The 55,581-nt window shown below is 50.7% G+C and carries 62 protein-coding genes and 1 other RNA gene (2 of these 63 cut by a window edge); 26 read left to right on the top strand and 37 right to left on the bottom strand.

What is annotated here, in order from left to right; translation table 11 throughout:
• Both deaD and mtr read left to right on the top strand, forming a co-directional pair.
• On the top strand, positions 1 to 1,067 hold the 3' portion of the coding sequence (gene deaD / locus A7Z06_RS01425; RefSeq protein ID WP_001301504.1) for an ATP-dependent RNA helicase DeaD. The gene continues 823 nt to the left of window position 1, outside the view; 1,067 of the gene's 1,890 nt are visible here — the last part of the coding sequence; its start codon lies beyond the left edge, outside the window; its stop codon occupies positions 1,065 to 1,067.
• A 153-nt stretch (positions 1,068 to 1,220) separates the two neighbouring features.
• On the top strand, positions 1,221 to 2,465 hold the full coding sequence (mtr, locus tag A7Z06_RS01430) for a tryptophan permease (RefSeq protein ID WP_000224327.1): 1,245 nt from the start codon (positions 1,221 to 1,223) through the stop codon (positions 2,463 to 2,465).
• A gap of 72 nt (positions 2,466 to 2,537) precedes the next feature.
• On the opposite strand, the gene A7Z06_RS01435 is transcribed toward mtr, so the two are convergent.
• The 3 genes from A7Z06_RS01435 to ubiU all read right to left on the bottom strand — a co-directional run bounded on the left by A7Z06_RS01435 (position 2,538) and on the right by ubiU (position 5,508).
• The gene (locus tag A7Z06_RS01435; protein WP_000130415.1) at positions 2,538 to 3,545 is read right to left on the bottom strand and encodes a luciferase-like monooxygenase; all 1,008 of its coding nucleotides are present in this window, start codon (positions 3,543 to 3,545) and stop codon (positions 2,538 to 2,540) included.
• 80 nt (positions 3,546 to 3,625) lie between these two features.
• Positions 3,626 to 4,504, bottom strand: coding sequence for a U32 family peptidase (locus tag A7Z06_RS01440; RefSeq protein ID WP_016159712.1), 879 nt, complete (start codon positions 4,502 to 4,504; stop codon positions 3,626 to 3,628).
• 8 nt (positions 4,505 to 4,512) lie between these two features.
• Complete coding sequence (gene ubiU / locus A7Z06_RS01445) at positions 4,513 to 5,508, bottom strand: ubiquinone anaerobic biosynthesis protein UbiU (protein WP_000421305.1); 996 nt, start codon at positions 5,506 to 5,508, stop codon at positions 4,513 to 4,515.
• Between the two features lie 208 nt (positions 5,509 to 5,716).
• Between ubiU and ubiT the strand changes: the two genes are divergently transcribed.
• Entirely contained in the window at positions 5,717 to 6,241 is a 525-nt protein-coding gene (ubiT, locus tag A7Z06_RS01450) for a ubiquinone anaerobic biosynthesis accessory factor UbiT (RefSeq protein WP_001517154.1), read from the top strand.
• A complete protein-coding gene (locus A7Z06_RS01455; RefSeq protein WP_000908554.1) occupies positions 6,235 to 6,738 on the top strand; it encodes a GNAT family N-acetyltransferase in 504 nt (167 codons plus the stop codon). Before ubiT ends, A7Z06_RS01455 begins: the two co-directional genes overlap by 7 nt.
• Here A7Z06_RS01455 and yhbQ read toward each other — a convergent pair.
• Positions 6,725 to 7,027, bottom strand: coding sequence for a DNA damage response exodeoxyribonuclease YhbQ (gene yhbQ / locus A7Z06_RS01460; RefSeq protein WP_001345969.1), 303 nt, complete (start codon positions 7,025 to 7,027; stop codon positions 6,725 to 6,727). The genes A7Z06_RS01455 and yhbQ overlap by 14 nt on opposite strands.
• A 50-nt stretch (positions 7,028 to 7,077) precedes the next feature.
• On the opposite strand from yhbQ, the gene A7Z06_RS01465 reads away from it, so the two are divergent.
• On the top strand, positions 7,078 to 7,521 hold the full coding sequence (locus tag A7Z06_RS01465) for a YhbP family protein (RefSeq protein WP_000449460.1): 444 nt from the start codon (positions 7,078 to 7,080) through the stop codon (positions 7,519 to 7,521).
• On the opposite strand, the gene yhbO is transcribed toward A7Z06_RS01465, so the two are convergent.
• Positions 7,501 to 8,019: a protein/nucleic acid deglycase gene (gene yhbO / locus A7Z06_RS01470; RefSeq protein ID WP_000037602.1), complete on the bottom strand. Its 519-nt coding sequence runs from the start codon at positions 8,017 to 8,019 to the stop codon at positions 7,501 to 7,503. The two genes, A7Z06_RS01465 and yhbO, sit on opposite strands and share 21 nt — an antisense overlap.
• A gap of 127 nt (positions 8,020 to 8,146) precedes the next feature.
• Between yhbO and A7Z06_RS01475 the strand changes: the two genes are divergently transcribed.
• Both A7Z06_RS01475 and A7Z06_RS01480 read left to right on the top strand, forming a co-directional pair.
• Positions 8,147 to 8,782, top strand: coding sequence for an NAD(P)H-binding protein (locus A7Z06_RS01475; RefSeq protein WP_010346311.1), 636 nt, complete (start codon positions 8,147 to 8,149; stop codon positions 8,780 to 8,782).
• Positions 8,783 to 8,854: 72 nt separating this feature from the next.
• Positions 8,855 to 9,895, top strand: coding sequence for a permease (locus A7Z06_RS01480; RefSeq protein ID WP_000147639.1), 1,041 nt, complete (start codon positions 8,855 to 8,857; stop codon positions 9,893 to 9,895).
• Positions 9,896 to 10,086: 191 nt separating this feature from the next.
• Here the strand turns inward: A7Z06_RS01480 and dolP are convergent, their stop codons facing one another.
• Genes dolP through lpoA form a run of 4 tightly spaced genes read right to left on the bottom strand, consistent with a single transcriptional unit; the run spans position 10,087 to position 13,671 of the window.
• Positions 10,087 to 10,662, bottom strand: a complete 576-nt coding sequence (dolP, locus tag A7Z06_RS01485; RefSeq protein ID WP_000646037.1) for a division/outer membrane stress-associated lipid-binding lipoprotein — start codon at positions 10,660 to 10,662, stop codon at positions 10,087 to 10,089.
• A 9-nt stretch (positions 10,663 to 10,671) separates the two neighbouring features.
• Positions 10,672 to 11,262, bottom strand: a complete 591-nt coding sequence (gene diaA, locus A7Z06_RS01490; protein ID WP_001158034.1) for a DnaA initiator-associating protein DiaA — start codon at positions 11,260 to 11,262, stop codon at positions 10,672 to 10,674.
• A gap of 19 nt (positions 11,263 to 11,281) precedes the next feature.
• Entirely contained in the window at positions 11,282 to 11,677 is a 396-nt protein-coding gene (locus A7Z06_RS01495; protein WP_000246840.1) for a YraN family protein, read from the bottom strand.
• Entirely contained in the window at positions 11,635 to 13,671 is a 2,037-nt protein-coding gene (lpoA, locus tag A7Z06_RS01500) for a penicillin-binding protein activator LpoA (RefSeq protein ID WP_000249113.1), read from the bottom strand. The genes A7Z06_RS01495 and lpoA overlap by 43 nt, the downstream gene beginning before the upstream one ends.
• 64 nt (positions 13,672 to 13,735) lie before the next feature.
• Here lpoA and rsmI point away from each other — a divergent pair, with 64 nt between their 5' ends.
• Positions 13,736 to 14,599 carry a 16S rRNA (cytidine(1402)-2'-O)-methyltransferase gene (gene rsmI, locus A7Z06_RS01505; protein WP_000809261.1) on the top strand — a complete coding sequence of 288 codons (864 nt, stop codon included), beginning with the start codon at positions 13,736 to 13,738 and terminating at the stop codon, positions 14,597 to 14,599.
• 49 nt (positions 14,600 to 14,648) lie between these two features.
• Here the strand turns inward: rsmI and A7Z06_RS01510 are convergent, their stop codons facing one another.
• The 11 genes from A7Z06_RS01510 to kbaZ form a co-directional block, all read right to left on the bottom strand.
• On the bottom strand, positions 14,649 to 15,362 hold the full coding sequence (locus A7Z06_RS01510) for a galactosamine-6-phosphate isomerase (RefSeq protein WP_085461226.1): 714 nt from the start codon (positions 15,360 to 15,362) through the stop codon (positions 14,649 to 14,651).
• Between the two features lie 228 nt (positions 15,363 to 15,590).
• On the bottom strand, positions 15,591 to 16,382 hold the full coding sequence (gene agaD / locus A7Z06_RS01520; RefSeq protein ID WP_000534348.1) for a PTS galactosamine transporter subunit IID: 792 nt from the start codon (positions 16,380 to 16,382) through the stop codon (positions 15,591 to 15,593).
• On the bottom strand, positions 16,372 to 17,175 hold the full coding sequence (gene agaC / locus A7Z06_RS01525) for a PTS galactosamine transporter subunit IIC (RefSeq protein ID WP_000544483.1): 804 nt from the start codon (positions 17,173 to 17,175) through the stop codon (positions 16,372 to 16,374). Before agaC ends, agaD begins: the two co-directional genes overlap by 11 nt.
• A 38-nt stretch (positions 17,176 to 17,213) precedes the next feature.
• Positions 17,214 to 17,690 (bottom strand): PTS galactosamine transporter subunit IIB, encoded by a 477-nt coding sequence (gene agaB / locus A7Z06_RS01530; RefSeq protein ID WP_000098035.1) that lies wholly within the window; start codon positions 17,688 to 17,690, stop codon positions 17,214 to 17,216.
• Between the two features lie 166 nt (positions 17,691 to 17,856).
• Entirely contained in the window at positions 17,857 to 18,717 is an 861-nt protein-coding gene (gene kbaY, locus A7Z06_RS01535; RefSeq protein WP_000022777.1) for a tagatose-bisphosphate aldolase subunit KbaY, read from the bottom strand.
• Positions 18,718 to 18,729: 12 nt separating this feature from the next.
• Positions 18,730 to 19,878 (bottom strand): AgaS family sugar isomerase, encoded by a 1,149-nt coding sequence (locus A7Z06_RS01540; RefSeq protein ID WP_001114846.1) that lies wholly within the window; start codon positions 19,876 to 19,878, stop codon positions 18,730 to 18,732.
• 422 nt (positions 19,879 to 20,300) lie between these two features.
• Positions 20,301 to 20,735 (bottom strand): PTS galactosamine/N-acetylgalactosamine transporter subunit IIA, encoded by a 435-nt coding sequence (agaF, locus tag A7Z06_RS01545; protein ID WP_000948825.1) that lies wholly within the window; start codon positions 20,733 to 20,735, stop codon positions 20,301 to 20,303.
• 17 nt (positions 20,736 to 20,752) lie between these two features.
• Positions 20,753 to 21,631 carry a PTS N-acetylgalactosamine transporter subunit IID gene (agaE, locus tag A7Z06_RS01550; RefSeq protein WP_024212648.1) on the bottom strand — a complete coding sequence of 293 codons (879 nt, stop codon included), beginning with the start codon at positions 21,629 to 21,631 and terminating at the stop codon, positions 20,753 to 20,755.
• Positions 21,621 to 22,400, bottom strand: a complete 780-nt coding sequence (gene agaW, locus A7Z06_RS01555) for a PTS N-acetylgalactosamine transporter subunit IIC (RefSeq protein WP_000406229.1) — start codon at positions 22,398 to 22,400, stop codon at positions 21,621 to 21,623. Before agaW ends, agaE begins: the two co-directional genes overlap by 11 nt.
• Before the next feature lie 10 nt (positions 22,401 to 22,410).
• Positions 22,411 to 22,884, bottom strand: a complete 474-nt coding sequence (gene agaV / locus A7Z06_RS01560; protein WP_001132990.1) for a PTS N-acetylgalactosamine transporter subunit IIB — start codon at positions 22,882 to 22,884, stop codon at positions 22,411 to 22,413.
• Between the two features lie 21 nt (positions 22,885 to 22,905).
• Entirely contained in the window at positions 22,906 to 24,186 is a 1,281-nt protein-coding gene (gene kbaZ / locus A7Z06_RS01565; RefSeq protein WP_000876164.1) for a tagatose-bisphosphate aldolase subunit KbaZ, read from the bottom strand.
• 249 nt (positions 24,187 to 24,435) lie between these two features.
• Here kbaZ and agaR point away from each other — a divergent pair, with 249 nt between their 5' ends.
• Entirely contained in the window at positions 24,436 to 25,245 is an 810-nt protein-coding gene (gene agaR, locus A7Z06_RS01575; RefSeq protein WP_000072177.1) for an aga operon transcriptional regulator AgaR, read from the top strand.
• Positions 25,246 to 25,299: 54 nt separating this feature from the next.
• On the opposite strand, the gene yhaV is transcribed toward agaR, so the two are convergent.
• From yhaV to garD, 3 genes are all read right to left on the bottom strand, one after another.
• Positions 25,300 to 25,764 (bottom strand): type II toxin-antitoxin system ribonuclease toxin YhaV, encoded by a 465-nt coding sequence (gene yhaV / locus A7Z06_RS01580; RefSeq protein WP_000347260.1) that lies wholly within the window; start codon positions 25,762 to 25,764, stop codon positions 25,300 to 25,302.
• Entirely contained in the window at positions 25,764 to 26,099 is a 336-nt protein-coding gene (gene prlF / locus A7Z06_RS01585) for a type II toxin-antitoxin system antitoxin PrlF (RefSeq protein WP_016159726.1), read from the bottom strand. The genes yhaV and prlF overlap by 1 nt, the downstream gene beginning before the upstream one ends.
• Positions 26,100 to 26,247: 148 nt before the next feature.
• Entirely contained in the window at positions 26,248 to 27,819 is a 1,572-nt protein-coding gene (garD, locus tag A7Z06_RS01590) for a galactarate dehydratase (protein WP_105279315.1), read from the bottom strand.
• Positions 27,820 to 28,363: 544 nt separating this feature from the next.
• On the opposite strand from garD, the gene garL reads away from it, so the two are divergent.
• The 4 genes from garL to rnpB all read left to right on the top strand — a co-directional run bounded on the left by garL (position 28,364) and on the right by rnpB (position 31,705).
• Positions 28,364 to 29,134: a 2-dehydro-3-deoxyglucarate aldolase gene (gene garL, locus A7Z06_RS01595; RefSeq protein WP_001058057.1), complete on the top strand. Its 771-nt coding sequence runs from the start codon at positions 28,364 to 28,366 to the stop codon at positions 29,132 to 29,134.
• 29 nt (positions 29,135 to 29,163) lie between these two features.
• A complete protein-coding gene (garR, locus tag A7Z06_RS01600) occupies positions 29,164 to 30,054 on the top strand; it encodes a 2-hydroxy-3-oxopropionate reductase (RefSeq protein WP_024165151.1) in 891 nt (296 codons plus the stop codon).
• Positions 30,055 to 30,150: 96 nt separating this feature from the next.
• Entirely contained in the window at positions 30,151 to 31,296 is a 1,146-nt protein-coding gene (garK, locus tag A7Z06_RS01605; RefSeq protein WP_010346319.1) for a glycerate 2-kinase, read from the top strand.
• Between the two features lie 32 nt (positions 31,297 to 31,328).
• Positions 31,329 to 31,705: RNase P RNA component class A (gene rnpB / locus A7Z06_RS01610), an RNA gene on the top strand.
• 464 nt (positions 31,706 to 32,169) lie between these two features.
• Here rnpB and tdcR read toward each other — a convergent pair.
• Positions 32,170 to 32,388, bottom strand: a complete 219-nt coding sequence (tdcR, locus tag A7Z06_RS01620) for a transcriptional activator TdcR (protein WP_038808901.1) — start codon at positions 32,386 to 32,388, stop codon at positions 32,170 to 32,172.
• A gap of 313 nt (positions 32,389 to 32,701) precedes the next feature.
• Between tdcR and tdcA the strand changes: the two genes are divergently transcribed.
• From tdcA to cyuA, 9 genes are all read left to right on the top strand, one after another.
• Entirely contained in the window at positions 32,702 to 33,640 is a 939-nt protein-coding gene (gene tdcA / locus A7Z06_RS01625) for a transcriptional regulator TdcA (RefSeq protein ID WP_105279317.1), read from the top strand.
• A gap of 99 nt (positions 33,641 to 33,739) precedes the next feature.
• On the top strand, positions 33,740 to 34,729 hold the full coding sequence (tdcB, locus tag A7Z06_RS01630) for a bifunctional threonine ammonia-lyase/L-serine ammonia-lyase TdcB (protein WP_000548353.1): 990 nt from the start codon (positions 33,740 to 33,742) through the stop codon (positions 34,727 to 34,729).
• A 21-nt stretch (positions 34,730 to 34,750) separates the two neighbouring features.
• Positions 34,751 to 36,082: a threonine/serine transporter TdcC gene (gene tdcC, locus A7Z06_RS01635; RefSeq protein ID WP_000107715.1), complete on the top strand. Its 1,332-nt coding sequence runs from the start codon at positions 34,751 to 34,753 to the stop codon at positions 36,080 to 36,082.
• A gap of 25 nt (positions 36,083 to 36,107) precedes the next feature.
• Complete coding sequence (gene tdcD / locus A7Z06_RS01640; protein ID WP_010346322.1) at positions 36,108 to 37,316, top strand: propionate kinase; 1,209 nt, start codon at positions 36,108 to 36,110, stop codon at positions 37,314 to 37,316.
• A gap of 33 nt (positions 37,317 to 37,349) precedes the next feature.
• Positions 37,350 to 39,644, top strand: coding sequence for a 2-ketobutyrate formate-lyase/pyruvate formate-lyase (tdcE, locus tag A7Z06_RS01645; protein WP_000861701.1), 2,295 nt, complete (start codon positions 37,350 to 37,352; stop codon positions 39,642 to 39,644).
• Between the two features lie 13 nt (positions 39,645 to 39,657).
• Positions 39,658 to 40,047 carry an enamine/imine deaminase gene (locus tag A7Z06_RS01650; RefSeq protein WP_000719986.1) on the top strand — a complete coding sequence of 130 codons (390 nt, stop codon included), beginning with the start codon at positions 39,658 to 39,660 and terminating at the stop codon, positions 40,045 to 40,047.
• A gap of 68 nt (positions 40,048 to 40,115) precedes the next feature.
• Positions 40,116 to 41,480: an L-serine ammonia-lyase gene (gene tdcG, locus A7Z06_RS01655; protein ID WP_000622149.1), complete on the top strand. Its 1,365-nt coding sequence runs from the start codon at positions 40,116 to 40,118 to the stop codon at positions 41,478 to 41,480.
• A gap of 277 nt (positions 41,481 to 41,757) precedes the next feature.
• Positions 41,758 to 43,089, top strand: coding sequence for an amino acid permease (locus A7Z06_RS01660; RefSeq protein ID WP_000401618.1), 1,332 nt, complete (start codon positions 41,758 to 41,760; stop codon positions 43,087 to 43,089).
• Between the two features lie 27 nt (positions 43,090 to 43,116).
• On the top strand, positions 43,117 to 44,427 hold the full coding sequence (cyuA, locus tag A7Z06_RS01665) for a cysteine desulfidase (protein ID WP_000460496.1): 1,311 nt from the start codon (positions 43,117 to 43,119) through the stop codon (positions 44,425 to 44,427).
• A gap of 140 nt (positions 44,428 to 44,567) precedes the next feature.
• On the opposite strand, the gene yhaL is transcribed toward cyuA, so the two are convergent.
• A complete protein-coding gene (gene yhaL / locus A7Z06_RS01670; protein ID WP_010346326.1) occupies positions 44,568 to 44,732 on the bottom strand; it encodes a protein YhaL in 165 nt (54 codons plus the stop codon).
• 22 nt (positions 44,733 to 44,754) lie between these two features.
• On the bottom strand, positions 44,755 to 45,456 hold the full coding sequence (locus A7Z06_RS01675) for a pirin family protein (protein ID WP_000633570.1): 702 nt from the start codon (positions 45,454 to 45,456) through the stop codon (positions 44,755 to 44,757).
• Positions 45,457 to 45,560: 104 nt separating this feature from the next.
• Between A7Z06_RS01675 and yhaJ the strand changes: the two genes are divergently transcribed.
• Positions 45,561 to 46,457, top strand: coding sequence for a DNA-binding transcriptional regulator YhaJ (yhaJ, locus tag A7Z06_RS01680; RefSeq protein ID WP_001041002.1), 897 nt, complete (start codon positions 45,561 to 45,563; stop codon positions 46,455 to 46,457).
• Positions 46,458 to 46,490: 33 nt separating this feature from the next.
• Here the strand turns inward: yhaJ and A7Z06_RS01685 are convergent, their stop codons facing one another.
• From A7Z06_RS01685 to exuR, 11 genes are all read right to left on the bottom strand, one after another.
• Positions 46,491 to 46,859 carry a DUF805 domain-containing protein gene (locus A7Z06_RS01685; protein ID WP_000384146.1) on the bottom strand — a complete coding sequence of 123 codons (369 nt, stop codon included), beginning with the start codon at positions 46,857 to 46,859 and terminating at the stop codon, positions 46,491 to 46,493.
• A 292-nt stretch (positions 46,860 to 47,151) separates the two neighbouring features.
• Positions 47,152 to 48,138: a glutathionyl-hydroquinone reductase YqjG gene (yqjG, locus tag A7Z06_RS01690; RefSeq protein WP_000531183.1), complete on the bottom strand. Its 987-nt coding sequence runs from the start codon at positions 48,136 to 48,138 to the stop codon at positions 47,152 to 47,154.
• 138 nt (positions 48,139 to 48,276) lie between these two features.
• Positions 48,277 to 48,669: a DoxX family protein gene (locus A7Z06_RS01695; protein ID WP_000732221.1), complete on the bottom strand. Its 393-nt coding sequence runs from the start codon at positions 48,667 to 48,669 to the stop codon at positions 48,277 to 48,279.
• Between the two features lie 185 nt (positions 48,670 to 48,854).
• Positions 48,855 to 49,154, bottom strand: a complete 300-nt coding sequence (locus A7Z06_RS01700; protein ID WP_000015589.1) for a YqjK-like family protein — start codon at positions 49,152 to 49,154, stop codon at positions 48,855 to 48,857.
• On the bottom strand, positions 49,144 to 49,548 hold the full coding sequence (locus A7Z06_RS01705) for a phage holin family protein (RefSeq protein WP_000785727.1): 405 nt from the start codon (positions 49,546 to 49,548) through the stop codon (positions 49,144 to 49,146). The genes A7Z06_RS01700 and A7Z06_RS01705 overlap by 11 nt, the downstream gene beginning before the upstream one ends.
• A 2-nt stretch (positions 49,549 to 49,550) precedes the next feature.
• On the bottom strand, positions 49,551 to 49,856 hold the full coding sequence (locus tag A7Z06_RS01710) for a DUF883 family protein (protein WP_000031409.1): 306 nt from the start codon (positions 49,854 to 49,856) through the stop codon (positions 49,551 to 49,553).
• Positions 49,857 to 49,893: 37 nt separating this feature from the next.
• Positions 49,894 to 50,262: a DUF1090 family protein YqjC gene (yqjC, locus tag A7Z06_RS01715; RefSeq protein ID WP_010346332.1), complete on the bottom strand. Its 369-nt coding sequence runs from the start codon at positions 50,260 to 50,262 to the stop codon at positions 49,894 to 49,896.
• 146 nt (positions 50,263 to 50,408) lie between these two features.
• Positions 50,409 to 50,792, bottom strand: coding sequence for an EnvZ/OmpR regulon moderator MzrA (mzrA, locus tag A7Z06_RS01720; RefSeq protein WP_001166774.1), 384 nt, complete (start codon positions 50,790 to 50,792; stop codon positions 50,409 to 50,411).
• Positions 50,793 to 50,795: 3 nt separating this feature from the next.
• Positions 50,796 to 51,458 (bottom strand): DedA family general envelope maintenance protein YqjA, encoded by a 663-nt coding sequence (gene yqjA / locus A7Z06_RS01725; protein WP_000422149.1) that lies wholly within the window; start codon positions 51,456 to 51,458, stop codon positions 50,796 to 50,798.
• A gap of 21 nt (positions 51,459 to 51,479) precedes the next feature.
• Positions 51,480 to 51,614 (bottom strand): hypothetical protein, encoded by a 135-nt coding sequence (locus tag A7Z06_RS22355; RefSeq protein WP_432758335.1) that lies wholly within the window; start codon positions 51,612 to 51,614, stop codon positions 51,480 to 51,482.
• Between the two features lie 187 nt (positions 51,615 to 51,801).
• The gene (exuR, locus tag A7Z06_RS01730) at positions 51,802 to 52,578 is read right to left on the bottom strand and encodes a transcriptional regulator ExuR (RefSeq protein WP_000406033.1); all 777 of its coding nucleotides are present in this window, start codon (positions 52,576 to 52,578) and stop codon (positions 51,802 to 51,804) included.
• Between the two features lie 295 nt (positions 52,579 to 52,873).
• Between exuR and A7Z06_RS01735 the strand changes: the two genes are divergently transcribed.
• The 3 genes from A7Z06_RS01735 to A7Z06_RS01745 all read left to right on the top strand — a co-directional run.
• Positions 52,874 to 53,590, top strand: coding sequence for a fimbria/pilus periplasmic chaperone (locus A7Z06_RS01735; RefSeq protein ID WP_000225830.1), 717 nt, complete (start codon positions 52,874 to 52,876; stop codon positions 53,588 to 53,590).
• A 29-nt stretch (positions 53,591 to 53,619) separates the two neighbouring features.
• On the top strand, positions 53,620 to 54,120 hold the full coding sequence (locus A7Z06_RS01740) for a CS1 type fimbrial major subunit (protein ID WP_000708860.1): 501 nt from the start codon (positions 53,620 to 53,622) through the stop codon (positions 54,118 to 54,120).
• A 90-nt stretch (positions 54,121 to 54,210) separates the two neighbouring features.
• Positions 54,211 to 55,581: the 5' portion of a TcfC E-set like domain-containing protein gene (locus tag A7Z06_RS01745; protein ID WP_000358689.1), read on the top strand. 1,314 nt of this gene lie beyond the right edge of the window; the window shows 1,371 of its 2,685 coding nt (coding positions 1–1,371); its start codon is at positions 54,211 to 54,213; the stop codon falls past the right edge of the window.

Genomic DNA, 55,581 nt, shown 5'->3' on the forward strand with positions numbered 1-55,581 from the left:
TGAACGGTGACATGAACCAGGCGCTGCGTGAGCAGACTCTGGAACGCCTGAAAGATGGTCGTCTGGATATCCTGATTGCGACCGACGTTGCGGCTCGTGGCCTGGACGTTGAGCGTATCAGCCTGGTGGTTAACTACGATATCCCGATGGATTCTGAGTCTTACGTTCACCGTATCGGTCGTACCGGTCGTGCGGGTCGTGCTGGCCGCGCGCTGCTGTTCGTTGAGAACCGCGAGCGTCGTCTGCTGCGCAACATTGAACGTACTATGAAGCTGACCATTCCAGAAGTAGAACTGCCGAACGCAGAACTGCTGGGCAAACGCCGTCTGGAAAAATTTGCCGCTAAAGTACAACAGCAGCTGGAAAGCAGCGATCTGGATCAATACCGTGCACTGCTGAGCAAAATTCAGCCGACTGCAGAAGGTGAAGAACTGGATCTCGAAACTCTGGCAGCCGCACTGCTGAAAATGGCACAGGGTGAACGTACTCTGATTGTTCCGCCAGATGCGCCGATGCGTCCGAAACGTGAATTCCGTGACCGTGATGACCGTGGTCCGCGCGATCGTAACGACCGTGGCCCGCGTGGCGACCGTGAAGATCGTCCCCGTCGTGAACGTCGTGATGTTGGCGACATGCAGCTGTACCGCATTGAAGTGGGCCGCGATGATGGTGTTGAAGTTCGTCATATCGTTGGCGCGATTGCTAACGAAGGCGACATCAGCAGCCGTTACATCGGTAACATCAAGCTGTTTGCTTCTCACTCCACCATCGAACTGCCGAAAGGTATGCCGGGTGAAGTACTGCAACACTTTACGCGTACTCGCATTCTCAACAAACCGATGAACATGCAGTTGCTGGGCGATGCACAGCCGCATACTGGCGGAGAGCGTCGTGGCGGTGGTCGTGGTTTCAGTGGCGAACGTCGTGAAGGCGGTCGTAACTTCAGCGGTGAACGCCGTGAAGGTGGTCGTGGTGATGGTCGTCGTTTTAGCGGCGAACGTCGTGAAGGCCGCGCACCGCGTCGTGATGACTCTACCGGTCGTCGTCGTTTCGGTGGTGATGCGTAATCATCGCTGAACAGCAAAAACAATCTGTAAAATAATATATACAGCCCCGATTTTAACAATCGGGGCTTTTTTTCTGTCTTTTGTACTCGCGTACTGGTACAGTGCAACACATAACAACGCAGTCGCACTATTTTTCACTGGAGAGAAGCCCTTATGGCAACACTAACCACCACCCAAACGTCACCGTCGCTGCTTGGCGGCGTGGTGATTATCGGCGGCACCATTATTGGCGCAGGAATGTTTTCTCTGCCTGTGGTCATGTCCGGTGCGTGGTTCTTCTGGTCAATGGCGGCGCTAATCTTCACCTGGTTTTGTATGCTGCATTCCGGTTTGATGATTCTGGAAGCTAACCTCAATTATCGAATCGGTTCGAGCTTTGACACCATCACCAAAGATTTGCTGGGCAAAGGCTGGAACGTGGTCAACGGCATTTCCATTGCCTTTGTGCTCTATATCCTGACTTACGCTTATATTTCTGCCAGTGGTTCGATTCTGCATCACACCTTCGCAGAGATGTCGCTAAATGTGCCTGCACGGGCGGCGGGATTTGGTTTTGCACTGCTGGTAGCGTTCGTGGTGTGGTTGAGCACTAAAGCTGTCAGCCGCATGACGGCGATTGTGCTGGGGGCGAAAGTCATTACGTTTTTCCTCACTTTCGGCAGCCTGCTGGGGCATGTACAGCCTGCGACATTGTTCAACGTCGCTGAAAGGAATGCGTCCTATGCACCGTATCTGTTGATGACCCTGCCGTTCTGCCTGGCATCGTTTGGTTATCACGGTAACGTGCCGAGCCTGATGAAGTATTACGGCAAAGACCCGAAAACCATCGTGAAATGCCTGGTGTACGGTACGCTGATGGCGCTGGCGCTGTATACCATCTGGTTGCTGGCGACGATGGGTAACATCCCACGTCCGGAGTTTATCGGCATCGCAGAGAAGGGCGGCAATATAGATGTGCTGGTACAGGCATTAAGTGGCGTGCTGAACAGCCGTAGTCTGGATCTGCTGCTGGTGGTGTTCTCTAACTTTGCGGTAGCGAGTTCATTCCTCGGCGTAACGCTTGGTCTGTTCGATTATCTGGCAGATCTGTTTGGTTTCGACGACTCGGCTCTGGGTCGCTTTAAAACGGCTCTGTTGACCTTTGCACCACCTGTTGTGGGTGGCCTGCTGTTCCCGAACGGATTCCTGTATGCCATTGGTTATGCTGGCTTAGCGGCTACCATCTGGGCGGCAATTGTTCCGGCGCTGCTGGCTCGCGCATCGCGTAAACGCTTCGGTAGCCCGAAATTCCGCGTCTGGGGCGGCAAGCCGATGATTGTCCTGATTCTGGTGTTTGGCATTGGCAATGCTCTGATCCATATTTTATCGAGCTTTAATTTGCTGCCGGTGTATCAGTAAGGGTGAGGTCTGATGCCCTCACCCTAACCCTCTCCCACAGGGAGAGGGGACTGCCCGGCGCGGAAAATGCACTTACCCCAACAACTCCTCCTTCACATCCATCGCCAGCTCAAACGAATGCAGGCGCGCCTGGTGGTCGAAAATCTGCCCGTTAACCATAATCTCATCGGCGTCGGTTTCGCGCAGGATCGACTGCAAGCCATGACGCACTTTCGCTTTATCACCTACCAACGACATACTCAGCGCCTGCTGCACGCCATACTGCTCGGACGGCGACCAGAACTGATCCATATTCTGAATCGGCGGCGGCAGTTGCCCGGTTTCGCCACGGCGCAGCTTCACAAAGGCTTGCTGCATTGAGGTAAACAGAAATTCGGCATCGCGGTTGCTGTCGGCGGCGATAATATTGATGCACACCATCGCGTATGGTTTCTCCAGCCGTGCCGACGGTTTGAAATTGCTGCGATAAAGATGCAGCGCCTGGAACAGCATATCCGGCGCGAAGTGTGAGGCAAACGCAAACGGTAGACCAAGCTGCGCCGCCAGTTGTGCGCTGTAGAGGCTGGAACCTAACAACCACACCGGGATTTTCTCGCCATAGCCCGGCACCGGGCGCACATGCGGATTGGGATCGCGGGCGTCAAACCAGTCCACCAGCTCTGCAACATCACGGGGGAAATTATCAATATCGCCGCTCATATGGCGACGCAGTGCCATCATTGTCCGTTGATCGCTGCCCGGAGCACGACCCAGCCCCAAATCGATTCGCCCCGGATAGAGCGTATTGAGCGTGCCAAACTGTTCGGCAATCACCAACGGTGAGTGGTTAGGTAACATCACGCCGCCGGAACCCAGATGCAGCGTGGTGGTGTTCGCCGCCAGATAGCCAATTAACACCGATGTGGCAGCACTGGCAATGCCGGTCATATTGTGGTGTTCCGCCAGCCAGTAGCGATGATAGCCGCGCTTTTCAGCCAGACGGGCGAGATCGAGAGAGTGGGAGAACGCTTCTCGTGCTGAAGAACCTTCGGGGATGGGAGCCAGATCGAGTAGCGAAAAAGGAATAGTTTTATCAGTCATAACAGCTCACTTTGTTACCGATTAATCTTTAATACTGCATTAAAGAGTAGTTAAAGTTGTTAACAAAGTGAGCTATTTACTTACGCTTGCAGCTCCAGCCCAGCCAGCCGTCGCCAGTAGCCGTTACAATCGCTGTTTGCCGTCAATGGCAGTGGAGCAGCGCCATTTTCATTGGCGCGGAAGGCGTCGAGCATAGCGAAAGTGTCAGCACCCTGCGGCGACAGACGAACCACATCAACCAGCCCCTGCATGGATGCCAGCTCGTTACCGAGGTTGTAAACATAGCCGCTCATGGTCTGAATGCCGTTGAGCACAAACACTTGCTGATTCTCTTGCGACAGCACGTTGCGCCCGTTCGGATACTTAATGCAGCAGGTTTCGCACTCATCTTTCGGGCGGTCTTCCGAACGCGCGGTAAAGCAGCGGGCAGAGTACGCCAGAGGCAGATGACCGTAGCTCAGGACTTCCACTTCAAACTGGTTGCGAATGCCCAGCTCATCGCACTGATTGAGCAGATTCACCAGCCAGTCGCGGGAAAGCTCCACTGGCATACACCAGCGCATCATGCCCTGTTTGAGCAATATTTTCAGCGTCACCGCGTTGTAGCAGTTTAGCGCGTGCCCGGCGACGAACGGCAGTTTACGTTCAGCGCACATATTCACCACGCCGAGATCGCTGGCTTCAATCAGGAACTCACCATTCTCAACATAGCGTTTCAGTTCGCCCAGTTCGGAGGATGCCTGCACCAGCGCCAGCGTGGAGAGCACAATCTGCTTGCCACTCCCGGCGAGCGATTTTGCCATCTCCAGCCAGTCGCCAACTTTGGTTGCCCGACGCTTGCTGCACACGGCTTCACCGAGATAAATCACATCGGCGCTGCTGGTGGCGGCCTGCTGATAAAATTCTTCCAGCGTCTCTTTTGGCCAGTACCACAGCACCGGCCCTAAGGAATATTTCATTGCTTTTCTCACTGCCATTTACGGTGATACGCGCCAAGGGTGGTTTGCGTGCCTTCGGACATCGACCCGAGCGTCTCCATCCACGCGCTTTGCGGTACGAAGTTTTGTGGATCGGCTTTACAACGGTCGATAGCCTGACGCCAGACTTTCGCCACCTGGCTGACATACGCCGGGCTACGCTGGCGGCCTTCAATTTTCACCGAAGCAATATTTGCCGCCATTAACTCTGGCAGTAGTTCCAGGGTATTGAGGCTGGTTGGTTCTTCCAGCGCGTGATAGCGTTCGCCGTCCACCAGATAACGCCCTTTACACAGCGTTGGATAACCCGCGTTTTCGCCGTCCTGATAACGGTCGATCAGCACTTCGTTAAGACGGGATTCCAGCCCCTGCGGCGTTTGTTGCCAGCGCACGAAGCGAGCCGGAGAACACGCACCGACGGTGTTGGGCGACTCACCTGTCAGATACGACGACAGATAGCAACGGCCTTCCGACATAATGCACAGGCTGCCGAAAGCGAACACTTCCAGTGGTACAGGCGTGACCCGCGCCAGTTGTTTCACCTGATGAATCGACAACACGCGCGGCAGCACCACGCGTGCAACGTCAAAATGGCGATGATAAAAGTTAATCGCCTCTTCATTGGTCGCCGAAGCCTGCACCGATACGTGACGTTCAATATGCGGGTAACGCTCGGCGGCGTACTCCAGCATGGCGAGGTCGGCGAGGATCAGCGCGTCGGCACCCAGCTGCGCCGCCATATCCACGGCGCGCTGCCAGCGGGCGTAACCGTCCGGGTGCGCAAAAGTGTTAATCGCGATGTGAAGTTTGCGGCGATGTTGATGGACAAAACTCACCGCTTCCTGCAATTTTTTCTCGGTAAAGTTAAGGCCGGCGAAGTGGCGGGCATTGGTATCATCTTTTAGCCCGATATAAACAGCATCTGCGCCGTTTTCGATGGCCGCCTTAAGCGCCGGGAGATTTCCGGCAGGGCAGAGCAGCTCCATAATTTTTCCTGAAGGTTGCGCTATCAAAGCGCAAAAATGTTAACGAACTGGGATTTTAGTTAACCTTGCTGCGACAATTTTTGATTTAAGGCAGTTAAAGTTGTATTGGTGGTAGCAGCAATTTCATATGGAATTGTTGATTTATACCGCTATGTTATTTTCCTGATATGGCAAAATAGGACGATTGTTGAAACAGGGAGTAAAACTCGTGTTGGATAAACTGCGTTCCCGTATTGTGCATTTGGGGCCATCTCTGTTGAGTGTACCGGTAAAACTGACGCCATTTGCGCTAAAACGCCAGGTTCTTGAGCAGGTCTTAAGCTGGCAATTCCGTCAGGCGCTGGACGACGGTGAGCTTGAGTTTCTTGAAGGCCGCTGGTTAAGTATTCATGTGCGTGATATTGACCTGCAATGGTTTACCTCGGTGGTGAATGGCAAACTGGTTGTCAGCCAGAACGCGCAAGCTGATGTGAGTTTTAGTGCCGACGCCAGCGATCTGCTGATGATTGCGGCGCGTAAACAGGATCCGGATACGCTCTTCTTCCAGCGTCGACTGGTGATTGAAGGCGATACGGAGCTGGGGCTGTATGTGAAAAACCTGATGGACGCCATTGAACTGGAGCAAATGCCGAAAGCCTTACGCATGATGCTGCTGCAACTGGCGGATTTTGTTGAGGCGGGAATGAAAACCACGCCTGAAACCAAACAGACATCGGTAGGTGAACCATGCTAATTCGAGTAGAAATTCCCATTGATGCGCCGGGTATTGATGCCCTGCTGCGTCGTTCATTCGAAAGCGATGCGGAAGCGAAGCTGGTTCACGATCTGCGTGAAGATGGCTTTCTGACGCTGGGGCTGGTGGCGACAGATGACGAAGGTCAGGTCATTGGCTATGTGGCATTTAGTCCTGTTGATGTGCAGGGCGAAGACCTGCAATGGGTCGGCATGGCACCGTTGGCGGTTGATGAAAAATACCGTGGACAGGGGCTGGCACGCCAACTGGTCTATGAAGGACTCGATTCGCTTAATGAGTTCGGCTATGCCGCAGTGGTGACGCTGGGCGATCCGGCGCTGTACAGTCGTTTCGGCTTTGAACTGGCGGCGCATCACGATCTGCGTTGCCGCTGGCCGGGCACTGAAAGCGCCTTCCAGGTACATCGTTTAGCGGATGACGCGCTGAATGGCGTTACCGGCCTGGTTGAGTATCACGAGCATTTCAATCGCTTTTAATCTTTGGGGTTTGCAGGCTGCTCAACAGCTCTGCAAACCCTGCGCCTTCCGCTACCAGACGCTCTTTTTGCCGTTTGGTCAGTTGCTTAACGCGATATTCCGCCCGTAACGCCAGCGAACGATCGCCCACTGGCGCAGAAAACGCCAGCGTCAGTTCACCTTTCCCACGCAGTGCTTTCGCCCCTTTACCGCTCTGGTGCTGCTGATAGCGACGTTCGACATCCGTGGTAATCCCGGTGTAAAGCTTATTATCGGCGGTACGAATCAAATAGAGATACCAGGGTGTCATCGTCTGCGTCGCATGTTAAGGTCAGGCCAACAGTATAAAAGAGAACAGCAATGGAAACACTCACCGCCATCAGCCGTTGGCTGGCAAAACAACATGTTGTCACCTGGTGTGTGCAGCAGGAAGGGGAACTGTGGTGCGCCAATGCCTTTTATCTTTTTGATGCACAGAAAGTCGCCTTCTACATTTTGACGGAAGAAAAAACGCGTCACGCGCAGATGAGCGGATCGCAGGCGGCTGTTGCTGGAACGGTAAACGGTCAGCCGAAAACAGTAGCGTTAATTCGTGGCGTGCAATTTAAAGGTGAGATCCGCAAACTGGAAGGTGAGGAAAGCGACCTTGCGCGTCAGGCGTACAATCGCCGCTTTCCGGTTGCCAGAATGCTGTCGGCACCGGTTTGGGAAATCCGGCTCGATGAAATCAAATTCACCGACAACACGCTGGGCTTTGGTAAAAAAATAATTTGGTTACGTGACTCAGGCACCGAGCAGGCGTAACGCCTCGCGGTTAAACGCTGGCAGATCGTCCGGCGTCCGGCTGGTAACCAGCTGATCTTTATCGACCACCACTTCCTGATCGTAAAATTCCGCGCCTGCGTTTTTAACATCAATAATAATCGGTTTAACGGCGGTCAGCTTACGACCGCGAATCACATCGGCGCTAATCAGCAGTTGCGGGCCGTGGCAGATAGCGAAGACCGGTTTACCGCTATTCACAAAATCTCGCGTGAAGGTGACAAAACGATTATCACCACGCAGATAATCCGGTGAATGACCACCAGGAAGCAGCAGGGCATCAAACTCTGCTGGCGTCACTTCATCGATGGATTTATCGATAGTCACGCTGGCTTCCCCTTTTTTTCCTTTCACCGTTTTACCCGCTTGCTTTTCAATGGTGACAACTTCGTGTCCGGCTTTACGAAATGCATCTGCGGGTGAAGTAAATTCTGAATCCTCAAATTCATCAGTGATTAAAACTGCAATCTTTTTACTCATGCTTCCTCCGCGTTGTTGCATTGAATGAGGCGAATTTCCCACAATCGGGGATAATTACCACGTAGACTATTAAGCCTGGTGCATGTACCGGGGAGTGCAAGGCGGACAATTCTGTAAAGGAGCGAAGATGAGTCAGGTACTGATTACAGGCGCAACGGGGCTGGTGGGCGGTCACCTGCTGCGGATGTTGATTAACGAACCGAAAGTAAACGCCATTGCTGCGCCGACGAGACGCCCGTTGGGCGATATGCCAGGCGTGTTTAATCCCCATGATCCACAACTGACCGACGCGCTGGCGCAGGTCACCGATCCGATAGATATTGTGTTTTGTTGTCTTGGCACCACGCGGCGGGAGGCGGGTAGCAAAGAAGCGTTTATTCATGCCGATTACACGCTGGTCGTGGACACCGCGTTAACCGGACGGCGGCTGGGTGCACAGCATATGCTGGTGGTTAGTGCCATGGGCGCAAACGCGCATTCGCCCTTTTTCTATAACCGCGTCAAAGGGGAGATGGAAGAAGCGCTAATTGCCCAGAACTGGCCGAAACTGACCATTGCGCGTCCGTCGATGTTGCTGGGCGATCGTAGCAAACAGCGGATGAACGAAACGCTTTTTGCGCCGCTGTTTCGTTTGCTGCCTGGCAACTGGAAATCCATTGATGTACGGGATGTGGCGCGGGTCATGCTGGCAGAAGCCATGCGGCCTGAACATGAAGGGGTGACTATTTTAAGCTCTTCAGAACTACGCAAAAGAGCTGAATAATTATTCCCAAGGATTGATAGTGAGCGTAATATTCACGCGCTCAATTATCATAACTTATTCCTGGGGAATGCTATGACTGGTCAGTCTTCATCTCAGGCGGCAACGCCCATTCAGTGGTGGAAACCCGCGCTTTTCTTTCTCGTTGTCATTGCCGGACTTTGGTATGTGAAATGGCAACCCTACTACGGCAAAGCGTTTACCGCCGCCGAAACCCACAGTATCGGTAAATCAATACTCGCGCAGGCGGATGCCAATCCGTGGCAGGCAGCGTGGGATTACGCGATGATCTATTTCCTCGCGGTATGGAAAGCGGCGGTGCTGGGGGTGATGCTTGGGTCGTTGATTCAGGTGCTGATTCCACGTGACTGGCTGCTGCGCACGCTGGGGCAATCCCGCTTTCGCGGAACTTTGCTGGGAACGCTGTTTTCGCTACCAGGTATGATGTGTACCTGCTGTGCGGCTCCGGTCGCGGCGGGGATGCGTCGCCAGCAAGTGTCGATGGGCGGTGCGCTGGCATTCTGGATGGGGAATCCGTTGTTAAACCCGGCGACGCTGGTGTTTATGGGGTTTGTTCTCGGCTGGGGCTTTGCGGCGATTCGTCTGGTTGCGGGGCTGGTGATGGTGTTGTTGATTGCGACACTGGTGCAAAAATGGGTGCGTGAGACACCGCAAACGCAGGCACCGGTCGAAATTGACATGCCGGAAGCGCAGGGCGGATTTTTTAGCCGCTGGGGCAGGGCGCTGTGGACGCTGTTCTGGAGTACGATCCCGGTTTATATCCTTGCAGTACTGGCGTTGGGTGCCGCTCGCGTCTGGTTATTCCCCCATGCCGATGGCGCTGTTGATAACAGCCTGATGTGGGTAGTGGCGATGGCGGTAGCAGGATGCTTGTTTGTCATTCCGACGGCGGCAGAAATTCCAATTGTGCAAACGATGATGCTGGCAGGTATGGGAACTGCTCCGGCGCTGGCATTGTTGATGACGCTCCCGGCGGTAAGTTTGCCGTCGCTGATAATGTTGCGTAAAGCGTTTCCGGCGAAAGCCTTATGGCTGACGGGGGCGATGGTGGCAGTGTCAGGCGTGATTGTCGGCGGGCTGGCGCTGTTGTTCTAAATATGCCTGATGCGGCGCGAGCGCCTTATCCGGCCTACGTTTGTATCGTTGTAGGCCTGATAAGACGCGGCAAGCGTCGCATCAGGCAACGGCAGTCGGATGCGGCGTAAACGCCTTATCCGACCTACGGTTTGCATCGTTGTTGGCCTGATAAGACGCGGCAAGCGTCGCATCAGACATTACAAGGGCTGCTATTTAATAAACGTAAACGCTGTGGTTACACGCTTCACGCCGCTCACCCGGCTGGCAATATCTGCCGCTGCTTTCGCTTCACGTTCAGTCACCAGCCCCATCAGGAACACTTCACCATTTTCGGTGGTCACTTTCACGTTGGACGATTTCACCAGATCGCTGGTTAAGAGCTGCGAACGCACTTTGGTGGTGATCCACGTATCGTTAGATGCTTCGCCCAGACCAATTGGCTGGCCCTGACGAATCTCGTTATACACTTCATTCGCGCCATCTACGCCCATAGCAATCTGTTTGGCGCGAGCCGAAAGCTCAGAGTTTGGTGACTGCCCAACCAGCAGCACTTTGCCCTGATAGGCCGTTACATTAATGCGTGCTTCTTTCTTAATCTGTTCGTCTTTTGACAATGCGCTGTTCACGCGCACTTCCAGAGTACCATCGTCCACCTGGGTGCCGACACTGCGGGGGTCGGTCGCCGCTTTAGTACCCACAGCGGCAGTACCTACTACGGCAGCGGCAACACAACCTTGCAACAGCAGCGCGGAAATAAGGACTGCGATTGGCGATAATGCCTTCATGTATTCTCCTTAATCATCCTGGTGAGGGAAAAGCGTGTTATCGATCAGATCGCACAGGCAATTTACCGTCAGCATATGCATTTCCTGAATGCGAGCACTACGATGCGAAGGAATGCGGATCTCCACGTCCTGTGGCCCTAACAAACCGGCAAGTTCGCCGCCGTCATAGCCGGTCAATGCCACAATGGTCATATCACGTGTCACGGCGGCTTCAACTGCTTTTACGATATCGCGGCTGTTGCCACGGGTAGAAATGGCTAATAACACATCTCCCGCATGTCCCAGCGCCCGCACCTGTTTTGCATACACTTCATCATGTAAGCGATCGTTGGCAATCGCCGTTAAGACAACATTATCAGTATTTAGTGCAATGGCAGGTAGGCTGGGTCGTTCCGTTTCGAAACGGTTGATCATGCTGGCAGCAAAATGCTGTGCATTGGCAGCGGAAGTTCCATTACCACAACAGAGGATTTTGTTGCCATTGAGCAGAGACTGAACCAGCGTCATGGCTGCACGGGAGATGGCATCCGGAAGCGCCTCTGCCGCTGCAATTTGAGTTTGAATGCTTTCAGTGAAGCAAGCTTTGATTCTTTCTTGCACGCTAATCCTTAAACCTTAATTATGAGTGGTCATTAAAGGCGTCCTTAATCCACTCAACCTCATTCCCGGTGAAGGCTACCACATCGAACCGGCAATCCACAGTATCAAAACTCCCATTATGACGCGCGAGCCACAAGCGGACAGTCTGTAATAATTTGTGTTGTTTGCTGCGGGTCACACTGGCTGCCGCGCCGCCATAAAGTGCAGAACGGCGGTAACGCACCTCGACAAAAACGGTGGTCTGGCCTTCATGCATTATCAGATCAATCTCGCCGCCACGCTCGTTCACGTTAGCGGCGACAAAGCGCAGTCCTTTGCCTTCCAGCCAGCGACGCGCTTGTGCTTCCCACGCATCGCCGGTCTGTTTAGTGGTTAACTGGCGGGGACTACCTGACCTTGTTGGTACTGTAGCCATGATAACTTCCTGTTAATCACGCAATCCGGGTTAGCCGTCAGACTTCCGGTATTACCGTTGATTTCAAAACCCTGAACCTGGCGCATTTGCGAGAAATGATTCGCCAGTGACCAGGCATCGACGCCCATCGCATACATGCGCGCCAGCGAATAATCATTATTTACCGCACTGAGCGCCTGCTGCATTAACGGCAGATTACCGCCTGCCAGCATCGGGATTTCGCTGTACTGCAAGCCTTCCATCTCCAGTCGGAAATCCGGGCCAGCAGAGCCTCCTGCGCTGCGGGAGCTGGCGTACAACGTTGCACCGCTGTGACTGCCGTTACGCATGGCGATCATCGGTTTGATGAAGGCGATTTCGGCTGGCGTTGCCACAATGTACACCGCATCGACACGACCGCCATTATCGATGAACTGGTCTCCGGTCGGCGTGGTTTGCAGGGTTGGATTGTTGGTCGTCATGCCGGAGTCAGTTGTCGCTCTGGGTGTAATCGGGCTACCTGTTAAAGCGATACCTGAACGGCCGTTAACACCCGCGTGTAATTCGCTGGTGGAACCAAATTTTTGTTGCAAAACGGTGCCGCCGCCGAGTTTCTGCCACTCTTGCGCAAACGCATTGGCTACGCGATCGCCCAACGAACTGCGTGGGATCAGTACCAGCGGTGCTTGTTTACCCTGGTCACGAATATGACGCGCTGCATCGCGCGCTTCATCTTCTGGCGATAGCGCGAAGTAACAGATATTGGCGCGGTTTTCGATATTTTCCGGCTGATTGAGTGCCAGCACGTTCAGCGGGGTGTTGCTCTTGAGCAACTCCTCAACGTTATTTTTTAGCAGTGGACCGACTACAATACTCGCGCCATCCTGCTGAACCTGGTTGAGGATCTGGCTAAGTGGTTGTGATGAGGTATCGTAGATTTTCAGTTCTGCGGATGGATTCGCCGGAGAGCTTACCGCTGCGGTGCTTGCCGGAGGGGCGCTTACAGGCACCGGCTGTGCGGCGGTTTCTTCACCTGTCAGATCGCTAACAGACGCTTGTGCCGGGCTGGCAACTCCGTCTACGGTTTGCGGCTGGGGTTGTTCTGCTACGTCAGCGGCAGGCGCGGCTGCTACCTGAGCCGCTACTGGCTGAGTGCCGATATTTTTCGCCGCTTCAAAGCCTTGCTGAATAGTGCGGCCAAACACTGCGGCCTGACCATTCAACGGCAACAGCAGGGCGATTTTGTTGGTTGACGCAGGTTTAAACGCTTTTACATTTACCAACTGCGTTGGCAGCATTTTCGCGCCCGGATTGTTCGGGTAACGTTTCTGCCAGTCGGCGATCCCGGCTTTCATCATGTCGGGTTCATTGCGGTTATCAAACCAGACGCGTTGCAGATCCAGCCATCCTTGTAGGATGTTTTCGTCGGCGTTGATCACCAGCGTATTCGCCTGCTGCTGGGTCATGGAAGAGAGCGCCTGCCAGGTGGCATCGATATTCTGCTGTTTTTCTTGCGCACCGAGTAATGGTTCCTGAGCAATTAATGCGCGCAGTAAATCAATGGAAGGACGTCCCTGACTGGCATCGATTTTTGCCTGCCAGTAACGCGCCTGCTGGTTCTGCTCTAAATCTGCCGGAGTAATTTTAGCCAGCAAGGTCTGCGCGCCAGCAAAATCTTTTTGTGTCAGCTTAATCTCTACCGCCAGCAGAGATTTTTCGCGACGCTGGATATCGTTCAGTTCTTGCGGCAGCTGGTTAAATAGTTCAACCGCCTGCCCGGTTTTACCTTCTTTCACCAGTGCACGAATGGCGAGTAATTGCCAGTTGATCCTGGTATCATCAGAGCTTTGCTGCATCTGCTGAAGATAAAAGGCAGAATCGGCCTGCGCCGTGCCCTGCATATAGGCAGTGGACTGATCGGGGGTATGGGTGCCACAACCGGCGAAAATCAGGGCTGCCAGAACAACAGGCAGACAACGCGCGGCTTTCAAACGAGAAAATGTTGAGGGTACCATAATGTATCCAGTGATATTTTTTTTACGCAATTCTCAATATTAAATCGGCAATACGGACGACACAATGAAACAACACCAATCGGCGGATAATTCTCAAGGTCAGCTCTACATTGTACCGACGCCAATCGGCAATCTGGCGGATATCACCCAGCGTGCGCTGGAGGTATTACAGGCCGTTGATCTGATTGCCGCCGAGGATACGCGTCATACCGGTTTACTGCTGCAACATTTTGGGATAAACGCCCGACTGTTCGCCCTGCACGACCATAACGAACAACAGAAAGCCGAAACGCTGCTGGCGAAGCTGCAAGAGGGACAAAACATTGCGCTGGTTTCTGATGCCGGAACGCCGCTGATTAACGACCCTGGCTACCATCTGGTGCGTACCTGCCGTGAAGCGGGGATTCGCGTGGTGCCGCTACCTGGACCGTGTGCTGCTATCACTGCATTAAGCGCCGCTGGTTTACCATCCGATCGCTTTTGTTATGAAGGCTTTCTGCCCGCCAAATCGAAAGGTCGCCGTGATGCACTAAAAGCGATTGAAGCGGAACCGCGCACGCTGATTTTTTATGAATCGACCCACCGTCTGTTAGATAGCCTGGAAGATATCGTCGCGGTGCTGGGAGAGTCCCGCTACGTGGTGCTGGCGCGAGAACTGACCAAAACCTGGGAAACCATTCACGGCGCGCCCGTTGGCGAGCTGTTGGCGTGGGTAAAAGAAGATGAAAACCGTCGCAAAGGTGAGATGGTACTGATTGTCGAAGGACATAAAGCGCAGGAAGAAGACTTACCCGCCGATGCACTGCGCACGCTGGCGCTGCTACAGGCAGAACTGCCGCTGAAAAAAGCGGCGGCGCTGGCAGCAGAAATTCACGGCGTGAAGAAAAACGCGCTGTATAAGTATGCGCTGGAGCTGCAAGGGGAGTGATTACAGGCATTGCAGCAGGAACAGAGCTGCGATGCCTGTACTTGGTGAGTTAACGGCGACACATCTCATCAATCACGCATGTGAAATAGTTATGCAGCCATAAAAACGAAGCCGGGATCGTGGTGGAGACTTTAGCCGTGAGAAAACGTTCTGTCGCATCCTGCTTTCCTTCGCCAGTCACCAGTAATAAAACTTCGCGGGCATTGAGAATATCCTTCAAACCTAAGGTGATCCCGCGAGTCACGGGACGACCAGCGGTTTTTAACATCTCATGTTGCTGGGTTTTCGCGTCAAGTTGGCTGATATGGCAGGCCGGTTGCAGGCTTTCTCCCGGTTCGTTCAGCCCAAGATGACCGTTTTTCCCTAGTCCGAGAACGCACAAATCGAGACCGCCTTTGCGCGCAATCAGATTCGTTACCCGCTCGCACTCTGTCTCGTTTATCTCTTCGGAGCGAAAGCTGATGAGCTGGTCTTCACGTAACCCCAGCGGCTGCACGATATGCTGCTGAAGGAAAGTTTCGCAGGTGCCGGGCACGGTTAATGGCAGATCCACCCATTCGTCGAGCTTCACGAAGGTCAGTTGGCTGACATCAACGTGCTGCTGGTGGATTTTTTCTACCAGATAATGATACGTCAGTAATGGCGTCGCTCCGGTCGCCAGGCAAATCACGGCATTTGGTTTGCTACGGATCACGTCCAATAAATATTCGCTGGCGCGTTCACTTAACACCGTATAGTTTTCAACTTGCTGTAAGGTTTGCATGAGGAGAAATTCCTTGTGTAGAGAGGCACCACCAGGTGTGATACGGAGACCGATGACAAACGCCAAATTGCCTGATGCGCTACGCTTATCAGTCCTACATTGTTTCTGCAATATATTGAATTTGCATGATTTTGTAGGCCGGATAAGGCGTTCACGCCGCATCCGGCATGGACAAAGCGCACTTTGTCAACAATCTGAGGCTGCGTCAGACGCAGTGCCTCGTTCCATTTACAAAATGCCGAATGCGGAACAAACAATTGAGAGCACAAACGTCACGCCGATTAACAGCACCGGATGCGCTTTTTTCACCCGCAGGAAGTAATACATCAGCAGGGTATAGGCCATCGGTAAAATATTCGGGAAGACTTTATCGAAGAAATCCTGTTGCAGTGCGACGCTGTGGCTACTGTCGATAGCAAACGACGTCACCACGTTAATATGCACATACGAAGCGATCAGTCCGCCGATTACCGTGATCCCGAGGATGGTTGCCGAACGGGCGATCATCTGCGAGTTCTCTCGCACTTTATCGATCGCCTTCACGCCGACCGAATAACCGACGTGGGTCCAGCCGACGCGCAGGAAAAAGATAAGCAGGTAAACGGCGAAGAATAGAATCGGCCCCAACAGGTTTCCCTGGCTGGCGAATGATGAGCAAATCCCCGCCATAATCGGCAACAAGGTAAACCAGAAAATCGCATCGCCAATCCCGGCGATTGGGCCAAACAGCGCCACTTTCAGACCTTTAATGGTGTCGCGGTTTTCCCCTTTCTCTTCCATCGAAATTAATAACCCCATCAGGAATCCGACCAGATTTGGGTGGGTATTAATAAATTCGAGGTTATCTTTCATTGCCGCGCTTAAGCCCGGTTTGTCGTCCTTATAAATCTTTTTCAGGATCGGCAACATTGCCCAGGTAAAACCGCCTGCCTGCATCCTTTCGTAGTTAAAGCTCGCTTGCAGCAGCGACGAACGAAAGCCCAGGCGGGTGATATCTTTTTTACTGATTTCAGATCCCATTGCTGTAGTCCTCTTCTTCATTTTTACTGGCAACGGGCTGCGGTTGCGCTTGCTGCCGGGATTTCGCATTGAAAAACTCATACACCGCAAAGCCTGCGCCCAGTACGGCAACCGGCAACAGGTTGCTGACCTGGATGTAGCAAACAAACAGGAAACCGGCGATCAGGTAAGGAATATATTGCGCTTTGAACATCACGCGCAGCAGCAGGCCAAAACCAACGGCAGGCAGAATGCCGCCAGCCACTTCAAAGCCGTGGGTCAACCAGGCGGGCATTGCTTTTACCAGCGCCTGCATCGCACCCTGCGCCAGGTAAGTACAGAGGAAAGCAATCACCGCATACGAAAAGGCAACAATCAGCATCGTTGTCCAGTTAAGTCGGGAAAACGCTGCTGTATCCGCCTCTTTCGCGCATTTATCGGCTTTGGTCATAAATAATGAGAAAGCGGAATAGAAGAACAGAATGACGTATTGCATTAACAAACTAAACGGCAGGCCAAGACCAATTGCCGTTTTGGCATCGACGCCCGTAGACCACGCAATGACGGTGGTCATCAGACCCGCCATAATTGGGTTGGGCGGCTGAACACCCCCGGCAGGGGTTAATCCGGCGAAAGCCAGCTCTGTCAAGCCACCGGTAATTAAGCCAGTCTGAATATCACCGAGAATAGCACCTGTAAGGGTACAAACGATTATCGGGCGGAATAAAAATAAGGCTTCCAGCCAAAAATCAATCCCCAGAACGAAAACTAATGCCGCCAGGGATAATCCCTGAAGTAGGGTTATTTCATGCATTTTTATTACCTCAAACCAGTATTAAGGCGATGTTAGATTTAGTCAGGGATTTGTTCTTTTTGATCGCCCGGGACGTCCTGAATAAAAACATTCACGCCGCGTTGTTTAATAAAGCGTAAGTCCGTGAGATCCTGATCATCGACATAAACTTTACTACTTATTTGCTTTTTCCCTTCCGAGAAATGCATATTGCCGACGTTGACATCTTTCAGCTCAATGCCACCTTCTACTAATTTACGTACCGTTTTCGGCGTACGGCAAATCAGAAAAATCTTCTGATGTGGTGCAGCTTTGCCGATGACATTAATGGTTTTTTCGACAGTAAAGAAACGGATACCAAAGCCGTAGGTTTCCGCAGTAATACCCATCAGTTTCTGTTGGATATCATCGTTAGCGACAACATCATCCACGACCACCAGCAGATTCGCACCGATGGTGGATGTCCAGGTCACGCCAACCTGGCCATGAACCAGACGGTTATCGATACGGGTTAAGAGAATATTTGGACTGCTCATTGTATAATCCTCACCATAAATTTGAATAATATAATCTTTTTAAATATATTATTGTTGCGATATTGTACTGATGTATTTATTAAGGTTTACTCATTTCCTTTGCCATTAAGGCACTACCCGATATTAGTCGAGCAGTACTTATTAATAAATCGTATAAATTTAATGGTTATGCTGAAATTCGATTCGCCGAACCACAGACATTAATTTTATTCCTGACAACGTCTTTCATTGCATCCATGCCGACGCGCATATAATAGCGAGGATCATTACCCTGCGGGTTTTCCGCAAACCAGGCTTTAACCGCGCCGGCGAAGGCAATTTTCAATTCCGTGGCGACATTAACTTTCGTCACACCCAGTTTAATAGTCCAGCGAACAAATTCATCCGGGACATCGCTGGCGCCATGCAGTACCAGAGGGATGTCTACCATTTCACGAATTTCCGCCAGCCGCTGAAAATCAATTTTCGGTATTTTCCTGTACAGGCCATGTGCCGTACCAATCGCCACAGCCAGGCTGTCGACGCCAGTCAGTTCGACAAAACGTCTGGCTTCTTGTGGGTCGGTGAGGAACGCGCTTTCGGCGTCAACACTTATATCATCTTCCACGCCTCCCAGACGACCCAGTTCCGCTTCCACGCTGCAATCCTGCGAGTGGCAGAAGTCGACGACCGATTTCACCAGTTTTACGTTTTCAGCAAACGGGAAGTGACTGCCATCGATCATCGCGCTGCGCACGCCAGCGTGGACTTTACGGCGAATATCATCGAGCGATTCGTGGTGGTCGAGATGCAGCACAAGCGGCATGTTGTAGGTTGTGGAATAGGCGCTACACAGGGCGTAGATCTCTTCCAGCGCGATATGTTTAAAAGTCCCTGGCGTCCCGGCGAGGATCACCGGCGATCGCATTTCACTGCACACTTCGAGGATCGCCTGGATCGTCTCGGCGTTATGGATGTTAAACGCAGGCACCGCGTAGCCATTGGCCTGGGCGTCTTGTAACAGATATTTGGTGGAGATAATGCTCATAATGCGATCCTCTTATTCCTGCCACGGATGAATAATTACGCCTTGCACCACGCGGTTTACGGTGCCACTGGCTGATGGGGAATCCGGCGTATTGCCCATATGCAGCGACTGCATCAGTGCAAACGTCTGGGCGTACATCAGGAAGCAAAATGCCTGCTCAACGTCGATAAAGTGACGGGATGGCGGCAGGATGATATGCGGGCCGGCGGCAACAATGTCGTTGCTTTCAGCGGCGATGGCGATCACGCGCATTGCCTGGTTGTCGCGGCGGAGTTCTGCCAGCAGATCAAGATCATACTGACGGGTGTAGGGGTGGCTGGAGACAAACACCACGACCAGCGTTTCATCATCGACCAGCGATTTCGGGCCATGACGGAATCCGGTCGGGGAATCATAAAAAGCCGCCAGTTTACCCGCCGTCAGTTCCAGCACTTTCAGCGCCGACTCACGTGCCGCGCCCTGTAAGCCACCGCTGCCGAGATAAACGATCCGTTTCCACGGCGCGTAACCAAACACGCCTTCGCTGAAATCGCCGAGCGAGGTCAGGATCGCCTGGCAACGATCCGCCACGTCGCGGAAGGTCTGGCTGTTGATTGTCTCAGGCGCGAAAACCGCGAGGCAGCTGGCCATCATGGTGGTAATACTGCTGGTCATCGCAAAGCCGCGATCGTGCGTTTCTGCGGGCATCAGCAGGGCAAACGCGTTATCGCTGTTGAGCGCGTTTTGATAGAGATCGCCCGCTTCATTGCAGGTGATCGGCAGGTGATAGCACTCCGGTACAAATTGATTTGCCAGTTCCACGGCAGCGACGCTTTCCGGGCTATTGCCGGATCGACCGAAGGAGATCAGCAGCAGCGGATGCGCTGGATTCAGGTAGTCCATCGGATTGGTAACCAGATCGGTGGTCGGTACGGCGCTGAAGTTTTTGCCGGTATGGCTGGCGAGCCACGGCGCGATGATGTCACCGATAAATGCCGAGGTTCCGGCACCGGTCAGGATTACCCGCAGGTTCTCTTTGCGCAGTAACGGTTCAAGAAAGTTATTGAGCGCGGAACGTAGCGCGTCAATGTTGGCGAGCGAACGAAGCCACGCGCGAGGCTGATGGCGGATCTCTTCTTCAGTCCATGTACCGGTGGTGGCAGGGGGGTAATTTTCTGGCATAACTCAATCCTTAGTTTGATGAACTTGACGTCGGGCGTTATAGCTTTCGCTTACCTTTCGTTTCATTTCACTTGGTGATATCTTTCGTTGATTAAAATTTATAGAAAAGAAACTGAAAGTTCAATGAAGAGAAAGGAAATAAAACGAAATTTGTGATCGTTGAAAGAAAAGACAAGGGAAGATAAAGGGATTGTTTGATGGGGGGATATTTGCACCGATTGCCGGATGCGGCGTAAACGCCTTATCCGCCTGGCAGCCACCAGCCGCAGGTCGGATAAGACGCGTCAGCGTCGCATCCGACACCGGTGCAAAAGTCAAAACAAAAGAAAAAAGGCCTTGTGAGGGAAGTGAAAGCCAGATAAAGAAACGAAAGTGTAAAACGCCACTCACAGTCTTTTACCAATAGCGGCGGGGCGCTTACCTCATATTCCTTCCTCGACCGGACATTCTTTATGGCAGCGGCCTAACTCGTCCACCAGACTGGTCAGCCCACGGTGTCCGCACTCCAGCGCCTGCACACGGAATTCTTCTCCGCTTAACCCTTCGCGCTCCAGCACCATTTCCAGTAATAGTTGCAAATTGGTGCCGGTGATCACTTCACAGCCCGGTTTTTGCATCGCCAGCGTTGAAGCTACGCGAAACGGTGTGCCGCCCAGCAAATCCGTCAGAAAAACAATGCCGTCTTCACAATCCAGTTGGGCGATGGCTTCTTCAAGCTGCGATGTAAGCAGCGCGGTGCTTGAGGTTTCCGGAAAATCGATGGCGATAAACTGCGATTGCTCACCGAGGATTTGCTTCATTGCTTTTTCCATGCCGCTGGCAAATCCGCCATGCCCTGTCAAAATAATACTTAACATCTAATACCTCATTGTATTTAAAGGAAATGACAGAATTTACCGACGATGCCGAGAACCACAGTGATTGCAATCAGGCGCAGCGGACTCCAGCCGCGACGTACCAGCCAGAACATGGTCAGGGTATAGACCAGCGGTAAGAAGGCAGGCATCAGTTTGTCGATAACGTCAGTCTGTAGCTTAACCACTGCGTCGCCTGCCGTGATTTCCAGCGTGGTGCTTAATCGGACATAGGTTGCTACCAGCGCGCCGATCACCGTCATCCCGACGATAGACGCCGCATGACCGACTTTTTTGGTATTCGCTTTAATTAGCGGGATCGCCGCCACGCCCATTCGATAAGCGTAATGCGCAAGACCAAAACGCAGGCCGAGATGCACCACGTTGAATAACACGATAAATACCACGGCGCCGAGAATAGAGCCTTGCAACGCCAGACTGGCACCAATCCCGCCGCAAATTGGCAGCAGCGTCAGCCAGAACATCGCGTCGCCAATCCCGCCGAGCGGCGCACCGACAGCAATTTTGGTGCTCTGAATACTGTTAACGTCCTGCTTAGAACGCTCCATCGCAAGGATAATGCCGATCACAAACGTCACCAGAAACGGGTGAGTATTGAAAAAGCCCATATGGCCTTTCATGGCGCGCGCCAGGTCGCGTTTATTGGTATGGATCTTTTTCAGTGCAGGCAGCAGACCGTACAACCAGCCGGAAGCCTGCATACGTTCGTAGTTGAAAGAAGCCTGTAACAGCATGGAACGCCATGCGACGCGATTGATATCTTTTTTCGTTAACTCCGCGCCAATGCTTTGATCTTCATATACGTTTTCATTGACGCCAGTCAGCAGTGCTTCTTCGTTTTCACTGACGTTCGGCAGGGTCGTTTGATTAGATGCCATCTTCAAATTCCTCTTTCTGTGCCGCAGGTTGAATCGGTTCAGGAGATTTACGCAGCAGGTCGATCAGCGCCATCGCCAGCGCGGCAGCAGCAATAGCCAGCACCGGTAACTTGAGCCAGGCGGCGGCAACAAAGCCCAGGATGAAGTAGGGGATGTAGACGTTTTTCATCATGATTTTCAGCAGCACGGCAAAACCGATTGCTGGCATGATGCCGCCTGCGACACCGAGGCCGTCGATTAAGCGTTGCGGCAGGACATCAATGATGGTTTTGGCATGTTCCGCACCGAAGTAAATCGGCAGGAAAGCGCAGAGAAAATAGAAGATGCCGAGCGCCAGCAGCGCCAGATAGTTCACGCGCTCAATGCCGCGTGTATCGGCATTTTCCGCCATCCGGTCGCAACGGGACATCACGCCAGACATCACCGAGAACAGGAAGGTAATCCCCATCTGTACCGCGACGGCGAAAGGTACGGCGATACCGACCGCGACATCGGGTTTCACGCCGGTGGTAATAGCAAATGCCGTACCGACTATAGTACCGATAATTACGTTAGGCGGCTGTGCGCCCGCCAGCGGAGCCAGCCCCATCCATACCAGTTCCAGCGTACCGCCGGTTAAAATACCGGTATGTAGATCGCCAAGTACCAGCCCAACCAACGGTCCAAGAACCACCGGGCGATGTATATGGGTTAAGCCGTTAAACATATCCAGGCCAGCGATAAAGGCGAGAATGCCCAACACGAACGCCTGCAACAGACTGATTTCCATAATGAATCCCTCAAAGTAATTTAAAGAGCTCCACAGCAGGTTCTGTCGGGACGCCCTGAACGAAGCATTCCACTCTGGCGGTTTTCAGATCGTTAAACGCCGCGATATCACCCGCATCTACAGAAACCGTTTTGGTGATTTGCTGCTTGCCATTGGTGTAATGCATATTGCCAACGTTAATGCGACTCACCGGGACACCACCTTTTACCAGCGTCAGGAAATCGGCTGGTGTTTTGCAAACCAGCAGGATTTTCTGCCGGTCAGCGGCGCGATGGATATTGTCGATCACTTTTTGCAACGACCAGAAACGCACGGCGATCCCTTCTGCCAGTACCATTTCCATCAGGTTTTGTTGTACCGGATCTTCAGCAACCTCATCATTGGCTACCAGAACCAGATTTGCCCCCGCAAATCCGACCCACTGAACGCCGACCTGACCGTGAATCAAGCGTTCATCAATCCGGCTTAAAACAATATTTGGCATAGCGTGTTCCTCTTGTTTTGGTTATTGGCCTCCACAGGCTGTGTGGTACTGCGCCAGGATGTCCTGAATATGGTTGATAATGAGCGCCCTCGGCGTTGGTTGTAGCTCGCCGGAGCGAACTTTGACGTATTGCAGCGGCAGATACTGGCTGATGAGCGGCAGCGGAATTGGGGCATCCGCCAGGTTACGAATCAGATGGGCGAAAGCGTTATCAATCTGGCTGTCCGGCCAGTAGTAGCGCACGCGATCTGAGTAGCTGTAACCGCGTGCCAGACGACGTGCGTTGCCGTCACCGTGGTAGTGGCTTTGCCAGTATTCCGGGCGATCGAGCATCACGTTTTCCAGTATCTGACGCAGACCGGAACAGGCTTTCGCTGGCACCAGCTCTTCTTCAATCGCCGCCAGAGAAAACAGGGCTTCACGCAGGGCGAAGGTCAGCGCCGGGCCAACTTTCAGAATGGCAAAGTGGTCGATTACCAACTGGCGCAGCGATTGCGGCGTTTGATAATCGGTAGAGTGAGCTTCGAAAATCAGCGTTTCATAGTGTTCAACCATCTGGCTTAAGGCGGTCGCTTTGGCTGGCTGATAATCAATAACGTTGGTGTGATCGAATTCGACGCCGGGTTGTACTACCAGGGCAATGATGCGTGGCCAGATGGCATTCAGACCCTGCTTTTCAAAAGCGTGACGATGAGCTTCCAGCGTGGCGCGGGCGGCATCCGGCGTGGTGACCGCCAGTTCGCTTAAGGTTTCATGAGCGCCGCCAGGCACCGGCACTTCAGTACCAATGACATACACCAGATCGGCTTCGCCAAAGTGTTCGCGGCAGGTTTCTTCCGCCACTTTCGCCAGACGGGCAGCGCGTTCAGCCACGATATCATCGGTTAAGGGAACCGGATCGCCCTGACAGGACATACTGCAATCAAGATGGATTTTTTTGAACCCCGCCGCGACGTAGCTTTTAATCAAATCATCGGCATTGGCCATCGCCTGAGCGGCAGGCAGATTCTGCCAGCGGTTTGGCCCCAGATGGTCACCGCCGAGAATCAACGCGTCTTGCGGGAAATTCAGCGAGTCGGCAAGCTGGCAAACAAAGCCGCGAAAATCGGCGGGCGTCATTCCGGTATATCCGCCGAACTGATCCACCTGATTGGAGGTTGCTTCAATCAGTAACGGCGTTTGGTTTGCGAAGGCGTAGTGGATGGCGGCTTCCAGTACCAGCGGATGCGCGGAGCAAACGGCATAAATCCCATTTGTTTTGCCCTCTTTGTGCTGTCTCACCATTTCTATCAGATATTTCACTTTCCTCTCCAGGCCAGATAACTGCCATTGCTGATCTTTCGTTTTGTTTCAGTTGATACTGCGTCATGGTGAGGTAAAAATAAAACGAAAGGTAATTGTTTTCTGATCTGATTCACAAAAGAAACATAATGAAAGCTTCTGAAACAGGAGTCGCTTGCGTCAACGGGCAAGGTGGGCTTGCATTTGCTTAATAGAACGGTATTAATAATAAAAACGAAATGAAACGAAAGCTTTACGAAAGGATTTTCTATGAGTAATACCGACGCATCAGGTGAGAAACGAGTGACTGGCACCAGCGAACGACGAGAGCAGATCATTCAGCGCCTGCGTCAGCAAGGGAGTGTGCAGGTTAACGATCTGTCAGCATTATTTGGCGTTTCTACCGTGACGATCCGCAATGATCTGGCGTTTCTGGAAAAACAGGGGATCGCCGTGCGTGCGTATGGTGGCGCGTTGATCTGCGATGGCACGACGCTGTCAGTCGAGCCTTCGGTAGAAGATAAAAGCGCGCTGAACACGGCGATGAAACGCAGCGTTGCGAAAGCTGCCGTTGAGTTAATTAAGCCTGGTCATCGGGTGATCCTCGATTCCGGAACCACCACCTTTGAGATTGCCCGTCTGATGCGCAAGCACACCGACGTAATTGCGATGACCAACGGTATGAACGTGGCCAATGCGTTGCTGGAAGCTGAAGGGGTGGAACTGCTGATGACCGGCGGGCATTTGCGCCGTCAGTCGCAATCTTTTTACGGCGATCAGGCTGAACAATCGCTGCAAAATTACCACTTCGATATGCTGTTTCTCGGCGTAGACGCTATCGATCTGGAGCGCGGCGTCAGCACGCACAATGAAGATGAAGCTCGTTTAAACCGCCGGATGTGCGAAGTTGCGGAACGGATCATCGTGGTCACCGATTCCAGTAAGTTCAACCGCTCCAGTTTACATAAGATCATCGATACTCAGCGGATCGATATGATCATTGTCGATGAAGGCATTCCTGCGGATAGTCTGGAAGGACTGCGAAAGGCTGGGGTTGAGGTGATTCTGGTCGGGGAGTGAGAAATGGCGCCCGCTGGTCAAAACGGATGCGTTCGGCGGGCATTGTGAACACCATCAATGGGTTTCTTCAGTCTCTCTGGTGAGGGTTTCCCAGTCGGCAGGAGGATGTCCTCTTTTTAACATTTTGCTGAATACGGTATAGGCATCTGTTTTTTTACTGTAGGTGCGCAGCGTGTTTTCATCGTTCATCCATCCCAGAATGATGACTTTCTCTTTTTCGCTGTAACGAAAGAAGAGACGATAACGACCAGCGCCAAATTTTACCCGTGACCAGTCTTTATTTTTCCCTGAGCCTAACGACTTGCCATGACGGAATGCCGGTGATGATGGATTGACCGTGATATGCTCCTCAATAACTTTATGTACTACTGCCAATAACTTTGTGGCGGCTTTTTTCTGATAATTTTCAGGATCTTTCCCCTTTAATGTCTCAACTTCGGCAACTAAAGCGTCGTAGGTTTCCTGAAAGCAGGGATGAGCATATAGCGCCCAACCATTAACCCTTTGTGGAAAATCCATTATTCGTCGTCGCCAATCTCATCATCAATGTTGACGTCCATGCCAGCGACAAGTCTCTTTCCTTGTTGAATTTCGAATGGACGAGTTTTTTGCGGGTTGTTCTGGATATCTGCATCCAGAAAACGCAAAAATGCATTCATAGTATGATCCTCCTGTTCATCTCCCACACGGCACATAAATACTTGCCCACCAGGCAGGATTTCGTAATGAATGCTGTCCAGGCCTGGCTTCAGTTTTAAGGCCTCACGCACTGGCGCGGGGATAGTTGTTTGTCCGCGTATCGTGACCTTTGATTCAGTGGTCAGTACAGCGTTAGAGCGAGCATTAGCGGGCATTGTTCACTGTCCTTTTACAGCCTTTTTTCTGCTCAAATTATAATCTTCAACTAAGGTAATGCAAATGCATTATTAATGGATGACGGGACTTGAAACAATAAAAACATGGCACTAAGGCCATGTTTTGCGAGGCGCGTTCCAAAAGAAATCAGGTCACCGGCGCCGGGTTAAACACCGCCAGTTGGTTATGCAGTCCCCATTGATCCGAGAAGGTTTTCTTCTTCCCGCTGGCGACATCGAGAATAAAGTGGAACAGCTTCCAGCCCACCTCTTCAATGGTCTCTTCGCCGGTGGCGATAGTGCCCGCATTAATATCCATCAAATCAAACCAGCGGTTCGCCAGTTCGGTGCGGGTCGCCATTTTAATGACCGGCACCGCCATCAGACCGTACGGTGTGCCGCGACCGGTCGTAAATACTTGCACGGTAATCCCTGAAGCCACCTGTTGGGTGCCACAGACGAAATCGCTGGCTGGCGTCGCGGCGTAAATTAATCCGCGTTTGGTCGGACGCTGACCGGGTGACAGCACTTCTACAATCGCGCTTTTACCTGATTTAGCAATGGAGCCGAGTGCCTTTTCCACCACGTTTGCCAGACCGCCTTTTTTGTTACCCGGCGAAGGGTTGGCGCTGCGGTCGGTTTTCCCCATATTGAGATAGTTGTCGTACCACTCCATCTCTTCCAGCAGGCGCTTGCCAACCTCTTCGTTAACAGCGCGCGGCGTCAGCAGATGAATGGCGTCACGCACTTCCGTGACTTCTGAGAACATCACCGTTGCGCCGCAGCGCACCAGTAAATCAGATGCATAACCCACTGCCGGGTTTGCCGTTACACCAGAAAACGCATCGCTGCCGCCGCACTGCATACCGACAACCAGTTCTGAAGCTGGACAGGTTTCTCGCTGCCGTTGATTTAATTTGTGCAGATGGCGATCGGCAACTTGCAAAATATCCTCGACCATTGACTGAAAACCGACATGTTTTTCATCCTGCAAGCTGACAATACTGGCACTTTCCACTGGAATAGCCGGTACATCATCCGTGCCGATCAGCAGGCGCTCAGGTTGCAATTTCTCGCAACCCAGACCAATCACCATCACCTCACCGCCAAAGTTTGGGTTAAGCGAAATGTTGTGAATAGTACGAATAGGCACCACCGCCGCCGGAGCGTTAATCGCCACGCCACAACCGTACAGATGATTCAGCCCCACCACGCCATCGACGTTCGGGTATTTCGGCAGCAGGTCACGCTCAATGATTTTCACCACGTAATCCACCACGCCCGCCACACAGTGGACGCTGGTGGTGATGCCGAGCAGGTTTTTGGTTCCCACGCTGCCATCGGCATTGCGATAGCCTTCAAAGGTATAACCTTCAAGCGCCGGTAAGGGTTCCGGCACTTTAGTTGCCAGTGGCAGCGTGTGTAATGGCGGCGCTTCCGGCAGTACTACCATTGATTCGTCGATCCAACTTCCGCGTGGGATCGCGCGCACGGCGTAACCAATCACTTCGCCATAACGAATAATTTCACCACTAGCCGGAATGTCCAGCAATGCGACTTTATGCCCCTGGGGAATATGTTCAATTAATTCCAGCCCATCCGGAAAACGCGTTCCTGCTTTCAGGCCATTATCATTAACAATAATTGCCACATTATCTGTGTTGTGAACTTTTATATAAAACGCAGTCGGCGTTTCTTGTCTGATTTCGATGTTGGCCATTATCCCGTTTTCTCCGGTCGCTGGTAATAATAAATTTATGTTGATTGATTCTGATGACAGAAATAATTTTATCTGCGAGATGGAATAAGAGTGTCAGGAGATGAAAAGTCAGTATGTGATCAACATCACTAATTATCGTGATAGCAGGGCAACCGGGGCAGGCAAAGCGTAAATATGTGCATTGGCACGCAGCGTGATAGGCATATGCTCAAAATAATATTTATATCAGACAAACATAATGAGCATTTGCACAATGCCTATTGTTTCTGTGCTGATTATACTCATTGTCGAAAACGGATTTATTATTGTGCAGTGGCCAATATTCGTTAATAGAATATTTAATAAATAGCACTGACCTTTTTGCTATCGACTGAATATAAACATGATTAGTGGGATTGATGAATAAGGAACGCATGTGCCTTTTTAATCTTACTGCCTATTTTTATTGTCATCGAAGAGATTGCCCTCTTTCAATACTGCACCAGGAAGCCTGATTGGCGACATTAAACGTATGGAATTGCAGAAATAAGCAAAGGTATAAGCGATGAATAACGATATTTTCCCAAATAAGTTCAAAGCCGCGTTGGCAGCGAAACAGGTACAGATTGGCTGCTGGTCAGCACTTTCTAACCCAATTAGCACGGAAGTTCTTGGTTTAGCTGGCTTTGACTGGCTGGTGCTGGATGGCGAACATGCGCCAAACGATATCTCCACGTTCATTCCTCAGTTGATGGCTCTGAAGGGGAGCGTCAGCGCGCCAGTGGTGCGTGTACCGACCAACGAACCGGTGATCATCAAGCGTCTGCTGGATATCGGTTTTTATAACTTCCTGATCCCCTTTGTGGAAACGAAAGAAGAAGCGGTGCAGGCGGTGGCATCTACCCGTTATCCACCAGAAGGTATTCGCGGCGTCTCCGTTTCTCACCGCGCCAATATGTTTGGCACCGTGGCGGATTACTTCGCTCAGTCGAATAAGAACATCACCATTCTGGTGCAAATTGAAAGCCAGCAAGGCGTTGATAACGTTGATGCTATCGCCGCAACCGAAGGCGTGGACGGTATCTTCGTTGGCCCCAGCGATCTGGCAGCGGCATTAGGTCATCTCGGCAATGCGTCGCATCCGGATGTGCAAAAAGCGATTCAACATATTTTTAATCGCGCCAGAGCCCACGGCAAACCCTGCGGCATCCTCGCCCCTGTCGAAGCCGATGCGCGTCGTTATCTGGAATGGGGCGCTACGTTTGTGGCCGTTGGCAGCGATCTCGGCGTATTCCGTTCCGCCACGCAGAAACTGGCAGATACCTTTAAAAAATAACCACCACCGCAACAAGAGAGATGATTGATATGACTATGAAAGTTGGTTTTATTGGCCTGGGTATTATGGGTAAACCAATGAGTAAAAACCTCCTGAAAGCAGGTTACTCGCTGGTGGTTGCTGACCGTAACCCTGAAGCCATTGCTGAAGTGATTGCCGCAGGCGCAGAAACAGCGTCTACGGCTAAAACTATCGCTGAACAGTGCGACGTCATCATAACCATGCTGCCAAACTCCCCTCATGTGAAAGAGGTGGCGCTGGGTGAAAATGGCATCATTGAAGGCGCGAAGCCAGGTACGGTATTGATCGATATGAGTTCAATCGCTCCGCTGGCAAGCCGTGAAATCAGCGAAGCACTGAAAGCGAAAGGTATTGATATGCTGGACGCCCCGGTGAGCGGCGGTGAACCGAAAGCCATCGACGGTACGCTGTCAGTGATGGTGGGCGGCGACAAGGCTATTTTCGACAAATACTATGATTTGATGAAAGCGATGGCGGGTTCCGTGGTGCATACCGGGGAAATCGGTGCAGGTAACGTCACCAAACTGGCAAACCAGGTCATTGTGGCGCTGAATATTGCCGCGATGTCAGAAGCGTTAACGCTGGCAACCAAGGCGGGCGTTAACCCGGATCTGGTTTATCAGGCAATTCGCGGTGGACTGGCGGGCAGTACCGTTCTTGACGCCAAAGCGCCTATGGTCATGGACAGAAACTTCAAGCCAGGCTTCCGTATTGATCTGCATATTAAGGATCTGGCAAATGCGCTGGATACCTCCCACGGCGTTGGTGCGCAATTGCCGCTAACTGCTGCGGTTATGGAGATGATGCAGGCACTACGTGCCGATGGTTTGGGAACGGCGGATCATAGCGCCCTGGCGTGCTACTACGAAAAACTGGCGAAAGTCGAAGTTACTCGTTAATGACGTCGCGCCCGGATGGCGTATTGCAATCCGGGCCTGGAATCCAGGCCGAATAAGAGAAACGCCCTCCGGCGTCATGTGGTAACAGGCACAGGTATGAAAATCGTAATCGCCCCAGACTCTTATAAAGAAAGTTTATCTGCCAGCGAGGTTGCGCAGGCGATAGAAAAAGGATTTCGGGAAATTTTTCCTGATGCACAGTACGTTTCTGTTCCGGTTGCTGATGGCGGCGAAGGAACGGTGGAAGCGATGATTGCAGCTACCCAGGGTTCCGAACGTCACGCCTGGGTTACAGGGCCACTGGGCGAGAAGGTGAATGCCAGTTGGGGGATCTCTGGCGATGGTAAAACCGCGTTTATTGAAATGGCGGCGGCCAGTGGGCTGGCGTTAGTACCGTCGGAAAAGCGTGATCCGTTGGTGACGACTTCTCGCGGCACGGGAGAGTTAATTTTGCAGGCGCTGGAGAGTGGCGCGACCAGTATTATTATTGGCATCGGCGGCAGTGCCACCAACGACGGCGGTGCGGGGATGATGCAGGCGCTGGGGGTGAAGTTAAGCGATGTCAACGGTAATGAAATCGGTTTTGGCGGCGGCAGTCTTAATACCCTGAATGATATTGATATATCCGGCCTCGATCCGCGTTTAAAAGATTGCGCTATTCGCGTCGCCTGCGATGTCACTAATCCACTGGTGGGCGATAACGGTGCTTCGCGTATTTTTGGCCCGCAAAAAGGGGCTAATGAAGCCACGATTATCGAACTGGACAAGAATCTCTCTCACTATGCTGATGTCATCAAAAAATCGCTGCATGTTGATGTGAAATACGTCCCCGGTGCAGGGGCTGCAGGCGGTATGGGGGCGGCGCTAATGGCGTTTCTTGGCGCAGAGCTAAAGAGCGGCATTGAGATTGTGACGACGGCGCTCAATCTGGAAGAACATATTCATGATTGCTCGTTGGTGATCACCGGAGAAGGCCGCATTGATAGCCAGAGCATTCACGGTAAAGTGCCGATTGGCGTAGCGAACGTCGCGAAGAAATACAATAAACCGGTAATTGGTATTGCGGGTAGTCTGACGAAGGATGTCGGCGTTGTGCATCAGCATGGCATCGATGCTGTATTCAGCGTGTTGAACAGTATTGTTACGCTGAATGAAGCTTTCAGTGGGGCTTATGACAATATTTACCGTGCTTCACGCAATATCGCCGCGACGCTGGCGATTGGAATGCGTAACGCGGGGTGACAAGGGCGCGCAAACCCTCTATACTTCGCGCCGAAGCTGACCAGACAGTCGCCGCTTCGTCGTCGTCCTCTTCGGGGGAGACGGGCGGAGGGGAGGAAAGTCCGGGCTCCATAGGGCAGGGTGCCAGGTAACGCCTGGGGGGGAAACCCACGACCAGTGCAACAGAGAGCAAACCGCCGATGGCTCACGCAAGTGGGATCAGGTAAGGGTGAAAGGGTGCGGTAAGAGCGCACCGCGCGGCTGGTAACAGTCCGTGGCACGGTAAACTCCACCCGGAGCAAGGCCAAATAGGGGTTCATAAGGTACGGCCCGTACTGAACCCGGGTAGGCTGCTTGAGCCAGTGAGCGATTGCTGGCCTAGATGAATGACTGTCCACGACAGAACCCGGCTTATCGGTCAGTTTCACCTCTTCAACAGAAACCCGCCAGTGCAAAACTGGCGGGTTTTTGCTTTTGGAGCGGGCGGTAAGATGAATGACTGTCCACGACGCTATACCCAAAAGAAAGCGGCTTATCGGTCAGTTTCACCTCTTCAACAGAAACCCGCCAGTGCAAAACTGGCGGGTTTTTGCTTTTGAAGCAGGCAGTAAGATGAATGACTGTCCACGACGCTATACCCAAAAGAAAGCGGCTTATCGGTCAGTTTCACCTGTTTTAACGAAAACCCGGCAGTGCAAACTGGCGGGTTTTTGCTTTTGGAGCGAGCAGTAAGATGAATGACTGTCCACGACGCTATACCCAAAAGGAAGCCCAATATAAACACTCTTTTTAGTCACCCTGTGCTCTCTTCTGATAGCTTACTTCGAATGGCAATTATTAGTTTTGTGATCCTCAACACAAAATGCTGTTCCGCAACTGGAATGCAAGAATAAATCATGGAAAACGATTGCATTCACAAAATGACGTTCTGCAAAAGAGACAATGAATGACGTTAATCAATTGTTCGAGATGATCAATATCTGTATTCGAGATTTTAAAATATTGATAAAATAAATGTTCTATCTCCAACAAATAGCGCAAAAAAATGTGATGTACCGCATTATTTATCTGTGGAAATGATTTATTTATAATAAAATTTGATAACTTGCTAATTAAATTTAACTTAAAAGTCGTCTGCGAAATACACGATAATTGCTTGAAATATCGTCTAAGAGCATTTTTTAATAACAAAAATTAAGTGTGTCGTTATCGCCATAAAATATGGTTATCCCCCCTTGTTTTTTTGATAAAAGTCAGCCTTTGTGTTGATTTTATTTATATAACTCATTGATATTAAATGATTATATGCCTTTAAGGATATACCTGGAAAACTAATGAAAGTTAATTTGTGAGTGGTCGCACATATCCTATTCATTGCATTTTGATACACTTCATACCGTCAATGAGGTAATTAACGCGGGTTGTTATGAGCACTATTCTTCTTCCTAAAACGCAACACCTGGTAGTCTTTCAGGAAGTCATTAGAAGTGGCTCTATTGGCTCGGCTGCAAAAGAATTAGGGTTAACTCAACCAGCGGTCAGTAAAATCATTAACGATATCGAAGATTATTTTGGCGTGGAATTAGTGGTGCGGAAAAATACCGGCGTAACGCTGACGCCAGCTGGTCAATTGTTGCTCTCACGCTCCGAATCCATTACCCGCGAAATGAAAAATATGGTTAATGAGATTAGCGGTATGTCCTCTGATGCAGTCGTGGAGGTCTCATTTGGTTTTCCATCGCTGATCGGCTTTACCTTTATGTCCGGGATGATCAACAAATTCAAAGAGGTGTTCCCGAAAGCGCAGGTCTCAATGTATGAAGCGCAATTGTCCTCGTTCTTACCGGCTATCCGCGACGGGCGTCTGGATTTTGCGATAGGTACGTTAAGTGCAGAAATGAAGCTTCAGGATTTGCATGTCGAGCCGCTGTTCGAGTCAGAGTTCGTACTGGTTGCCAGTAAGTCCCGAACATCCACCGGCACCACCACGCTGGAGTGTTTGAAAAACGAACAGTGGGTGTTGCCGCAAACGAATATGGGATACTACAGCGAACTACTCACCACGTTACAAAGAAATGGCATCAGTATTGAAAACATTGTTAAAACCGACTCAGTCGTGACAATTTATAATCTTGTTCTCAATGCTGATTTCTTAACCGTGATTCCCTGCGATATGACTTCACCTTTTGGTTCTAATCAATTTATTACCATTCCGGTTGAGGAAACATTACCGGTAGCGCAATATGCCGCAGTATGGTCGAAAAATTATCGTATTAAAAAAGCAGCATCGGTTTTGGTGGAATTAGCCAAAGAATATTCATCTTATAATGGGTGTAGACGAAAGCAATTAATAGAATCTTGTTAGTTATTTGTTTTTTTATTTAAACATAAATAATCCACCTGCCTTTTTGCAGGTGCTGGTTACGGTTACCTACATATTTAATTCAGGCTAAGAGGTTTTATAATGCATATTACATACGATCTGCCGGTTGCTATTGATGACATTATTGAAGCAAAACAACGTCTGGCTGGGCGAATTTATAAAACAGGCATGCCTCGATCTAACTATTTTAGCGAACGTTGCAAAGGTGAAATATTCCTTAAGTTCGAAAACATGCAGCGTACCGGGTCATTTAAAATTCGTGGCGCATTTAATAAATTAAGCTCCTTAACTGATGCTGAGAAACGTAAAGGTGTAGTGGCCTGTTCAGCAGGGAACCACGCGCAAGGGGTTTCGCTCTCCTGTGCGATGTTGGGGATTGATGGTAAAGTTGTAATGCCGAAAGGCGCGCCAAAATCCAAAGTTGCGGCAACGTGTGACTACTCTGCTGAAGTGGTACTGCACGGCGACAACTTCAACGACACTATCGCCAAAGTGAGCGAAATTGTCGAAACGGAAGGTCGCATCTTTATTCCACCTTATGATGATCCGAAAGTGATTGCCGGTCAGGGAACCATTGGGCTGGAAATTATGGAAGATCTTTATGATGTCGATAACGTCATTGTGCCAATTGGCGGTGGCGGTTTAATTGCCGGTATTGCGGTGGCAATTAAATCTATTAACCCGACCATTCGTGTTATTGGTGTGCAGTCAGAAAACGTTCACGGCATGGCGGCTTCTTTCCACTCCGGAGAAATAACCACGCACCGAACTACCGGCACCCTGGCGGATGGTTGTGATGTCGCCCGCCCGGGTAATTTAACTTACGAAATCGTTCGTGAATTAGTCGATGACATCGTGCTGGTTAGTGAAGACGAAATCAGAAACAGTATGATTGCCTTAATTCAGCGTAATAAAGTCGTTACCGAAGGTGCAGGCGCTTTGGCATGTGCTGCATTATTAAGCGGTAAATTAGACCAATATATTCAAAACAGAAAAACCGTCAGTATTATTTCTGGCGGTAATATCGATCTTTCTCGCGTCTCTCAAATCACCGGTTTCGTTGACGCTTAATTAATTCGTTGAGGATAGGATATGAGTACTTCAGATAGCATTGTATCCAGCCAGACAAAACAATCGTCCTGGCGTAAATCAGATACCACATGGACGTTAGGCTTGTTTGGTACGGCAATCGGCGCCGGGGTGCTGTTCTTCCCTATCCGCGCAGGTTTTGGCGGACTGATCCCGATTCTTCTGATGTTGGTATTGGCATACCCGATTGCGTTTTATTGCCACCGGGCGCTGGCGCGTCTGTGTCTCTCTGGCTCTAACCCTTCCGGCAACATTACGGAAACGGTAGAAGAGCATTTTGGTAAAACCGGCGGTGTGGTCATCACGTTCCTGTATTTCTTCGCGATTTGCCCACTGTTGTGGATTTATGGCGTTACCATCACCAACACCTTTATGACCTTCTGGGAAAACCAGCTCGGTTTTGCGCCGCTGAACCGTGGCTTCGTGGCGCTGTTCCTGCTGCTGCTGATGGCGTTCGTCATTTGGTTTGGTAAAGATCTGATGGTTAAAGTGATGAGCTACTTGGTATGGCCTTTTATCGCCAGCCTGGTGCTGATTTCTCTGTCGCTGATCCCTTACTGGAACTCTGCGGTTATCGATCAAGTTGACCTTGGTGCGCTGTCGTTAACAGGTCATGACGGTATCCTGATCACCGTCTGGCTGGGGATTTCCATCATGGTTTTCTCCTTTAACTTCTCACCAATCGTCTCTTCTTTCGTCGTTTCTAAGCGTGAAGAGTATGAGAAAGACTTTGGTCGCGACTTCACTGAGCAGAAATGTTCACAAATCATCTCTCGCGCCAGTATGCTGATGGTTGCAGTGGTCATGTTCTTTGCCTTCAGCTGCCTGTTTACGCTGTCTCCGGCGAACATGGCGGAAGCAAAAGCGCAGAATATTCCGGTGCTTTCTTACCTGGCTAACCACTTTGCATCCATGACCGGCACCAAAACGACGTTCGCTATTATTCTGGAATATGCGGCGTCCATCATCGCGCTGGTTGCTATCTTCAAATCTTTCTTCGGTCACTATCTGGGGACGCTGGAAGGTCTGAACGGTCTGATTCTGAAGTTCGGTTATAAAGGCGACAAAACCAAAGTGTCGCTGGGTAAACTGAATACTCTCAGCATGATCTTCATCATGGGTTCAACCTGGGTTGTTGCCTACGCCAACCCGAACATCCTGGATCTGATTGAAGCCATGGGCGCACCGATTATCGCATCCCTGCTGTGCCTGTTGCCGATGTACGCCATCCGTAAGGCGCCGTCTCTGGCGAAATACCGTGGTCGTCTGGATAACGTGTTTGTTACTGTGATTGGTCTGCTGACCATCCTGAACATCGTATACAAACTGTTTTAATCCATAACTCAGGATGAGAAAAGAGATGAATGAATTTCCGGTTGTTTTGGTTATTAACTGTGGTTCGTCTTCGATTAAGTTTTCCGTGCTCGATACCTGTGACTGTGAAGTATTAATGTCAGGTATTGCCGATGGTATTAACTCGGAAAATGCATTCTTATCCGTAAATGGGGGAGAGCCAGCACCGCTGGCTCACCACAGCTACGAAGGTGCATTGAAGGCAATCGCATTTGAACTGGAAAAACGGAATTTAAATGACAGTGTGGCCTTAATTGGCCACCGCATCGCCCACGGCGGCAGTATTTTTACCGAGTCCGCTATTATTACCGATGAGGTCATTGATAATATCCGCCGCGTTTCTCCACTGGCTCCGCTGCATAATTACGCCAATTTAAGTGGCATTGAATCGGCGCAGCAATTATTTCCTGGCGTAACTCAGGTGGCGGTATTTGATACCAGTTTCCACCAGACTATGGCTCCGGAAGCTTATTTATACGGCCTGCCGTGGAAATATTATGAAGAGTTAGGTGTGCGCCGTTATGGTTTCCACGGAACCTCGCACCGCTATGTTTCCCAGCGCGCCCATTCGCTGCTGGACCTTGTGGAAGATGACTCCGGGCTGGTTGTGGCGCATCTTGGCAATGGCGCGTCAATCTGCGCGGTTCGTAACGGTCAGAGCGTAGATACTTCAATGGGAATGACGCCGCTGGAAGGCTTGATGATGGGGACGCGCAGTGGTGATGTCGACTTCGGCGCGATGTCCTGGGTTGCCAGTCAAACCAATCAGAGCCTGGGCGATCTGGAACGCATAGTGAATAAAGAGTCGGGATTATTAGGTATTTCCGGTCTTTCTTCCGACCTGCGCGTACTGGAAAAAGCCTGGCATGAAGGACACGAGCGCGCACAACTGGCAATTAAAACTTTTGTTCATCGAATTGCCCGTCATATTGCCGGACACGCTGCCTCATTACATCGTCTGGATGGCATTATATTTACCGGCGGAATAGGCGAAAACTCAAGTTTAATTCGTCGTCTGGTCATGGAACATTTAGCCGTATTAGGCGTTGAGATTGATGTGGAAATGAATAATCAATCTAATTCCTACGGTGAACGTATTATTTCCAGTGAAAATGCGCGCGTAATTTGCGCCGTTATTCCGACTAATGAAGAAAAAATGATTGCCTTAGATGCAATTCATTTAGGCAAAGTTAACGCTCCCGCAGAATTTGCATAATTTAGTTGAAGTCTTGTAGAGAGATTATTTTTCATGAAGGTAGATATTGATACCAGCGATAAGCTGTACGCCGACGCATGGCTTGGCTTTAAAGGTACGGACTGGAAAAACGAAATTAATGTCCGCGATTTTATTCAACACAACTATACGCCTTATGAAGGTGATGAATCTTTCCTTGCTGAAGCAACGCCAGCGACCACGGCATTGTGGGAAAAAGTAATGGAAGGCATTCGTATCGAAAATGCGACCCACGCGCCGGTTGATTTCGATACTGATATTGCCACTACCATTACCGCCCATGATGCTGGTTATATTAATCAGCCGCTGGAAAAAATTGTTGGTCTGCAAACCGATGCGCCGTTAAAGCGCGCGCTGCATCCGTTTGGCGGCATTAATATGATTAAAAGTTCATTCCACGCATATGGCCGTGAAATGGACAGCGAATTTGAGTACATCTTTACCGATCTGCGTAAAACCCATAATCAGGGCGTATTTGATGTTTACTCACCTGATATGCTGCGCTGCCGTAAATCTGGCGTACTGACCGGTTTGCCGGACGGTTATGGTCGTGGTCGTATCATCGGAGACTATCGCCGCGTGGCGCTGTACGGCATCAGTTATCTGGTACGTGAACGCGAACTGCAATTTGCCGATCTCCAGTCTCGTCTGGAAAAAGGTGAGGATCTTGAAGCCACCATCCGTCTGCGTGAAGAGCTGGCGGAACATCGTCATGCGCTGTTGCAGATTCAGGAAATGGCGGCGAAATACGGCTTCGACATCTCCCGTCCGGCGCAGAATGCGCAGGAAGCGGTGCAGTGGCTCTACTTCGCTTACCTGGCGGCGGTGAAATCGCAAAACGGCGGCGCAATGTCTCTGGGTCGTACCGCATCGTTCCTCGATATCTACATCGAGCGCGACTTTAAAGCCGGCGTGCTTAATGAGCAGCAGGCGCAGGAACTGATCGACCACTTCATCATGAAGATCCGCATGGTGCGCTTCCTGCGTACACCGGAATTTGATTCGTTGTTCTCCGGCGATCCCATCTGGGCGACGGAAGTGATCGGCGGGATGGGGCTGGATGGCCGCACTCTGGTGACTAAAAACTCCTTCCGCTATCTGCATACCCTACACACCATGGGACCAGCGCCGGAACCAAACCTGACTATTCTGTGGTCGGAAGCATTGCCGATTGCCTTCAAAAAATATGCGGCGCAAGTATCTATCGTCACCTCTTCTTTGCAGTATGAAAACGACGATCTGATGCGTACTGACTTCAACAGCGACGATTACGCGATTGCCTGCTGCGTCAGCCCAATGGTGATTGGTAAGCAGATGCAGTTCTTCGGTGCACGCGCTAACCTGGCGAAAACACTGCTGTACGCAATCAACGGCGGGATGGACGAGAAGCTGAAGATTCAGGTCGGCCCGAAAACGGCACCATTGATGGACGACGTGCTGGATTACAACAAAGTCATGGACAGCCTCGACCATTTCATGGACTGGCTGGCGGTGCAGTACATCAGCGCGCTGAACATCATCCACTACATGCACGACAAGTACAGCTATGAAGCCTCGCTGATGGCGCTGCACGATCGTGATGTCTATCGCACCATGGCTTGCGGCATCGCGGGTCTGTCGGTGGCGACGGATTCACTTTCCGCTATTAAATATGCCCGAGTGAAACCCATCCGTGACGAAAACGGTCTGGCGGTGGACTTTGAAATCGACGGCGAATATCCACAGTACGGCAACAACGACGAGCGTGTAGACAGTATTGCTTGTGACCTGGTTGAACGCTTTATGAAGAAAATTAAAGCACTGCCAACCTATCGCAACGCCGTGCCGACCCAGTCGATCCTGACTATCACTTCTAACGTGGTGTACGGACAGAAAACCGGTAACACACCGGACGGTCGCCGCGCGGGTACGCCGTTTGCGCCGGGCGCTAACCCGATGCACGGTCGTGACCGCAAAGGCGCGGTAGCCTCGCTGACTTCCGTGGCGAAACTGCCGTTCACTTACGCCAAAGACGGTATTTCGTACACCTTCTCGATCGTCCCAGCGGCGCTGGGTAAAGAAGATCCGGTACGCAAAACCAACCTTGTTGGTCTGCTGGATGGATATTTCCATCACGAAGCGGACATCGAAGGCGGTCAACATCTCAACGTTAACGTTATGAATCGGGAAATGTTGTTGGATGCCATTGAGCACCCGGAAAAATACCCGAACCTGACAATCCGTGTCTCTGGCTACGCTGTGCGCTTTAACGCGCTGACTCGCGAACAGCAACAGGATGTGATTTCACGTACCTTTACCCAGGCGCTCTGACGCCGGAGGATGTATGAAAAAGATTATCGAAACGCAACGTGCCCCAGGCGCAATCGGCCCTTATGTTCAGGGTGTTGATTTAGGCAGCATGGTCTTCACCTCCGGGCAAATTCCGGTTTGCCCGCAGACTGGCGAGATCCCGGCTGATGTGAAAGATCAGGCGCGTTTAAGCCTTGAAAACGTCAAAGCGATCGTGGTTGCTGCTGGCCTCACCGTTGGCGATATCATCAAGATGACGGTATTCATCACCGATCTGAACGACTTTGCCACCATCAATGAAGTCTATAAGCAGTTCTTCGATGAGCATCAGGCGACGTACCCGACCCGTAGCTGCGTGCAGGTCGCGCGTTTGCCGAAAGATGTGAAGCTGGAAATTGAAGCTATCGCAGTACGTAGCGTGTAAAGCCCGGAGCGGGGCGATTGCAGAGTCGTCCCGCCCTCTTCACAGAATGGCAATCCGAGAGTGTGGTTATGATTAGTGCATTCGATATTTTCAAAATTGGTATTGGCCCCTCCAGTTCGCATACCGTGGGGCCAATGAATGCTGGAAAAAGTTTTATCGACCGACTGGTGAGTAGTGGCTTATTAACTGCAACAAGTCATATTGTGGTCGATCTTTACGGGTCGTTGTCACTGACGGGCAAAGGCCATGCCACGGATATCGCCATCATTATGGGACTGGCAGGAAACAGCCCGCAGGATGTTGTTATTGATGAGATCCCTGCATTTATTGAACTTGTGACGCGCAGTGGGCGACTGCCGGTGGCTTCTGGTGCGCATATTGTTGATTTTCCTGTAGCAAAGAACATTATCTTCCATCCCGAAATGTTGTCTCGTCATGAGAACGGGATGCGGATTACTGCCTGGAACGGGCAGGAAGAGCTATTAAGCAAAACCTATTACTCTGTCGGCGGCGGGTTTATCGTTGAAGAAGAACACTTCGGCCTGTCGCACGATGTCGAAACACCCGTACCTTATGACTTCCACTCGGCAGGCGAACTGCTGAAAATGTGTGATTACAACGGCCTGTCTATTTCTGGCCTGATGATGCATAACGAGCTGGCGCTGCGCAGCAAAGCGGAAATTGATGCAGGGTTTGCTCGTATCTGGCAGGTGATGCACGACGGTATTGAACGCGGCATGAATACCGAAGGCGTATTGCCTGGCCCGCTCAATGTCCCACGCCGGGCGGTGGCGCTGCGCCGTTTGCTGGTCTCTAGTGACAATATCTCTAACGATCCAATGAACGTCATCGACTGGATCAATATGTTTGCTCTGGCGGTCAGCGAAGAAAACGCCGCTGGCGGGCGTGTAGTGACAGCACCAACTAACGGCGCTTGCGGTATTATTCCGGCAGTGCTGGCCTATTACGATAAATTCCGCCGTCCGCTCAATGAGCGATCCATCGCCCGTTTTCTACTGGCGGCTGGCGCTATTGGCGCGCTGTATAAAATGAATGCCTCCATCTCTGGTGCGGAAGTGGGGTGTCAGGGCGAAATTGGCGTGGCCTGTTCGATGGCGGCGGCAGGGTTAACCGAACTGCTGGGCGGCAGCCCGGCGCAGGTATGCAATGCGGCGGAAATCGCTATGGAGCATAACCTTGGGCTGACCTGCGATCCGGTTGCCGGACAAGTGCAAATTCCGTGTATTGAACGTAACGCTATCAACGCTGTGAAAGCGGTAAACGCCGCGCGGATGGCAATGCGGCGTACCTCTGCACCGCGTGTTTCGCTCGATAAAGTGATCGAGACGATGTATGAAACTGGCAAAGATATGAACGATAAATACCGCGAAACTTCACGCGGAGGACTGGCGATAAAAGTGGTCTGCGGCTGATATTTCATCCGCATTTATCTTTGGGTGCACAAAATGTGCACCCTTTTTTATTGTGATCTGCCGCAAATAGAGAATAATTGTTTCTTTTCTGTTTATTTTATAGAAAATTATTATCCATAACTGCTATTTCAAAGTCTTGATTGTGAAGATTTTCTCTAACCTCACGCGTATCATTTCTTCATTCTAATAACTCGCCTGCAAAAAAACGTAGACCGCGTATCGCCTTGATGCGGCTCGAAAAAAATAAAAAGCCCTACAAAATATTGAGCGAGAAATTATGGAAATTGCAACGAATAAAGGCGTTATTGCAGACGCTTCGACCCCGGCGGGTCGTGCTGGAATGAGTGAAAGTGAATGGCGTGAAGCAATCAAATTCGACAGTACCGACACCGGCTGGGTGATTATGAGTATCGGGATGGCGATTGGCGCGGGGATTGTTTTTCTCCCGGTACAGGTCGGTTTGATGGGATTGTGGGTATTTTTGCTCTCATCAGTGATTGGTTACCCGGCAATGTATCTGTTTCAGCGGTTGTTTATTAATACGCTGGCAGAATCACCGGAGTGTAAAGATTACCCCAGCGTCATCAGCGGTTATTTAGGTAAAAACTGGGGCATCCTGTTAGGTGCACTCTATTTCGTGATGTTGGTGATCTGGATGTTCGTCTATTCCACCGCCATCACCAACGATAGCGCCTCCTATTTACATACTTTTGGCGTGACGGAAAGCGTGCTATCAGACAATCCGTTTTATGGACTGGTACTGATTTGCATTCTGGTAGCCATCTCCTCACGCGGCGAGAAACTGTTATTCAAGATTTCGACTGGCATGGTTCTGACCAAGCTACTGGTGGTCGCGGCGCTGGGCGTGTCGATGGTGGGAATGTGGCATCTGTATAACGTGGGTTCGCTGCCGCCGCTGGGGCTGCTGGTGAAAAACGCCATTATTACGCTGCCGTTTACCCTGACGTCGATTCTGTTTATCCAGACATTAAGCCCGATGGTGATTTCCTATCGCTCGCGGGAAAAATCGATTGAAGTAGCGCGGCATAAAGCGTTGCGGGCAATGAACATCGCGTTCGGCATTCTGTTTGTTACCGTCTTTTTCTACGCCGTGTCGTTCACGCTGGCGATGGGACATGACGAAGCGGTAAAAGCCTACGAGCAGAATATTTCCGCGCTGGCGATTGCCGCACAGTTTATTAGCGGTGACGGTGCAGCGTGGGTAAAAGTGGTTAGTGTCATTCTCAATATCTTTGCCGTAATGACCGCGTTTTTTGGCGTCTATTTAGGCTTCCGTGAAGCAACGCAAGGGATCGTAATGAACATCCTGCGCCGCAAGATACCGGCCGAGAAGATTAACGAAACTCTCGTTCAGCGCGGCATCATGATTTTCGCCATTTTACTGGCCTGGAGCGCCATCGTACTGAACGCGCCGGTGTTGAGCTTCACCTCTATCTGTAGCCCGATTTTCGGCATGGTAGGGTGCCTGATCCCGGCGTGGCTGGTTTACAAAGTACCGGCATTACACAAATACAAAGGGATGTCTCTGTACCTGATTATCGTCACCGGTTTGTTGCTTTGCGTTTCTCCGTTCCTGGCATTTTCTTGATTTACCTGAAATTTTAAGGTTTTTATTATGTTTGATTCGACTTTAAATCCGTTATGGCAGCGTTACATCCTCGCCGTTCAGGAGGAAGTAAAACCGGCGCTGGGATGTACTGAACCTATTTCACTGGCGCTGGCAGCGGCGGTTGCTGCGGCAGAACTGGAAGGTCCGGTTGAACGTGTAGAAGCCTGGGTTTCGCCAAATCTGATGAAGAACGGTCTGGGCGTTACTGTTCCCGGCACGGGAATGGTGGGACTGCCGATTGCGGCGGCGCTGGGAGCGTTAGGTGGAAATGCCAAAGCCGGGCTGGAAGTGCTGAAAGACGCAACTGCGCAGGCGATTGCTGATGCCAAAGCATTGCTGGCGGCGGGGAAAGTCTCGGTTAAGATCCAGGAACCTTGCGACGAGATCCTCTTCTCACGCGCCAAAGTCTGGAACGGCGAGAAGTGGGCGTGTGTCACCATCGTCGGTGGACATACCAACATTGTGCATATTGAGACGCACAATGGCGTGGTATTTGCCCAGCAGGCATGTGTGACAGAGGGGGAGCAAGAGTCGCCGCTGGCGGTGCTCTCCAGAACGACGCTCGCCGAGATCCTGAAGTTCGTCAATGAAGTCCCGTTTGAGGCGATCCGCTTTATTCTCGATTCTGCGAAGTTAAACTGTGCATTATCGCAGGAAGGTTTGAGTGGCAACTGGGGGCTGCATATTGGCGCAACGCTGGAAAAACAGTGTGCGCGCGGTTTGTTGGCGAAGGATCTCTCCTCGTCGATTGTGATTCGTACCAGCGCGGCATCTGATGCGCGTATGGGCGGCGCAACGCTTCCGGCGATGAGTAACTCCGGTTCTGGTAACCAGGGGATCACCGCGACAATGCCCGTAGTGGTGGTCGCGGAACACTTCGGGGTGGATGATGAACGGCTGGCACGCGCGCTGATGCTTTCGCATTTGAGCGCGATTTACATCCATAACCAGTTGCCGCGTTTATCCGCGCTGTGCGCGGCGACGACGGCAGCAATGGGGGCTGCCGCTGGGATGGCGTGGCTGGTGGATGGGCGTTATGAAACGATCTCTATGGCGATCAGCAGTATGATCGGCGATGTCAGCGGCATGATTTGCGATGGTGCGTCGAACAGTTGTGCGATGAAGGTTTCGACCAGTGCTTCGGCAGCGTGGAAAGCGGTGTTAATGGCGCTGGATGATACCGCCGTGACCGGCAATGAAGGGATTGTGGCGCATGATGTTGAGCAGTCGATTGCCAATCTGTGTGCGCTGGCAAGCCATTCGATGCAGCAAACGGATCGGCAGATTATCGAGATTATGGCGAGCAAGGCCAGATAAGCGGCGAGTCTTGGGTATCGTACCTGAAGCCGGATGCGATGCTGGCGCATCTTATCCGGCCTACGAGTGGTGCAATTTATTGATATTGCTGGGTTTTGTAGGCCGGATAAGGCGTTTACGCCGCATCCGGCAACCTGTCTTTATGCGGCGGCTTCATCCTCGGCTAACCGCGTTTCGGCGTCGGCTACTATCGCTTCCAGCTCGCTCAACATCTCTTCATAGCCAAAGTTTTTAGTTGCGCGAGTGGTTTCTTTCGCCACAACGGGCTTCACTGACTGGCGTTTCTTCGCCGATTTTTTACTCATCATCTTCTCCCTGTAAAAACAACTAGACAGGTAAATCTATCAGTAAAGCGCGCAGCGGGGAATCAGCAACCAGCGTAATGTTAGCCTCGTCACGAATAAATGCACCATCACCGCAGGTCAGTGCCGCTTTCTCTTCATGATGCGTAATTGCATGAAATTGGCCGTGAATCGATTGTAAATAGGCGCGCGGGCCGTGAAGTTGAAAGTTCGCACTTTCGCCCTTAGCGAGCACAATATGATGCAACCACACTTGCTGGCGCAGTTGCAGGCTACCCTCTGTGCCATCGGGCGAGGCGATTAATTGCTGCTTGCCCATATTAAGCGCCAGTTTTTGAATCAGCGGATTCTCTCGCTGCGGGCAGGCATCCAGCCAAAGCTGCATCCGCGTTAACGGTTTGTCTTTGCTAATGTTATGTTCGCTATAACTCACGCCCGGCTGAGTAGAAAGCAATAAGGCTTCACCGGCGCTGGCCTGAACATGATTGCCTTCACTGTCGCGGTATTCTGCTTCTCCATCCAGAATCACATTCAAAATATCGACTTTTGGATAGGTTCGTGGCTGAAAGGCGGCTCCTGGAGCCAGCACTTCCTGATTGAGCACGCGCAGGGAGGCGTAGCCTAACAATTTAGGGTCGAAGTAGTGTCCAAAGGAAAAAGTATACCGGGCCTGTAACCATCCGTAGTCTGCTTGTCCACACTGCCTGGCAGTTCGGGTAGTAATCATAATTATTGACCTCTCTTTACTTCCTTTTATGGTAAGGGGCTAGACGCTACATTGTTAGCCAGATATTCTGCCCGGTATGTTCAAATTTCCTGAATGAGAACGACATGGCCAAAGAAAGGGCATTAACGCTGGAAGCACTGCGTGTTATGGACGCGATCGATCGCCGTGGCAGTTTTGCGGCAGCAGCAGATGAGCTGGGACGCGTGCCTTCTGCGCTTAGCTACACCATGCAAAAACTGGAAGAAGAGCTGGATGTGGTACTGTTTGACCGCTCTGGCCATCGCACCAAATTCACCAATGTCGGGCGTATGTTGCTGGAGCGAGGACGCGTTCTGCTGGAAGCCGCAGATAAACTGACTACCGATGCGGAAGCCCTCGCGCGCGGTTGGGAAACGCATCTCACCATTGTGACCGAGGCGCTGGTGCCGACGGCTGCCTTTTTCCCTTTGATCGACAAACTGGCGGTGAAAGCCAATACCCAACTGGCAATTATCACCGAAGTGCTGGCGGGCGCGTGGGAGCGGCTGGAGCAGGGGCGAGCGGATATAGTTATCGCGCCGGATATGCATTTTCGTTCCTCGTCGGAGATCAACTCGCGCAAGCTCTATACCTTAATGAACGTCTACGTTGCCGCGCCGGATCACCCGATTCACCAGGAGCCGGAACCGCTTTCTGAGGTGACGCGCGTGAAATATCGCGGAATTGCGGTTGCGGATACCGCTCGTGAGCGTCCGGTATTGACGGTGCAGTTGCTGGACAAACAGCCGCGCTTAACGGTCAGCACCATTGAAGATAAACGCCAGGCGTTACTGGCGGGGCTGGGTGTCGCAACTATGCCGTATCCGATGGTGGAAAAAGATATTGCGGAAGGACGGCTACGTGTCGTTAGCCCGGAATCGACCAGCGAGATCGATATTATTATGGCCTGGCGTCGCGACAGTATGGGAGAAGCAAAATCCTGGTGTTTGCGGGAAATTCCAAAGTTGTTCGCCGGAAAATAAACGATTAAGCACCTTTCACAAGGTGCTTAATTATTATTCCTGTTCCAGTTTCGGGTCTGGCCCAAAGCGGTTTTCACCCGGTGTACCCGCCTGGCAGTTAAAGACGATGATAATCAGCCAGCCGATAAACGGGATTAAGAACAGCAGTACCCACCACGCCGAGCGGTCGGTGTCGTGCAGGCGGCGGAACTGAACTGCCCACCACGGTAAAAACACCAGAATGCCATAGATTGTCGTCAGGATGCCTTCGCCACCGGCGCGTTGCCAGCCTAACATTTTATCCAGTAGTCCCAGCACGAACGTAAAGATGATGTTGACCAGAATAAACATCCAGTACTCTTTGCGCCGCGCACGACCCCGAAATCCGACATAATTTTTTAGTACTTTCAGATACCAGTCCATTTTTGCCTCAATTTTGCTCAATCACTTGTTTTTAAAGCAGCAAATTAAGAATAGACATGAATGAAATGGCAGTAAATATCACTATGATGAATTAATAAGGCGCAATGAACGGAACTTCAGACTGATGGCAAGCGCAAAATCGCCAGATGCGCTACGCTTATCTGGCCTGTGAGTTCTCTGCAATATATTGAATATACAATATTTTTAGGTCAAATAAGCCGTTCAAGCCGCATCCGACATGAACAACACGCACTTAGCCAACAATCAGAGGCACCACGAAGGGTGCCTTTGTCTAGCCGAATCGAACGTCCCGCCCGTGCGGTTCATCAAGATCCTGCCACGGACCAATCGAAATAATCCCCGTAGGGTTGATGGTCTTATGGCTGCGGAAGTAGTGATTACGGATGTGATCAAAATTGACAGTTTCGGCAATTCCCGGCATCTGGTAGATATCGCGCAGGAAGCCATACAGATTCAGGTAATCGCTGATGCGGTGCTTATCACATTTGAAGTGGGTGACATACACCGGATCAAAACGCACCAGCGTGGTCCACAGGCGAATATCAGCTTCGGTTAACTGGTTACCGGTCAGATAGCGATGCTGACCTAAGATCTGCTCCAGTCGCGCCAGCGATTCAAACACTTTCACCACCGCCTCGTCGTAGGCTTCCTGGCTGGTAGCAAAACCGGCTTTATACACGCCATTGTTGACGGTGTCGTAAATCCAGCCGTTAAGTTCGTCAATTTTAGTTTGCAGCGCAGGAGGATAATAATCTCCCGCTTTCGCGCCCAGTGCATCAAACGCGGTATTGAACATGCGGATGATTTCCGCCGATTCGTTGCTGACAATGGTGTGGTTCTTTTTGTCCCATAGCACGGGAACAGTGACACGTCCGCTATAGTGTGGATCGGCGTGGAGATAAAGCTGATACAGAAACTCATGTTGATAGAGCGTATCACCGGTTGCTCCCGGAAAACTGTCATCAAAGGTCCAGCCATTTTCCAGCATCAGCGGATTCACCACGGAAACGGAGATAAACGGTTCCAGACCTTTGAGTTTACGCATAATCAGCGTGCGGTGTGCCCACGGGCAGGCGAGTGAAACATAGAGATGGTAGCGATCTTTTTCTGCGGCAAAACCGCCTTTGCCGGTAGGTCCTGGTGCGCCGTCAGCGGTGAGCCAGTTACGAAATGCGGAAGCTGAACGTTGAAATTTACCGCCGGTGGATTTGGTGTCGTACCAGGTGTCATGCCAGACGCCGTCAATCAGTTGACCCATTTTTCTCTCCTCCAATAGCAAAAACGAGGAGTGTTTCTCCTCGTTTCAGATTGCTGGCAAAGTGCACATTTTTGATTGTCGGATGCGATGCTTACGCATCTTATCCGACCAACAAATATCGTTAAGTATAGTCTCTGCTTACCACTTTTTATTCAGCAGGCGGTCGATGCTGAATGCGCCCGGCCCCGTAATTGCCAGCAGCAGGAATCCGCCAGAAATGGTCAGGTTTTTCATAAACATCAGCGAGTTCATGCCCTCTGCAAAATTGCTGTGAAATAAAAACGCAGTCAGCAGTGTAAAGCCAGCGGTAAACAGCGCCGTGGTACGAGTCAGGAAACCAAACAGAATTGCCAGACCACCGCCAAACTCAAGCAAAATCACCAGCGGCAGCATAAAGCCGGGGACGCCCATTGCTTCCATATATTGTTGCGTACCCGCGTAGCCTGTAATTTTTCCCCAGCCTGCCGTAATAAACAGAATCGGCATTAAAATACGCGCTACCAGTACACCAATATCTTCTAATTTTTTCATCTTACTCTCCACTGCGCCGCTCAGGCTGCTGATTGTTTTTTTGTGCATTGACGCGGTATTAGCGTCGTTGCTGTCGATGGAGAGAAGCATAAACGTAGTGAATGGTGATTGTTAGCAAGGAAAACTGTCAAATTTTTTCAAAAATTTTGAGGGATAAGGCCGGAATGGCTCCGGCCAGAAAGACGTTAACCGCGCAGCTGTTGCTGTTTGAGGGTGGTTTTAACCAGACGCCAGGCACTCCATACGCCAAAACCGCGCCTGGCCCAGCGAACCAGCATATTCGGATGGCGAATTGTCCAGATAGCCATCACGCTACTGCCAACCAGCGCCCAGGAGCGCAGACTCAACAGTATATTCCAGCGACGATCGTAAGCGCCTGTTGCTTCCAGCCAGTCTCGACGACTGGCGGAAAGATCCAGCCGTTGTTGCTGGATCTGGCTAAGTAGTTGTGCCTTGCGGCGTTCACGTTCGACTTTACCGCTCACGGGACTCCTCCTCGAGCAGTTGCCGATCGTTCGCCAGTTCATGGCGCGTGTGGCGCAACAGTGTCGATTTCCGTGACTTGCGTAACGTCCAGATACCGCCAATCAGTGCCAGTAGCAGCAACACCACGGTGGTGGCAATCATCGCATTCAGGCGATATTGCGGATCAACCGCCCAGATAATCAGCACCATCAGGCTCATAAGACCAAATGCAGCGAAAAGCATCGTCAGGCCCAGCATCAGTAACAGTTGAAAGAGATTGGCTTTTTCCTCTTCCAGCTCCACCACCGCCAGCCGCAGACGTGTCTCCACCATTTCGACCATGATGGTGACTATTCGCTGCCCGATGCCCAGAACGCTTTTACCGGGCCCTTGCGCGTGATGAGTGTCCGCCATAATTAACGACGCGACAGCAGAACGCCGAGCACTACACCGATTGCAGCGCCAATGCCCACACCCGTCCACGGATTTTCACGCACGTACTCATCGGCACGCGCCGCCGCTTCACGAGTCTGTTTGGCAATTGCCTCGCCAGTTTCACCCAGGCGATAGCGGCTCTGTTTTAGCGCCTGCTCTGCTTTACTACGAATCTTACTCAACTCTTCTTTCGACTTATCTCCTGAGGCGCTTAGTACTTCTTCCAGCGTATCAGACAGGGATTTCAACTCTGCACGCAAATGTTCCGTAGTGTGTTCTTTCGACATAGTTTTCTCCAGGTGAGTAAGTAATGACTATTGTGAATTAGTAGTCGCGCGCTTCCAGCTTTTTCAGCTCTTCCTGCGCTTCTGCCAGTTTCCGTTCGCGTTTGGCAATCTTGTCCGCATCGCCTTTTTGCTTCGCCTCAGCTAAATCTTGCTTGCGTTCCGCCACCTCATCTTTCTGCTTAGCGATTTTTTTCTGATGATCGGCGCGAAGCTGGCTATCTGAACAGTTGGCCCGGACTTCACTCAGGGCTTTATTCAGACCGTCAATACGATTCTGGTTTTGGTGTTTTTCGGCATAGCTGATCTCCTTAAGGATATTTTGCTCCTTTTCCTGACACAGGGTAGTGGCATAACTACCGGCACTAAGAGCAAAAAGAGAAACAGCTAAAGCAATGCGGTATTTCATTCTTGAACCTTCCATTGTGACTCGAACCTATTACAAAGGAACGATTGTCCAGACAACGAAGCGGTAGTGTTAACCACCGCCTCATTAATCATAGACAGTAACGGTGAAATCACCAAAGTGAGTGATATGTTTCGGATAACAGGAAGTTATCCGAAGCGATGAGAATTATCCCGCAGCCGGGTCAGCCACTGCATGGCCTGACTGTTATCGTCCTGCTGCGCAATGATGTAGCCATGGGGCAATGTTCTGTCGAGGACTGCTTTTGCGGCGGCACTCTGGTCGCTGGAGTCAAACGTAATTAACAGAGTGTCGTTCTTGGGGGTAATGCTTTTGAAAGGAATGCCGTGAGCGTCAAGGTGATGCCAGATGGAAAAACCGTCTGGCATCGTCATGCCTTGATGAACGGCACGGATCGCCAGCGTTGAATCTTGCTGACGAACCGCAGACCAGGCCAGCAACAGCGTGCCGACCAGCAATAAAGCAGCGCCGAACCAGACTAGCTGGCGAAGCGACATGCGAGGTATTTGCATCCTTTACCCCCGATTTCCATATTTCTTTTTCCATAACACGACCAGAGAACCTGCCAGGCCAAATACCAGCAGTACCACCGGGAGCAGCATCAGGCATGACATTAGCTGATCCTCGTACTTCAAAAATACCGGCGTTTTGCCGAGCATGTAACCCAGGGTTGTCAGGATCAACACCCACAACAAACCGCTCATCCAGTTGAAGAACTGAAAGCGTGCGTTATTCAGCCCTGATAACCCGGCAATGGTCGGCAGCAGTGTTCTGACAAACGCAATAAAGCGACCAATTAATAGCGCCGATAAACCGTGTTTGTGAAAAAGATGGTGTGCGCGTTGGTGATAGTGCGCGGGTAAATGGGAAAGCCAGTTTTGCACAGTGCGGGTATTGCCCAGCCATCGCCCCTGTATGTAACTGACCCAGCAGCCAAGGCTGGCGGCTACGGTCAATAGCAAAATCGTTTGTGGATAACCCATCGCGCCTTTAGCAATCAATACGCCGACCAACACCAGTAAGCTGTCGCCCGGTAAAAAGGCTGCCGGAAGCAAGCCGTTTTCAAGGAACAAAATTACAAACAAGACAAAATACAACATGCCAATCATCGACGGATTGGCCAGCGTTTCAAAATCCTGCGCCCACAGGGCCTGCAGTAATTGGGTCAAAAGTTCCATTCATTATTCCTGGTGAATCGGTTAACGCCACGCCGGTTTTAAATGATGCACTCCCGCCAGATTATTGCTGTTTTTGTATGGATTGCGGGTCGGAGCACCAACACGGCCTGAACTATTCCCTGTTAAAACGTGAGATAAGAAAACATTTAATAGCATAAATTCAAATTGAATCTAATTGTAACAAAGGTCAACGTTGTTCGTTATCAAAATTACATGTCCGTGGAGTCTGATTTTGCTGATTGCAGGGGAGGGTGGCGAGAGGATTTACACAGGCTGACACTTTATACTTTTTGCTTACTGACAAAGCGTACAGGCGCGTTGTAGCGCCTGCCCGATGGGAATTTCATTTGCTGCCGCTGGCGGCCGTATCCAGATGCACAACCGGGTTTTCTGCGAACAGGTAACGGTCGGCGTTGAACTCGAAATCGTCGCTGGTTTCGTTAAATAACATTATCTTGGTGTTTTCCAGATGCTGCCACATTGCCAGCTTAGCGGCATGGGGATCTTTGCGAATTAACGCCTTAAGGATCTGATCGTGGTCATCACACCAGTTATCGACGGTACGGGAATCAATGTGTTCGTGGAGTTTTTTCCAGTACGGGTTATGGCTACGCTGGGTCCACATCTTCTCAACGATGGCTGCCAGGGCTGAGTTCTGCGTCGCCAGGGCAACCTGAATATGGAACTGCAAATCCCACTCGGAATCGCGGAAGCATTGTTCGCCGCGAGCCTGCTCCTGGATGGCCATCAATTTCATGATGTCCTGCTTGGTCACCTGGGTTGCGGCAAACTCGGCAATATTGCTCTCGATAAGCTGGCGAGCTTGTAGCAGTTCAAACGGGCCGTAATTGGCAAATTCCATATTATCGTCAGCCGCCTGCTGATGGCGCGGCTGGTTGGAAACCACGTGAATACCTGAACCTTTACGCACCTCCACATAGCCTTCAACTTCCAGCATGATGATGGCTTCACGAACTACCGTTCGGCTGACGTTTTTTTCATCGGCAATAAAACGTTCGGCGGGCAGTTTATCACCCACCAGATAGACGCCCTGCTCAATGCGCTCTTTCAGGTCAGCAGCAAGTTGTTGGTACAAACGGCGTGGTTCAGAGATTTCCATATGCGTCTCCCGGAATGGAATGCGGACAAAGTTATCATACCACTTTATTTATGGGTATGCCATTGTTCATATATAGATATGGTGATTGAAATAATGTATTTAATTAACATTGTGAATATTTATAAATTCCTAAAAATTAAGCGTCGATATTGTGAAAATTACTATGTTTCAGTAACTTAATTTTTCGCTTTTTAAATTAATATTAACTAAAAATGCTTTTTTATATTGACTTACAATAAATCTACATTTCTAATGCACTAACTTTTTTGAAACAATTTTGTAAGATTAATTCTATATGGTGGCGAAAATTAAACTCTTATCACGGCTTACGCCGCTTTTATTCGTGTTCGCTCCTTTTTTTGCACAGTCAAATATGACTGTTTATCCTATGGCTGTTTCTATTAATAGTCAGGGTGAAGGCAACGTTCGTGTAATATCTAAAAGTAATGAAGTTCAGTATATCAAGGCGACAGTATTCCGTATCGATAATCCATCGACGCCTCAGGAAAATGAAGTTGAGATTAAATCCGGTGATGCAAATCATCTGGTCGTTATGCCACCCAAATTCGCCTTACCAGCCGGTAGCAGCAAAACCGTGCGCTTTGTCGCAATGGAACCAGAGCAAAAAGAGAAAAATTACCGCGTTAAATTTGAAGCAGTTCCCAGTATTGATGACGTTGCCACAGATAAAAAAGATCTCTCTATGCAGTTAACAGTTAACTTGATTTGGGGGATTGTTGTTAGTGTTCCACCCCAACAACCTATTGCTAAGTTAGAAGTAAATCCTGCCAAAAAATTATTTAATGCAGGGAATCAACGTTTAAAACTTTTAACGATCGCTTATTGCAAAAATAATAGCAAAGATAATTGTAAGATGCAGACCGTAAATAAAAATATCTTCCCTGGTCAGGAAATAAATCTTGAAAGCATATCTGGCTACGACAAGATCGTTGTCAAATATAATAACTGGATCACTAAGGATAATGGCGAGTTTGAGCTAGCGATCCATTAATTATCATTGTCATAAACGAAGGAATAGTAATGAAAAAGGCATTTGCAAAATCTCTTCTGGTAGCAGCGTTATTCTCTGTAGCAGGCTCCGCGTTAGCAGTACAAAAAGATATTACTGTAACAGCTAACGTTGATGCCGCTCTGGATATGACGCAAACCGATAACAGCGCACTGCCGAAAGCAGTTGAAATGCAATATCTGCCGGGTCAGGGTCTGCAATCTTATCAGTTGATGACTAAAATTTGGTCTAACGATGTGACTAAAGACATTAAAATGCAGTTGGTTTCCCCTGCGCAACTGGTTCATAACCTGGACGGCAGCAAAACTGTTCCGCTGACTGTGACCTGGGGTGGTACTGAAATCAAGTCCGATGCCGCTACCACTTTTGAAGCAACCAAAATTTTTGCTTCCGATGCTTTAACCAACGGTTCTTTGGCTAAAAACCTGATGTTTGCTCAGACCACCAAAGGTGTACTGGAAACCGGTATTTACCGTGGCGTGGTAAGCATCTATCTGTCCCAGGATATCTAATCCGGATAACAGAATTAATACGTAATAAAGGGGGGCTTGTCCTCCCTTATTTTAACTATTTTAGTCGTTGTTATGGATTACAGGGTTGCCATGGATAAAAAATTACTGGCTCTTTTGATCCTGGCGAGTCTCAGCCCGGCAAAGGCAGCATTAACTAAAATTCCCGCTGGGTTTGAGGTTATTGCGCAGGGACAGCAGGAGTATATTGAAGTCTATTATGCCGGGAAAAGTCTCGGTAAATATTATGCAATGGTTAATCTTGATGCGGTAACATTTCTGGATTCAGCAAGTTTATATAATAAGCTGGAGCTGGATACCAAAGACCAAAAAATCACTCAAGCCGTAAAAGCGAGACTGGCACAACCACTGGCGCGTCATGGTGAACTGGCTTGTGGTTTTGCGCAGACCGATTCAGGATGTGGCTTTCTCAATACCGATTCTGTTGACATTATTTTTAATGATGAAGAGAGTTCCGCCACCCTCTTTCTGAATCCCCAATGGAGTTCCTCGTTAAATTCAAAATCGCTATATTTAAATCCAGACAGAAACGCGATTAATGCATTTATTCATCAGCAGGATATTAACGTGCTGGTGCAGGATGATTACCAATCGTTCTCCATTCAGGGCAATGGTGCGCTGGGTGTCACAGAGAATAGTTATATTGGCGGGCACTGGAATTTCAATGGCTATGAGGCAGAAGATGTCAGCGATAATAATGCTGATGTCAGCGATCTCTATTATCGTTATGATTTTTTACGTCGTTATTATTTGCAGGCGGGGCGAATGGACAACCGCACGCTATTTAATGCACAAGGCGGGAATTTTACTTTTAACTTTCTGCCACTCGGTGCAATCGATGGAATGCGTATCGGGTCAACACTCAGTTATTTAAACCAGGCGCAGAGTCAGCAAGGAACGCCAGTAATGGTCCTGCTTTCGCGCAATTCTCGTGTTGACGCTTATCGTAATGAACAACTTCTGGGATCGTTTTATCTCAATAGTGGTTCGCAATTTATTGATACTGGTTCCTTTCCGCCAGGCAGCTACAGCGTAGCGTTAAAAGTTTATGAGAACAACCAACTCACCCGCACTGAACTTGTCCCTTTTACCAAAACAGGGGGGCTGACGGACGGAAATGCGCAGTGGTTCTTACAGGCCGGTAAAACCACCTCCCAGGCTGCCGATGACGAAAGTTCAGCTTATCAACTGGGTTTTCGCCTGCCGTTACATCCACAATATGAGCTCTACGCAGGGCTGGCGAATGCCGATGATGTGAATGCTTTCGAGTTAGGTAATAACTGGACGGCGGATTTAGGCGGGGTGGGGAATCTTGCCATAGGTGCCAGTCTGTTCCGCAATGACGATGGCGGCAAAGGTGATATGCAGCAGGTTAACTGGAGTAATTCGGGATGGCCGACGCTGGGCTTTTATCGTACCAACTCCGACGGAGATGCTTGTACA

Source organism: Escherichia sp. MOD1-EC6819 (genome assembly GCF_002965765.1).
GTDB lineage: Bacteria > Pseudomonadota > Gammaproteobacteria > Enterobacterales > Enterobacteriaceae > Escherichia > Escherichia ruysiae.

Excerpts from the sequence above, each read along its gene's own strand:
- tdcD (WP_010346322.1), top strand. The coding sequence starts at position 36,108 with ATGAATGAATTTCCGGTTGTTTTGGTTATTAACTGTGGTTCGTCTTCG.
- garL (WP_001058057.1), top strand. The coding sequence starts at position 28,364 with ATGAATAACGATATTTTCCCAAATAAGTTCAAAGCCGCGTTGGCAGCG.
- tdcB (WP_000548353.1), top strand. The coding sequence starts at position 33,740 with ATGCATATTACATACGATCTGCCGGTTGCTATTGATGACATTATTGAA.
- tdcE (WP_000861701.1), top strand. The coding sequence starts at position 37,350 with ATGAAGGTAGATATTGATACCAGCGATAAGCTGTACGCCGACGCATGG.
- garD (WP_105279315.1), bottom strand. The coding sequence starts at position 27,819 with ATGGCCAACATCGAAATCAGACAAGAAACGCCGACTGCGTTTTATATA.
- lpoA (WP_000249113.1), bottom strand. The coding sequence starts at position 13,671 with ATGGTACCCTCAACATTTTCTCGTTTGAAAGCCGCGCGTTGTCTGCCT.
- yqjG (WP_000531183.1), bottom strand. The coding sequence starts at position 48,138 with ATGGGTCAACTGATTGACGGCGTCTGGCATGACACCTGGTACGACACC.
- A7Z06_RS01705 (WP_000785727.1), bottom strand. The coding sequence starts at position 49,548 with ATGGCGGACACTCATCACGCGCAAGGGCCCGGTAAAAGCGTTCTGGGC.
- agaD (WP_000534348.1), bottom strand. The coding sequence starts at position 16,382 with ATGGGATCTGAAATCAGTAAAAAAGATATCACCCGCCTGGGCTTTCGT.
- yqjA (WP_000422149.1), bottom strand. The coding sequence starts at position 51,458 with ATGGAACTTTTGACCCAATTACTGCAGGCCCTGTGGGCGCAGGATTTT.
- mtr (WP_000224327.1), top strand. The coding sequence starts at position 1,221 with ATGGCAACACTAACCACCACCCAAACGTCACCGTCGCTGCTTGGCGGC.
- dolP (WP_000646037.1), bottom strand. The coding sequence starts at position 10,662 with ATGAAGGCATTATCGCCAATCGCAGTCCTTATTTCCGCGCTGCTGTTG.
- A7Z06_RS01510 (WP_085461226.1), bottom strand. The coding sequence starts at position 15,362 with ATGCAAACCTTACAGCAAGTTGAAAACTATACGGTGTTAAGTGAACGC.
- agaR (WP_000072177.1), top strand. The coding sequence starts at position 24,436 with ATGAGTAATACCGACGCATCAGGTGAGAAACGAGTGACTGGCACCAGC.
- agaE (WP_024212648.1), bottom strand. The coding sequence starts at position 21,631 with ATGGCATCTAATCAAACGACCCTGCCGAACGTCAGTGAAAACGAAGAA.
- tdcC (WP_000107715.1), top strand. The coding sequence starts at position 34,751 with ATGAGTACTTCAGATAGCATTGTATCCAGCCAGACAAAACAATCGTCC.
- agaV (WP_001132990.1), bottom strand. The coding sequence starts at position 22,884 with ATGCCAAATATTGTTTTAAGCCGGATTGATGAACGCTTGATTCACGGT.
- yhaL (WP_010346326.1), bottom strand. The coding sequence starts at position 44,732 with ATGAGTAAAAAATCGGCGAAGAAACGCCAGTCAGTGAAGCCCGTTGTG.
- yhaV (WP_000347260.1), bottom strand. The coding sequence starts at position 25,764 with ATGGATTTTCCACAAAGGGTTAATGGTTGGGCGCTATATGCTCATCCC.
- A7Z06_RS01540 (WP_001114846.1), bottom strand. The coding sequence starts at position 19,878 with ATGCCAGAAAATTACCCCCCTGCCACCACCGGTACATGGACTGAAGAA.
- A7Z06_RS01480 (WP_000147639.1), top strand. The coding sequence starts at position 8,855 with ATGACTGGTCAGTCTTCATCTCAGGCGGCAACGCCCATTCAGTGGTGG.
- mzrA (WP_001166774.1), bottom strand. The coding sequence starts at position 50,792 with ATGCAAATACCTCGCATGTCGCTTCGCCAGCTAGTCTGGTTCGGCGCT.
- A7Z06_RS01495 (WP_000246840.1), bottom strand. The coding sequence starts at position 11,677 with ATGGCTACAGTACCAACAAGGTCAGGTAGTCCCCGCCAGTTAACCACT.
- A7Z06_RS01465 (WP_000449460.1), top strand. The coding sequence starts at position 7,078 with ATGGAAACACTCACCGCCATCAGCCGTTGGCTGGCAAAACAACATGTT.
- A7Z06_RS01675 (WP_000633570.1), bottom strand. The coding sequence starts at position 45,456 with ATGATTACTACCCGAACTGCCAGGCAGTGTGGACAAGCAGACTACGGA.
- A7Z06_RS01435 (WP_000130415.1), bottom strand. The coding sequence starts at position 3,545 with ATGACTGATAAAACTATTCCTTTTTCGCTACTCGATCTGGCTCCCATC.
- prlF (WP_016159726.1), bottom strand. The coding sequence starts at position 26,099 with ATGCCCGCTAATGCTCGCTCTAACGCTGTACTGACCACTGAATCAAAG.
- garK (WP_010346319.1), top strand. The coding sequence starts at position 30,151 with ATGAAAATCGTAATCGCCCCAGACTCTTATAAAGAAAGTTTATCTGCC.
- exuR (WP_000406033.1), bottom strand. The coding sequence starts at position 52,578 with ATGGAAATCTCTGAACCACGCCGTTTGTACCAACAACTTGCTGCTGAC.
- kbaY (WP_000022777.1), bottom strand. The coding sequence starts at position 18,717 with ATGAGCATTATCTCCACCAAATATCTGTTACAAGACGCCCAGGCCAAT.
- agaF (WP_000948825.1), bottom strand. The coding sequence starts at position 20,735 with ATGTTAAGTATTATTTTGACAGGGCATGGCGGATTTGCCAGCGGCATG.
- cyuA (WP_000460496.1), top strand. The coding sequence starts at position 43,117 with ATGTTTGATTCGACTTTAAATCCGTTATGGCAGCGTTACATCCTCGCC.
- rsmI (WP_000809261.1), top strand. The coding sequence starts at position 13,736 with ATGAAACAACACCAATCGGCGGATAATTCTCAAGGTCAGCTCTACATT.
- yqjC (WP_010346332.1), bottom strand. The coding sequence starts at position 50,262 with ATGAAATACCGCATTGCTTTAGCTGTTTCTCTTTTTGCTCTTAGTGCC.
- A7Z06_RS01455 (WP_000908554.1), top strand. The coding sequence starts at position 6,235 with ATGCTAATTCGAGTAGAAATTCCCATTGATGCGCCGGGTATTGATGCC.
- A7Z06_RS01710 (WP_000031409.1), bottom strand. The coding sequence starts at position 49,856 with ATGTCGAAAGAACACACTACGGAACATTTGCGTGCAGAGTTGAAATCC.
- A7Z06_RS22355 (WP_432758335.1), bottom strand. The coding sequence starts at position 51,614 with ATGCTATTAAATGTTTTCTTATCTCACGTTTTAACAGGGAATAGTTCA.
- A7Z06_RS01735 (WP_000225830.1), top strand. The coding sequence starts at position 52,874 with ATGGTGGCGAAAATTAAACTCTTATCACGGCTTACGCCGCTTTTATTC.
- ubiU (WP_000421305.1), bottom strand. The coding sequence starts at position 5,508 with ATGGAGCTGCTCTGCCCTGCCGGAAATCTCCCGGCGCTTAAGGCGGCC.
- tdcG (WP_000622149.1), top strand. The coding sequence starts at position 40,116 with ATGATTAGTGCATTCGATATTTTCAAAATTGGTATTGGCCCCTCCAGT.
- A7Z06_RS01650 (WP_000719986.1), top strand. The coding sequence starts at position 39,658 with ATGAAAAAGATTATCGAAACGCAACGTGCCCCAGGCGCAATCGGCCCT.
- A7Z06_RS01475 (WP_010346311.1), top strand. The coding sequence starts at position 8,147 with ATGAGTCAGGTACTGATTACAGGCGCAACGGGGCTGGTGGGCGGTCAC.
- A7Z06_RS01440 (WP_016159712.1), bottom strand. The coding sequence starts at position 4,504 with ATGAAATATTCCTTAGGGCCGGTGCTGTGGTACTGGCCAAAAGAGACG.
- agaC (WP_000544483.1), bottom strand. The coding sequence starts at position 17,175 with ATGCATGAAATAACCCTACTTCAGGGATTATCCCTGGCGGCATTAGTT.
- A7Z06_RS01660 (WP_000401618.1), top strand. The coding sequence starts at position 41,758 with ATGGAAATTGCAACGAATAAAGGCGTTATTGCAGACGCTTCGACCCCG.
- agaW (WP_000406229.1), bottom strand. The coding sequence starts at position 22,400 with ATGGAAATCAGTCTGTTGCAGGCGTTCGTGTTGGGCATTCTCGCCTTT.
- tdcA (WP_105279317.1), top strand. The coding sequence starts at position 32,702 with ATGAGCACTATTCTTCTTCCTAAAACGCAACACCTGGTAGTCTTTCAG.
- yhbO (WP_000037602.1), bottom strand. The coding sequence starts at position 8,019 with ATGAGTAAAAAGATTGCAGTTTTAATCACTGATGAATTTGAGGATTCA.
- garR (WP_024165151.1), top strand. The coding sequence starts at position 29,164 with ATGACTATGAAAGTTGGTTTTATTGGCCTGGGTATTATGGGTAAACCA.
- A7Z06_RS01695 (WP_000732221.1), bottom strand. The coding sequence starts at position 48,669 with ATGAAAAAATTAGAAGATATTGGTGTACTGGTAGCGCGTATTTTAATG.
- A7Z06_RS01740 (WP_000708860.1), top strand. The coding sequence starts at position 53,620 with ATGAAAAAGGCATTTGCAAAATCTCTTCTGGTAGCAGCGTTATTCTCT.
- yhbQ (WP_001345969.1), bottom strand. The coding sequence starts at position 7,027 with ATGACACCCTGGTATCTCTATTTGATTCGTACCGCCGATAATAAGCTT.
- agaB (WP_000098035.1), bottom strand. The coding sequence starts at position 17,690 with ATGAGCAGTCCAAATATTCTCTTAACCCGTATCGATAACCGTCTGGTT.
- yhaJ (WP_001041002.1), top strand. The coding sequence starts at position 45,561 with ATGGCCAAAGAAAGGGCATTAACGCTGGAAGCACTGCGTGTTATGGAC.
- A7Z06_RS01685 (WP_000384146.1), bottom strand. The coding sequence starts at position 46,859 with ATGGACTGGTATCTGAAAGTACTAAAAAATTATGTCGGATTTCGGGGT.